The sequence below is a fragment of the Ruegeria sp. CG3 genome, from assembly GCF_056537205.1.
This window is the reverse complement of sequence record NZ_JBQFRC010000001.1, coordinates 1,905,366-1,960,901: the sequence shown is the minus strand read 5'-3', so window position 1 is coordinate 1,960,901 and position 55,536 is coordinate 1,905,366. Positions and strand designations below refer to the sequence as shown.

Sequence of the window (55,536 nt, the reverse complement as noted above, 5' to 3'; positions counted from 1 at the left end):
TGACGCAGCCATGGTCGTCGCCGGCCACGACCAGCACGCCGCCCTTGGGCGCCGAGCCATAGGCATTGCCGTGCTTCAGCGCATCGCCCGAGCGGTCGACGCCCGGCCCCTTGCCGTACCACATCGAAAAGATGCCTTCGAATTCGCACTGCGGGTCCAGCGTCGCCTGCTGCGCGCCCAGAACGGCGGTTGCGCCCAGATCTTCGTTCACGGCGGGCATGAACGTGATGCGGTCAGATTTCAGCCGTTCGCGCGCGCGCCACAGCTCCAGGTCCAGCCCGCCCAAGGGCGAGCCGCGATAGCCCGAGACGAACCCGCCCGTGTTCAGCCCGGCATCGCGGTCGCGCCGCGCCTGATCCATCAGGATGCGCGCCAGCGCCTGCGTGCCGGTCAGGAACACGCGACCCTCGGTCTGTTCGTACCGGTCTGTGAGTTGATAAGTGCGAAGACTGCTGTCGTGGCGGCTCATGGCTTGGACCTGGATTGGCTTTGAGATTGAACAACTGTAGTTCGGTATTTGCGAAATGTTGTGCCAATGGGTCCGCAAATTTGGTAAAACTTCGATAGAATTAACCATAGAACACGAACAACGCGGAAAAACCTACCAAATGATACAGCTTGACGACAGGGATCGCCGGATTCTGACCCTTCTACAAAGGGACAGCCGTGTGTCGAATGCGGACCTTGCCGATGCGGTCGGTATGTCGACCTCAGCCCTTTGGAGACGGGTGCGCGCATTGGAAGAGGCCGGGATCATTGAACGCTACGGCGCAGTTGTGAACCCTATCGCGCTGGGGTTGGGGTTCGAGGCGATCGTACATGTGCATCTGACGCGGCATGATCCCGACAAGATCGTGGAGTTCATCCGGGCAATCGAAACCTGCAAGGAAGTTCAGGAATGTTTCGCAACGACCGGTCAGGCAGACTATCACCTGCGAGTGCAGTGTCCCGATCTTGCCGCCTACAACGTCTTTTTGGAGAGGTTTCTGTTTCGTTTGCCGGCCGTGGCAAGTGCGCAGACGAATGTGGTTCTGCGCGCGGTCAAACGCAATCGTTCGGTCGAGTTCTGACTAGCGCGCGACGAATTCAACCCAGGCCCAGGCCATCGCGATGTAAGTGAGGTTGTGCAGGCATTGATCCAGACCGGCGGCCCGCCAAAAGGCGGCCTGATCGGGTTGCAATTGTTTCTTGTCGGAATAGCTGGCTTTGGCGAAATCGATATTGAAATGCACGATCCACTCAAGCGCACCGATGATCAGAATGAACGAAAGCGGCGCGCCGAATATCAGGAAAACCACGACTGAACCCACAACATGCACCGCAGCATGCTGTGCGCGCCCGACATGCAGGTACTCCCCCCGCCCAGACAGCATCTTGGGCGTTTGAAGGTAGAAATCGGCAAACATGTGTTTGATCTGCAGTGCACACAGCAGAAGCAACACAGTGCCAAGTGTAGCAGGCAAAAACTACCCTCCCGATATCGTCCTGTCCTTCAGACTAAGGGCTATGAGACAGGATCGCAAATGAACTAGTTCACACAAGTCGAAATAGTTTTCGCCTTGGAAACCATTTGCCTATCCAAGCGCGATTGCAGTACCGTCGTGCTGCTTTGACCGCGGCAGGATCGCTGCAAAACAGTTTCGGGTCACCAGTAGGGGCAGGGGCCATAGAACGTTCAATTTTTGGATTTATTTGGAAGTATTCCAAGCGTGATCAGCTTGTTCTGCTGGCCGTGACGGCAACTTTGTTCCCGCTGCTGTACCTGACGCTTGAATTGCCCAAACGCATCATCAACGACGCAATCGGCGCCTCCAGCGAGATCGTGGATGTCTGGGGATACAGTCTGTCGCAGACGACGTTTCTGGTAATTTTGTGCTTCGCCTTTTTGGCGGCGGTGTTGGCGCATGGTTTGATGAAGATGCGCATCAACACGATGAAAGGCGTTCTCAGCGAACGAATGCTGCGCCGGTTCAGATACCAGTTGATCAATCGCGCACTGTTGTTTCCTCAACCCTATTTCGAGCGCGTCAGTCAGGGCGAACTGGTCTCGATGATCACCGCCGAAAGCGAGCCGATGGGCGGGCTGATGGGCGATGCGATCAGCCAGCCTGTCCTTCAGGCGGGGCAGATGCTGACAATCCTGTCCTTTCTATTCCTGCAAAGCGTCTGGTTCGGATTGGCTGCTGTCGCGCTGATCCCATTGCAGGCCTGGCTGATCCCGCGATTGCAGCGCCAGATCAACCTGTTGAACAAGCGCCGGATCCAAGAGGTGCGCGTACTGGCTGCTCAGATCGGCGAGAATGCAGCAGGCGCGGCAACCCTGCGGCAGAACGGCGGCTGGCGCCATCGCCGAGCGCTGATTTCAGATCAACTGTCCCGGCTGTTCAGCATCCGGTTCGAGATCTACCAGAAAAAATTCTTCATGAAGTTCATCAACAACTTCATCTCTCAATTGACTCCGTTCCTATTCTACCTGGTCGGTGGTTTGCTGGTTCTGCAGGGGTCAGTTTCGCTCGGTGCTCTCGTGGCCGCGCTCGCCGCCTACAAGGACCTCAGTTCGCCCTGGAAGGAGCTGCTGACCTACTACAACCAGACACAGGACATGTCTCTGCGCTGGGAGGTGGTCATCGAACGGTTCGCCCCGAGCGGCATGCTGGATGAAACCCTGTTCGAAGGCGAGCCCGACAGCCGACCCCACCTGAATGGCCCGATCGAGTTGGAGCAAGTCTCGGTGCGTGATCTGGATGGCAATCAGGTTCTGGATGATCTGAACCTGACCTTCCCCGCCGGTAAGACCATAGGGGTCGCCGCCCCCAGCGAAGAGGACCGCCGGGCCCTGGCGGATCTATTGACCCGGGAGATCCTGCCTAGTTCGGGCCGGGTCGAAATCGGGGGTGTCAACCTGTCCTCGCTGCACCAGGCCGTCGTGGCGGCCCGGATCGGTCATGCCACATCGCGACCGGTGATGTTCCAGGGAACCGTTGGCGGCAACGTGATGATGCCGATGCAGCTCAGGCCTCTGACCGCTCCACCGGAGGACGCGGACCACCTTGAAACGCTACGTGCGGGAAACAGCCCCGATCCCTTCCGGGCCACATGGCTGGACCCTTCCCTGGCCGGGTTCGAAACGGCCGAACAGCTGCGCGATTGGTGGTTGAAGCTGATCGACGGACTGGGCTCTGGGCCCACCTTGTTCCAACGCGGGGCCGAGTTGGGTTTCGATCCCGAAAAACACCCCGACCTTGCTGCCAAGCTGATCGAGCTGCGGCCCTTGGTACAGGACGCCGTCAAAAAGGCCGGTCTGGAGTCGCAAGCCCTGATTTTCGACCGCATGACGTACAACGCTGCGCTGCCCGTTGCCGAAAACCTGCTGTTTGCTGTGCCACGCGTGCAGGTGACGCAAGAGTTGCTGGCCCGGCAGACCGTTTTCCTGGGGCAGTTGCGCGAGTTGGGTCTGGATGAAACACTGGTCGGCCTGACACGTGACGTGATCGAAATGCTGCGTCAGATCTTTGGTCTGGACGGGACGGATCACCCGTTGTTCCGCAAGCTGGGTCTCGAGGCCGCCACCTACGAAGCCGCTGTCGACCTGGTAGAGAGGACCCGGGAAACCGGCGCATCGGGGTTGGACGATGACCAGTTGGCCAGCCTGCTGGCCGTGCCTTTCGTGATCTCGGCCGAACAGATTGGGCCGGCCTTTTCCGAAGAGCTCAAGAACCGCATCCTCGAACTGCGGCACAGCCATTCCGACAAGTTGATGGAGCGCCTGAACGACGTGTTCGAGCCGCTGGACCCGGCCACCTTTGCGCCCGGATTGACGGTTATGGAGAATGCGCTGTTCGGCAAGGTCAGCCAGATCGGGGGCGCGCGGTCGGACGAGGTTCGGAAAGTGATCGCAGACGTGCTGACCGAAAACGGAGCCCGTCCGCTGGTGGTTGAGCTGATCTACGATGTACCGGTCGCGCTGGGCGGGCAGAACCTGCCGGCCGCGCTGGCCGAGCCTTTGGCCTTTACCCGCGCGACAATCAAGAAGCCGGATATCCTTATACTGGAAAACGCGCTGGCGAGTTATGGCATGGACACGCAGGTGGCTGTGTTCAGAAACCTGCGAGAGCTGCTTCCGGACGCCACGATCATCTACCTGAACGAACAGTTCAAGAACCCCGGCGCTTTCGACATGTTCGTCGAAATCCGACAGGGGCGCGTAGTGTCCGATCAGGTTCCGTCGGATGTTGAAGGTGACAGTGCAGCCTCGGCGGACCTTACGCGAAAGCTGCGTGCTTTGGAACAGACACCGCTGTTTTCGGGGCTGGATCGTCGCCAGCTTCGACTGCTGGCTTTTGGTGCGCGCTGGTACGAGGCAAAGGCCGGCGAAGTCGTGTTCCTCAAGGATGACCAGCCAACTGATGGTGCCTACATGATCATCGACGGCGAAGCTGGTTTGTACCTGCCGCAACCGCCCGAGGAGGATCGGCTGGTGACCCGCGTCGGCAGCGGTACCTTGGTGGGCGAACTGGGCCTGATCCGCAAAGAGCCCCGTGCGCTCAGCATGGTGGCTGAAACCGATCTCACCTGTCTGCGTATCGGCGAGGAAGAGTTCCTTGCGGTGGTCGAAAACGATGCTGCGACCGCGTTCAAGCTGTTGCAGGTGATCGCAGGCTATGTATCACGCTGACAGGATCAGGCCTGCGGGCTACAGAACAGGGAATGCATCAACTCGATCACCTGCTTGGCTTTGCCGTCGCGCAGCGAATAGTAGATCGTCTTGCCCTCTCGGCGGGTTGAAACCAGGCCTTCGGTTCGCAGACGCGCCAGCATCTGGCTGACCGCGGCCTGGCGCAACTTGAGCAAGGCTTCAAGCTCGCCCACCGAGCGTTCTCCGGCCGCGAGATGGCACAGGATCATCAAGCGGCCCTGATGCGCCAGCGTCTTGAGGAAAGCCGCTGCTTGCGCGGCGCTTTCCTCCATTTCCGAGGGCAATTCGGATTGTGGGGTCGTCAATTCGGCGTCAGTGAAAGTCACGTGGTACCTTGGGGATGGAAATAAGGGGTAGACGCAGTATGCACCAACTTGTCTGAAATTGTCATCCCTCGGTTGCCGGGGCCCCGCCCTGAAACGCATTGCCGTTGACATAGTCGCAGGGGGCTTCCTGCATCTGCAGGTGCAGACCGTCGCCGGAATAGGGGTGGGCACGGGCCAGTTCCTCGTCGACCTCGATGCCCAGGCCGGGGGCCGAAGGCGGCTCGACAAAGCCGTTATCGACCCGGATCGAGCCCTTGATCAGCTGGTCATGAAACGGCGTTTCGATGGTCTCGAGCAGCAAAAGGTTCGGGATCGAGGCCGCAAGATGGATGTTCGCGGCCCATTCCACCGGCCCGGCATAGAGATGCGGCGCCATCTGGGCGTTGAAGACCTCGGCCATGGCGGCGACCTTCTTCATCTCCCAGATCCCGCCGGCCCGGCCCAAGGCGGGCTGCAGGATTTCGGCCGCTCCGGCGCGCAGAACCGCGCCGAATTCGGCCTTGGTCGTCATCCGCTCGCCCGTGGCCACGGGAATGCGGACATTGCGGGCGACGCGGGCCATGTCCTCGATCATGTCCGGGGGGGTGGGTTCTTCGAACCACAGCGGCGAGAAAGGCTCGATTGCCTGCCCAAGGCGGATGGCGCCCGCGGTGTTGAACTGGCCATGGGTGCCGAACAGCAGGTCGGCCTTGTCGCCCACGGCCTGGCGGATCGCCTTGCAGAAGGCCACCGACATCGAGATGTCGGACATGGCCGGCATATGCCCGCCGCGCATCGTGTAGGGGCCGGCCGGGTCGAACTTGACCGCAGTAAAGCCGCGCCGGACCATTTCGGCGGCGCTTTCCCCGGCCTGTTCGGGCGAGGTCCAGAAATCGGTCAGATTGTGCCGGGGCAGCGGGTACAGATAGGTGTAGGCACGGATGCGGTCGTTCATCCGGCCGCCGATCAGAGCGTAAACCGGGCGGTCCCGGTCCTTGCCCAGAATGTCCCAGCACGCGATTTCCAGCCCCGAGAAGGCGCCCATCACCGTCAGGTCGGGGCGCTGGGTGAAGCCGCTGGAATAGGCGCGGCGGAACATCAGCTCGATATTCTCGGGGTTTTCGCCGGCCATGTGGCGGTCGAAGACGTCACGGATGACGTGTTTCATCGCCTCGGGACCGACCGAGGAGGCATAACACTCGCCCCAGCCGGTGATGCCGGTATCGGTGGTGACCTTCACCAGAATCCAATAGCGCCCGCCCCAGCCCGGCGCGGGCGGAGCGGTCACGATGATGTCGAGATCCTGCAGTTTCATCCGGTCTCCTCCCGCCGGTGGTCCGGGGCCGTCAGCCCCGGTCGAATACGATCACGTTGCGCTTGGCCGAACCGGTCTTGGTGTCCTCGATGGCCTCGTTGATCTGTTCCAGCGTCCAGCGACCCGAGATCAGCTCGTCCAGCTTCAGACGTCCCTGTTCATACAGATCGATCATCCACGGAATATCGCGCTGGATCACCACGTCGCCCATCTTCGACCCGACCATGCCCTGACCCAAAGCCGCCAGAATGACCGGCTCATAGCTGGATTGCGCGCCGGAATGCGGCATACCGATCATCACCGCCTTGCCACCGCGACCCAGATAGCGGGGCGCCTGATCATAGGCGGGGATCGCACCGACGGTGATCAGAACGGCATCGGCCCCGCGACCGCCAAGGGCCTTGTAGGCTGCTCTCCACGGTTCTTTCAGCGTGGCCAGAACCCCATGCGTGGCGCCGAATTCCTTGGCGATTTCCAGCTTTTCCTCGGTCATGTCGACGGCCACGATCCTCCGGGCCCCTGCCAGCCGCGCGCCCTGGATGGCGTTCAGGCCCACACCGCCCGCGCCGATGACCACGACATCCTGACCCGGGCGCAACTGCGCGGCGTTGACCGCCGCCCCCACGCCGGTGATCACCCCGCAGGACAGCAGGCTGGCCACGTCCTTGGGCATCGCGTCGGGTATCTTGACGATCTGGCGGTGGCTGACCACGACCTTTTCGGCAAAGGCGCCACAGGCCATCGCCTGTTCCAGCGGCCCGCCATCCGCAGTGCGCAGCGGGCCCTTGACGGTGTCATAGGGTGTTTCGCAGATCACCGGCTTGCCGCTGGCGCAGGACGGGCAGGACCCGCAGGCGCGGATCAGGGTCACCACGACCGCATCGCCAACCTTGAACCCTCCGCTGGCTTCTCCGACGGCCGAGACCACACCGGCGGCCTCGTGTCCGTAGACGGCGGGCAGAAACCCGCCCCAAGCGCCGCTGGCATAGGTGATGTCGGAATGGCAGATCGCCACCGCATCCAGCGTGACTTCGACCTCGCCCATGCCGGGCGGCGCGATCTGGATGTCTTCGATGACAAGCGGTTCGTTGAAGGCGCGGCATACGGCGGCTTTGATGGTCTGCATGGATCCCTCGTTTGGTTTGGGCCACGGTGACGCGGGAACCTGCGGTCCGCAAGGCTGAAACCGTCATTCCCGTGTCGTTGTTACGTTTCGCTGGGATGTGCGCGCAGAAACAGGACGAATCCGGCCAGCATCAGCAGCAATGCCAACAGGAACGGAGCCCCTGGAAGGTAGAATGTTGCATCAACGCGCGCGAATTGGGCGAAAACGGTGGTCATCACCAACGGGGAGATCACCATCGACAGCGCGTGGAGCGCGGCCAGAACCCCCTGAAGCTCTCCCTGCTGCGAATCCGGCGTTGCGCGTGACATCTGTGCCTGAAGGGCCGGCGTCACGACGGCGCCCAGTGCGGTGATCGGAATCAGCATCAACGCAATCGTGCCGTTTGTGAGAAAACCCAGGGCCAGAAAGCTGACGATTTCGAAGATCATGCCCCAAACGATCGTGGTCCGCTCTCCCAAGTGGCGGGTGGCCGGGCGGATCAAGCCACCCTGAACGGCCGCCATGCCCAATCCGTAGACCGCGAGTGACAACCCGATCATCTGCGGTGACCAACCGAAACGCTCGGTCGTGAAGTATGACCAGATGGCGGGATAGACGTAGATCGATACCGAGTACAAAAAGTATACCCACAGCAACGGTCGGATGCCGGGCAGGGCGGCGATGGCACGCAATGCGCTGTCAGGACGCGCGCGGTGCCAGCGGAATCCGCGGCGGTTTTTGTCCGTGATCGTCTCAGGCATGACCGCGAGGCCCAGCAGGAAATTCGCAAATGACAATCCGGCAGCCGCCCAGAACGGGGCGCGGGTTCCGTATTCGCTCAGCAATCCGCCCATCAAAGGGCCGAGGACGAAACCCACACCAAAAGCTGCTCCGATGAGACCGAAATTGGCGGCCTTTTCATGAGGTTTCGAAACGTCCGCCATAAAGGCCGCTGCGGTAGAGTGGGTGGCCGCGGTGATGCCACCCACGATGCGGCCGATCAGCAGCAGCCAGATGCTGCCGGCCATGGCCATGACCACGTAGTCCAAGCTCATGACAAACAGGGAAACCAGCAAGACCGCGCGGCGTCCGTAAGCATCCGACAGGTTGCCCAGCACCGGGCCGAACAGGAACTGCATTGCGGCAAAGGCCGTGCTGAGGATCCCGCCCCAGATTGCTGCCGATGCCAGAGAGCCGCCCTGAACCTCGACGATCAGCTGAGGCATGATCGGCATGACCAGTCCGATGCCCATTGCATCGATCATGACTGTGCCGAGAACGAACAGAAAAGGAAGACGCATGAAACCGCACGAATGACTTATTTTGCAGGACCTTAGTCGCCCGCCTGTCGTGTTGTAACCCGGTCTTTTGTGATCGAGGCGAAATTCTCGACTGACGGCACGTCAGCCTTGGCCGGGCCGGATCTCAGACGCGAGTAGCGATTGCGTCCAATTGGTGGGCCAGATCTGCGGGATGCGAGAAGAATGGAGAATGGGAGCTGTCGATCGTCAGGCGCAATTCGGGCGGCGCGCAATGGCTCATCTCTTCCTGGTATTCAGTTGGAATCGTCCGGTCATCCATGGTGCGGATATAGGCCTTGGGAATTCCGTCAAAACGCTCGCTCAGATCCAACGGCGTGTCCTGCGGGCGGATCGCCTGCGGGCACAGGCGGGCCAGGGCATAGGTGACAACGTCGGCCGGACAGTCGTGGTAGAAGAGAGATTGCACCCGATCCGGCAACACACTGTAGGACAGTCCGTCTGCCGATTTCTCGACCGCATCGCCAATCAGCTGTCTTGGTGCACGCCGGCGCATTTCTATCATCGAAAGCCCGGAGACCGGCACGTAGGCGCAGACATAGATCAGGGCCCGCATCCGATCTGGGGCGAATTCGGCGGCCGCACTGATCGGGTAGCCGCCCCAGGAATGGCCGACAAGAATCGTTTGCGGGGTCGTGGCATTCAACACCGAATCTCGACACGTCTCGAGCGTGACCTCGGATACTGGGGTCGGGTCCGATCCATGACTGGGCAGGTCGATCGCCCGGACCGAATGCCCCAGATTCTCAAGTTCCGGTATCAGATCGCGCCAGCACCATGCGCCGTGGCAGGACCCGTGAACAAGAAGAAATTCCGCCACCGTGACCTCCTTCAGATATGTCCGGTTTCTCGCAGAAAAGCGTTCAGCAACTCGGCGTAAGCCTCGGGCCGCTCGACGCAGGGCAGGTGCCCGGCCTTGCGGATCAGCTCGAACCGGGAGCCGGGGATCAGGTCGACGGTTTCGCGCACCAGATCGGGAGGGGTCGAGCCATCTTCCGAGCCCGCAATTCCCAGCGTCGGCAGTCTGAGCCCGCTGGTTGGCGTATAGAAATCCGTGCCGGAGATGGCGGAACAGCAGCCCAGATACCCCTGCACCGGTTGGCGTACCATCATATTGCGCCATAGCTCGACATCGGGGGTTTCCCGAAATGCTTTCGAAAACCAGCGCTCCATGGTTGCGTCGGCCAGCGCCTCGATCCCACCTGCACGAACGGCGGCCATCCGATCGGCCCACATGGCGGGCGTCCCGATTTTGGCGGCCGTGTTGGACAGGACCATCGCCCGGATCTGATCCATCCGCTTGACGGCCAGCCCCTGCGCGATCATTCCGCCGATCGACAGGCCGACGAAGACGCAATCCCGCACCTCGAGAAAGTCCAGGAGCCGCTCGGCATCGCGCACCAGACTTCCCATCGAATAGGGACCATCCGGTTGCGAGGACAGGCCGTGCCCCCGCTTGTCATAGCGGATGATGCGCAGACCTTTGGGGAGCAGAGGCAGCACGGGGTCCCACAAGCGCATGTCGGTGCCCAACGAATTGGCAAAGACCAGAGGTGGACCATCCGGGTCACCGTCCAAGCGATAGTGAATCTGAACATCTCCGAAATCAGCGATGTGCATCTGGTCAGCCTTTTTTGCTGCGATCATTCCGACAGTTTACGCCGCGATTTATTGCATCTGTCCTAACCCGTTGTCAGGTAAGGAATTCCAACGCGCGGGCAAAGACCTGCGGATCGACATTCCCGCCCGATGCCACGACGATAACGGCGTCGCCCTGGATCTCGTCCTTGCGGAACAACGCCGACGCCAACGAGACTGCCCCGCCCGGTTCCAGAACGACCTTGAGGCGCAGGAACGCCAAGGCCATGGCGCGGAGAGCCGCGTCTTCGGATACCGCCAATCCCGGTCCGCAGAGGCGACGGAGGATCGGGAAGGTGATATCACCGGGCCGCGGTGTCAGGATCGCGTCGCAGATATTGCCTGCGGCTGCGTTGTTGGTCTGAACGGACCCCGAGGCCAGGGATCTTTTGACATCGTCGAATCCGTCGGGTTCGCAGGGGCGCGCCCTGAGACCCGGCGCATGTTTTTCCAGGGCAAGTGCCACGCCTGAGGTCAGTCCACCGCCACCACAGCATACCAGTACATCGGCGTCGGTCACACCGAGATCGCGCGCCTGCCGCGCCACCTCGAGGCCGACGGTGCCCTGACCGGCGATCACCTGCGGTTCGTCATACGGGCGGATCAACGTAAGACCGCGCTCCCGGGACAACGCCTCGCCGATCTCTTCGCGGCTTTCATTGGCGCGATCATATAGGATGACCTCGGCGCCCAACGCGCGAGTGTTTTTGATTTTCAGAGCCGGTGCGTCGGATGGCATGATGATGATGGATTGAACACCATGAAGTGTAGCGGCATGCGCCACGCCCTGCGCATGGTTGCCTGATGAATACGCGATCACCCCGCGTTTGCGAGCTTCGGAATCCAGGGCGGAAATCGCAGACCACGCGCCGCGAAACTTGAAGCTTCCAGTGTGTTGAAGGCACTCGGGCTTGACCAGAACGCGCCGCCCGGCAAGGTCGTCCAGAAACGGCGATGTGAGGATCGGGGTTTCGCGCGCGTGCCCTTGCAGGCGCACGGCAGCGGCTTCGATCAGGTCAATTGTGCTCATATCAAATCCAGTACTTTGCGAATGACGGTAATGGACTGCGGTTCGTCCAGAAATGGAACATGGCCCCGGTCGGGCACTTCAGCCGAAATCAGCCCCGCGTGACGCCGGTGCATCTCTGTAAGGGTCTCGGCGCTCAGCAAGTCCGAGTTCGCTCCACGGATCACTCCGGTGGGAAGCGGGTTCAGGGCTTCGAACAATGGCCACAAATCAGCGGGCGGGCCCGCTGCAATCTGTTCTTTCAACGCGGTTCTCAATGCGGGGTCATAGCGCAACCGAAGGCCGGTGCCGGTTTCTTCGTATTGGAATGCGGCCTGCTTTCTCCAGGTTTCAATCGATACGCCCGGAAACTGCGGGTCCATTGCCTGTTTCAGCGCAAAAGCGGCCTGTTCCAGCGTTGTTGCGGCAGGAGCCTTGCCGACATAATCCATAATGCGCCCGATGGCCGACGGTTCGATTTCGGGGCCCACATCATTCAGAATGACGGCACTCAGACGTTCGGGGCGAATTGCGGCGAGGGTCATGGCAATCAACCCGCCACGCGAGGTGCCAAGGATGCTGACCCGATCTAGCTTGAGGTGATCCAGCAACTCGATCACGTCCTGTGCCTCGCGCGGAACGGAATAGTTGCGATAATCCGGATCAAAATCCGAGTCGCCGCGCCCCCGATAGTCCATCGTAATGACACGCAGTCCGTTGGCGTGCGGCGCGAAGAAGGAAAAATCCCGGCTGTTTCTGGTCAGGCCGGCAAGGCACAGCAGCGGCTTGCCGCTGCCTGTTTCTTCGTAGGTCAGGCGCAGACCGTCAGACGTCGTGAATTGCGGCATCAAACGCCCGCCAGTTCCGGGATCGAGGTCAGGTCGGACAGGACATGCGCCGGGGTCCACGGCAATCGGTCCATTGGTTCGCCGGCGCGGTTGACCCAGGCCGTAACGAACCCGTACCCGCTGGCTCCGGCGGCGTCCCAACCATTCGAGCTGACGAACAGAACATTCGATCGTTCGCACCCGAAACGGTCGCACACAAGATCATAGACCCGTGCATGCGGTTTGAAGACGCCGACGCTTTCGACTGACAGTATGTCGTCCAATACGCCGCCGATACCCGCAGATCTGACCGCGCCTTCCAGCATGGGCGGCGATCCGTTTGACAGGATCGCGGTCTGCATCCCGCCATCCTTGAGCGCCTTCAGCATGGCGGGAACCTCGGGATAGGCCTGCAGTTCCCAATACAGGTCCAGCAGTCTCTGCCGCAGCGCTGGGTCTCCCTGCAGGCCTGTCGCCTCGAGCGCCCAGTCCAGGCCATCCTGCGTCACGTCCCAGAAATCGGCATGTGCGTCCGCCACAGCACGCAGCCACGTGTATTGCAGCTGTTTCAACCGCCAGTGGTTGGCCAGTTCAGGCCACTTGCCACGCAGCGCATCCTGGCCTGGTTCGGCGGCCGCCTGACGCGCGGCTGCGGCCACGTCGAAAAGGGTTCCGTACGCATCGAAAACGCAGGTTGTGATCGCCATCTGCCTCTCCCCATCTTCCGGGGCAGGTTGGCACAGGCCATGCGCGGGTTAAAGCGTAAAAGGGTTTACATTGCCGGGTCAGTCTCTAGGTTGGACCGCTCATTCCAAACTCAGGTCGGAGACAGTCATGACCGCAATCAAACAAGGCGACACGGTTCGCATTCACTACACTGGAACTTTGCGGGACGGCAACGTTTTCGACAGCTCGGAAGGACGCGATCCGCTTGAGTTCGCCGTAGGGTCCGGCCAGATCATTCCCGGTCTGGACGCCGCTCTGCCGGGTATGGAAATCGGCGAGAAGAAGCGGGTCGAAGTGGATTGCCAGGACGCCTATGGGCCGATCAATCCCGCTATGCGCCAGGACGTCCCGCGGGAAGGCATCCCGGACGACATCCCGCTGGACCCCGGCACTCAGCTGCAGATGCAGACCCCCGATGGTCAGGCGCTGCCTGTGACGGTGGTGGACGCCAACGAAGAAACGGTGACCCTGGACGCAAATCACCCGTTGGCAGGTCAGGATCTGATCTTCGACATCGAGGTCGTTTCGATCAACTGATCAGCGCGCGTTCAGCCGCCCAACAATGACCCAACCGCCTCACGAAGCTGCGGTTGGGTATAGAAGATCCACAATACCAACAATGTCGTCAGGGTCAGCAACAGCGTACGCGCGCGGCTGCTGAGCACTCCGGTCTTGCGACGAGAGTGAGATGCACGCGAATTGGTCGCGATTATCCGGTCTAGTTTGCTCATGTGATATCCCTGCCGCGGAAGTTTGGTAAAATCTTGGCAACGACAGGGAAAGATCGCGTCACATGAAGTCGGGCTGAGGCATTCCCAAGATGTGGAAACCGCCGTCTACGCGAATGATTTCACCGGTGGTGCAGGCCCCCGCGTCCGACGCAAGGTAAACGGCCGTGCCGCCAACCGCTTCGAGCGTGGCGTTCGATCGCAGCGGGGCGTTCTGGTCGCAGAACTTGTAGGTCTTGCGAGCCCCCCCGATGGCCGCGCCGGCCAGGGTTTTCATAGGTCCGGGCGAGATGGCGTTGACCCGGATCCCGTCGGGGCCCAGATCGTTTGCAAGATAGCGCGTCGCCGATTCCAGAGCAGCCTTTGCGACACCCATGACATTGTAGTTCGGCACGACCTTGTTCGAACCCTGATAGGTCAGGGTGAGCAGCGTCCCGCCGTTTTCCTTCATCATCGGATAGGCGCGACGGGCCACTTCGATGAATGAATAGGCCGAGACATCCAGCGAGTGCTTGAAATTCGCCCGCGTGGTGTTCAGGAAACGCCCGGTCAGCTCGGTCTTGTCCGAGTAGGCGATGGCATGGACGAGGAAATCAATCGTTGGCCAACGGGCGGCCAGTTCGTCGAAGGCCCGGTCCAGCGATGCGTCATCGGTCACGTCCGCATCGACCATGAAGTCGCTGCCCAGGCTCTGTGCAAGCGGTTCCAGCCGTTTTCCGAAAGCCTCGCCCTGGTAGGTGAATGCCAGTTCAGCGCCTGCCTCGTGCATGGCCTTGGCAATGCCCCAGGCGATCGACCGATCATTGGCGACGCCCATGATCAGCCCGCGCTTACCCTTCATAGAATCCGACATCATAATCACCCGTTATACTTGGACAGAATCATGGAACCGTTGGTGCCACCAAAGCCGAAGCTATTGGTCATGACACTGTCCAAACCTGCGTTTTCAACAACCTCAGTTGCAATTTCGCCGGGCTGGATGCCTTCGGCCAGCGAGTCGACATTGATCGACGGCGCAATGAAATCATGCTGCAGCATCAAGAGGCAGAAAATCGCCTCGAGCGCGCCGGCAGCACCTTGAGCGTGGCCGGTCATCGATTTGGTCGAGGAGATCGGCGGCACATTGCCCTCGCCGAAAATCCGGCGGACGGCTTCGACTTCGCCCACATCTCCGACCGGTGTCGAGGTCCCGTGGGCGTTGATGTAGCCGACCTTGCGGCCTTCCGGCAGGGTGGACAAGGCGAGGCGCATCGCGCGCTCTCCACCTTCTCCCGAGGGCGCGACCATGTCGTGCCCGTCCGAGGTTGCGGCATATCCCGTCACCTCGGCATAGATCTTCGCGCCCCGGGCCAGAGCATGTTCCAGCTCTTCCAGAACGACGATGCCACCGCCGCCCGAGATCACGAATCCGTCGCGGTTCTGATCGAACGCGCGCGAGGCTTTTTCGGGCGTGTCGTTGTATTTCGAGGACATCGCGCCCATCGCATCGAACAGGCAGGACAGGGTCCAGTCCAGTTCTTCGCCGCCACCGGCGAACATCACGTCCTGTTTGCCCAGCATGATCTGCTCGGCCGCGTTTCCGATGCAATGCAGCGACGTCGAACAGGCCGAGGTGATCGAGTAGTTGATGCCCTTGATCTTGAAGGCGGTGGCCAGGTTGGCCGAGATCGTCGAGCACATGCATTTCGGAACGGCAAACGGTCCGATGCGCTTGGTTGCGCCGGTTTTCAGAACGGTCTGGTGCGCCGTCAGCATGGCGCTGGTGGACGGTCCGCCGGACCCGGCAACAAGGCCGGTACGCGGATTGACGACCTGATCTTCGCTCAGACCCGCGTCAGCGATTGCCTGGCTCATTGCGATATGGGCATACGCGGCACCTGGCCCCATGAACCGCAAAGTGCGCTTGTCGACCTGTTCCGACACATCGATCTTGAGCGTCCCTGCAACCTGACTGCGGAAGCCGTGCTCGACCATCTGCTCGCTGGCCTCGATGCCGGACTTACCCGCCTTGAGCGAGGCCAGAACCTCTTCGGCATTGTTCCCGATGGAAGAGACAACCCCCAAACCGGTGACGACGACGCGACGCATTTGCGTTCTCCTGTGTTCCATTCCCTGTTGACTGTCAATCAGCTGGGGTCAGCTTTCGGACAATGCAACCTTCATGTCCTTGACCTGATAGATGACTTCGCCATCCGCTTCGACCCGGCCATCCGCCACACCCATGGTCAGGCGGCGGGTCTGGACTGCCTTGGTGAAGTCCACGTAGTAGGTCAACATCTTGCGGTCAGGGCGCACCATGCCTGTCAGTTTCACTTCGCCCACACCCAGCGCATAGCCGCGACCCTGCCAGCCACGCCAGCCGAGGTTGAAACCGGTCAGCTGCCACAGTCCGTCAAGACCCAGACAACCCGGCATGATCGGGTTTCCGGGAAAGTGGCAATCGAAGAACCAAAGGTCCGGTGTGATGTCGAATTCGGCCACGACATGCCCCTTGCCGTGCGCGCCGCCGTCGCCTGAAATGTCGGTGATGCGGTCCATCATCAGCATCGGGGGAGCCGGAAGCTGAGCATTTCCGGGGCCGAAGAGTTCGCCGCGGGCGCATTTCAGCAGGTCGTCCTTGTCAAAGCTGCTTGGGAATTGGGCCATTCTGCCGCGTCTCCTGCCAGGGGTCTGTTTATTCAATCTGGCCTCGTCTATCACCCGTTTGCAAGGTCCTGCAAGACCACCCGAACACATCCGGCCCGCCGGAGCCGTTGGTTGCGAATGAATTTCATTTGAAATTGGTGGTGGTCGGCACTTATATATTGGGGCAGGGGAAATTGGGTAATGGTTTCATGACAGCTCAAAGCCGGGACATCGCTACGAACTGGTTGGTTGACGCCGGGCTGCGCCCGACGCGCCAGCGTGTTGCCTTGGCCGAATTGCTGGTGGGCGATGGCCGCCACCGACATGTTACCGCCGAAAGCCTGTTCGAGTCGGCCAAGAACAAGGGCGACGCTGTTTCCCTTGCAACGGTCTACAATACCCTGCGTGCCTTCTGCGATGCCGGCGTTCTGCAGGAAATCACCGTGGATGGCTCAAAAAGCTATTTCGACACCAACACCCATGACCACCCGCATTTCTTCTGGGAGGACGAGGGCCGTCTGAGCGATGCGCCGTCCGACCAACTGGTTATCCAGCGTCTGCCCGAAGCACCGGCCGGGGTCGAGATCGCGTCGGTGGACGTTGTCATCCGGCTGCGCAAAAAGCGCTGATCACAGTTTCCCAAGCAACCTAACCAGAGCCTGTTCAGCAGCAGCGACTGTCGTGTCCGCAGGGCCGGTGCCGTGACGAGCCAGAATCACGGCCTCGGTGGCATCGGGGTCGGTGATCGGCAGGCTCAGCAGCGGCATCCGGTCATAGCTGAGGCCGTTTTGCGGGCTGGCATAGCTGATGCCCACCCCTTCACCATGGGCCGCAAGACTGCGTTGGATCTCGAGCGATTCCGCGCGGTAGGACACGCTGGGGTGCAGCCCATGACGCCGGAACAAGCCGAGGACATGCTGCGCTGACAGACCTTCTTTGGACAGGATGAGCGGGTATTGCTCAAGCTCGGCAAGTGAAACGCTGCCTTGCCCGGCCAAAGGGTGCGCAGGATTGACCAGCGCGTTTGGCGTACTGTCCAGCAGCTTGTGGCGTGAGAAACCGGCATCGAGGCCCAGATCATAGGTGAGCGCCAGATCGAAACGGCCGTCGGTCAATCCGCTGATCAAGCCTTCGAAAGTGTCAACACCGTGGGTCAGAACGATATCGGGAAGGGTGTCCCTGACCGTCTGCATTGCCCGCGCCAGCAGGAACGGTGCAAGATCCACAAAACAACCCAACTTCAAACGGCTTGTTCCGGCAACCGGGGCTTCGGCCTCTTCGATCCGGGCAGCGCTCCTTAGCAAGGCTTCGGCCTTGTCGATGAACTTGCGCCCCTGAGGTGTCAGCGACATTGCCGCGCCGCGTCGGCGCGAGAACAGTGGGTGGCCCAGGTGTTCTTCGACCCGGGTCAGCGCGTTTGAAAGCGCAGGTTGCGAAACGTTCAGGTGCTGTGCCGCGGCGGACAGGCTTCCGTGTAGCCCAATGGCGCAAACATATTCGTACTGGCGCAAGGTGATATATAACATGGAGTTAATGCTTATTTTGAAAGATATGATTTGAACAGGGGTGCCGGACATGTGCAAATCGGCCTCAGCAAATGACGGAGACCGACATGCCACACCCTCTTGTTTCCCCGGAGATGATCGAAACCTATCGCAATGACGGGGTTGTTCTGGTCAAGGGCTTGTTCGCCGATCACGTCGATGCCTTGCGGGAAGGGGTGGCACGCAACATGGCTGATCCCGGGCCATATGCGTCGGAAAATAAGAAAGAAGGCGAAACCGGCCGTTTCTTTGACGACTACTGCAACTGGTCGCGCATCCCCGAGTTTCGACAGGTCATTCAAGCCTCTCCAGTTGCCGAGGTCGCTGCCGACCTGATGGAGTCTCGTTCGGTCCAGTTGTTCCACGACCACGTTCTGGTCAAGGAGCCCGGCACCTCGATGGCCACGCCCTGGCATCAGGATGGGCCCTATTACTTTGTGGAAGGGCGTCAGACGATAAGCTTCTGGTCGCCGCTCGACCCGGTGACGCAGGCGACTCTGCGGTGCGTGGCGGGGTCTCACCTGTGGGAAAAGGAAGTGTTGCCGACGCGCTGGGTGTCGGAGGAGGGTTTCTTTCCTGACGAGGGCCAGTACATCGCGGTACCAGACCCCGAGGCCGAAGGGATGCGGATCGTTGAGTTCGACATGGAACCCGGCGATGCGGTCGCCTTCAACTTTCGAACCCTGCACGGTGCCCGAGGAAACCAGTCCGACAGCCGGCGCCGCGCCTTCTCGCTGAGGCTGGTCGGGGATGACGCCCGGTATGTCGAGCGTCCGGGCCGGACGTCGCCGCCGTTTCCGGGGCATGACATGCGGGCTGGACAACGATTGCGCGAGGACTGGTTTCCGGTTCTGCTCAATCGCTGAGCCGTTCCGGCCCGCTCAGAACCACTGGCCGGGTTCCATCAGGCCAAGGTCCAGCAACTGGTGCGAGTTCCATTGGAAAGGAACCGAGGACGGGCAGCGGAAACTGGGAATATCAAAGGTCGATCCCGCATTGCTTTTCAGCGCTTTTGCGGCGCGGAAGGAACAGATGGCGGCCGTCAGGTTGTGATGCCAGGGACAGGCATAGGTGTTGTACTCGGGCTCGTTAAAGGTGTGATCGGGTTGGAGGGTCAAACCCTTGCAGCTTTTGAACAGCGCGATCCGGTCGATCCGGCGCCGTTCGTACGGGATGTGATCCTCAAACCGCCAACGCAGGCCACCGGACATGTCCAACTGATGCTCCAGCGGTTGTCCCGATGGGTCGTGCCGGGAATGCGCATAATATCCAGTGCTGTCCAGCATCGCATGATCCGGGGCCACGCCGTTGGGATAGGCGGACAGGTCGTCGGCGTAGATGTCGATCACGTGGCAGAGCATCGCGTCGCGCCGCTCCTCGGCGTGAAAGGCCAGCATCTCTGCGACCGTGCGCGTTTCGCAGAACGGAAAGAACAGGTATTCCGAGTTGTAGCAGTAGTACAGCCAGATGTTTGGCGCCGCCTGAATGACGCGATTTATGGTGTCGAACACCACGTTTCTGGGCGAGCAGCGCATCGTGACCCGGTGCACCCGGTCCAAGATTTCAGGCAGGATCGAAAACTGGGCCGGTGCAAATACGATCACGGATTTGAACCCCAAGTCCAAGTGATGGCGCAAGGTCCCATCAAGCTCGACATCGTCTTCGGCAAAAACCAATGCGACCGGCCCCTTGGTCAACGCTGCCCGGCCCGATTTCAGAAAGTGGTCGAGGGATTCGTATTTCATTGCCCGCTTGTAGCCTGCCTTGCTGGAAATACCCGTCAAATTCGGGTAATTGCGCCAGCATTGCAAGCGGCGTTCGATGCGTATAGACGACGCCGATCCAGCGAACGCAAAAGGCCCAGCCCATGTCCGAACCGAAAAAGCTGTATATCAAGACCTATGGCTGTCAGATGAACGTCTATGACAGCGAACGCATGTCCGAGGCGTTGGGCGGGCAGGGCTATGTGGAAACGCAGTCGCCCGAAGATGCGGACATGATCCTGCTGAACACCTGCCACATCCGCGAAAAGGCGGCCGAAAAGGTGTATTCCGAACTGGGCCGCTTCAAGGGGTTGAAGGCCGAAAAGCCCGATCTGAAGATCGGCGTGGCGGGCTGTGTGGCACAGGCCGAGGGCGAAGAGATCATGCGCCGGCAGCCGCTGGTCGATCTGGTTGTCGGCCCGCAAAGCTACCATCGCCTGCCCGAGCTTGAGGCAAAGACGCGCGCCGGCGAAAAGGCGCTGGATACCGATTTCCCCGAAGAGGACAAGTTCGAGAAGCTCAAGAACCGCCCCAAGGCCAAGCGCGGCCCGACGGCGTTTCTGACCGTGCAGGAGGGTTGTGACAAGTTCTGCGCCTTCTGCGTCGTGCCCTATACCCGCGGGGCCGAGGTCAGCCGCCCCGCCGACCGCATCCTGCGCGAGGCACAGGACCTGGTCGAGCGCGGCGTGCGCGAGATCACGCTCCTTGGCCAGAACGTCAACGCCTATCACGGTGCCGGACCCGATGGCGACATGACCCTGGCCGGGTTGATCTGGGAATTGAACAAGATCGATGGGCTGGAGCGCATCCGGTTCACAACCTCGCATCCCAACGACATGACCGACGACCTGATCGAGGCGCATGGCACCTGCGAAAAGCTGATGCCCTATCTGCACCTGCCGGTGCAGTCGGGGTCGGACAAGATCCTCAAGCGGATGAACCGCAGCCACACCGCCGAAAGCTATCTGCGTCTGATCGAGCGGATCCGCGAGGCGCGCCCCGACATCCTGATGTCGGGCGATTTCATCGTGGGCTTCCCCGAAGAAACCGAAGAGGATTTCCAGGCCACGTTGGATCTGGTCGAGCAGGTCCGTTATGGCTATGCGTATTCGTTCAAGTATTCGACCCGGCCGGGCACGCCTGCGGCCGAGCGTCCGCAGGTCGACCCGCAGGAAGCTGACGACCGTCTGCAACGCTTGCAGGCTCTGATCACCCGGCACCAGCGCGAGATCCAGGATGCGATGGTTGGTCGGACAGTCCGGGTTCTGTTTGAGAAACCCGGGCGTCTGGCCGGACAGATGGTTGGCAAGTCCGAGTATCTGCATGCCGTCCACGTTTCCGGAGCCGATCTTTCGGCGGGAGATCTTCGCAACGTCCGGATCACGGCCTCGGGCGCAAATTCACTGGCCGGCGAGGTGCTGTGACAGGGCTGCGGTTCACCGCTCACGCAATACTCGTGGCGTTTGTTTCCAAAATTTACCCTTGATTTATCGCTTGGAACTATGGTCGGAGAATAGCCAGAATTCTCGGGGCCGTGTTTCCAGTGGCCTTCGGGCTTTACATCGGTGGGGCTTCGGGTCGCCCGGGCACCGCAATGGAGGGTACGAGTGACACGTCAGGCAGGTATTCGACAAACAGGGGTGGGCCGTGTTCTGGCCGGCCTATTGCTGGCCGCCAGCGCAGGTATTCCCACTCATGCGGGGGATTTGGACGGCGCCGTTTCCGATCCGGTCGTGTTGGGGCCGGAGCGTTATTCCAAAGACGTCAGTGCCTTCTATCTGGGGTTCAGCGCCGGGTATGGATCAGGCGGAACAGACCAGTTCGGGCTCGCTACCAATGCGGGCACCTTTCCCATCGGCAAACTTGACCTGAGCGGTGCCTATGGCGGGATACGGGGCGGTTGGCGCGGTGTTCTGCCTGCGCGTGGCGGGCGCGATTACGTCTACGGGTTCGAGATCGGGTACGATTTCGCGTCGCTGGATGACAGTGTCACCACGCAGATAGGCACCACGACCGTTCAGGGTGGTTCCGAGATATCGGATGTGCTGTCGCTGCGGTTCAAGAACGGGCTGACCAACCCCAGCGGTTCGGTTCTGTATTTCGTTACCGTCGGGTTCGTTCAGGGTGAAATCGAAACGACCAACAGCCTGTCCAGCGGCGGCACCACTCAGTCTTTCGCAAGCGATGACCGACGCAACGGATTCGTTGCCAGCATCGGGGCCGAGCATCAGTTGAACGACAATTGGTCCGTCACCGGCGAATTCGAATATGTGCAGTTCCAGTCGAAGGTCGTCGATTTTGGCTCGGGGTTCTCGACCAAATCCACGCCCAGCTACCAGGGGATTCGCGTCGGTTTGAACTACAAGTTCTGATCCCAAGGGCGGATTCCGGCCTGAGATTTCATTGCGCCGGGCCGTGAATTCCTTTCCGCCTGACCGATTTGCGATCAGTTGCTCAGATTTTTGAATCTGTGGCTTGCGCCGACCGACTCTTGTTGTCTACGCTTGGGGTGACAACGCCAAGACAGGAGAACGGATTGGCCATCGGTGCCCTTACCCCACCGCAAGATGAAATGCCCGCGAACGAGGCGTTTGTTGAATTCCCTGACAACCGATTGTTGATTGATCTTTGCGGCGAATACGACCGCAATCTGGCCGAGATCGAGCGGAAACTGTCCGTTCAGATCGTGCGCCGCGGCAACCAACTGGTCGTCATGGGAGAAGACGAGCTTCAGAAGCAGGCGATCGAGGTTTTGCAGGCCCTCTACACCCGACTGGAAGGCGGGCGCGACGTCGAAGCTGCCGACGTTGATCGCGAATTGCGGATGGGCAATTCCGAAGCCGGAACCGGCTCGCGTGATGGCGACCAGCTTGAAATGTTCAAGGGTGGAACTGTCGAAATCAAAACCCGAAAAAAGCTGGTCGAACCCCGTACTGACGCGCAAAAGGCTTATGTGCAGTCGCTGTTCAACAACGAACTCGCCTTCGGCATCGGCCCGGCGGGAACGGGCAAGACCTACCTTGCCGTGGCCGTGGGTGTGTCGATGTTCATCGGCGGACATGTGGATCGAATCATCCTCAGCCGCCCAGCCGTCGAAGCCGGCGAAAAGCTGGGTTACCTGCCCGGAGACATGAAAGACAAGGTCGATCCGTATATGCAGCCGCTGTACGACGCGTTGAATGACTTTCTGCCTGGCAAGCAACTGGCCAAGCTGATCGAGGAAAAGCGGATCGAAATCGCCCCGCTGGCGTTCATGCGCGGGCGGACACTGGCCAATGCCTTCGTTGTATTGGACGAGGCCCAGAACGCCACGACGATGCAGATGAAGATGTTCCTGACGCGCTTAGGCGAGGGTAGCCGGATGGTGATCACCGGCGACCGGTCGCAGGTGGATCTGCCGCGCGGCGTGGCTTCGGGGCTTGCGGATGCCGAGCGGCTGCTGAAGACGATCCCGAATATCAGCTTCAACTACTTCACATCCAAGGACGTGGTGCGCCATCCGCTTGTCGCCGCGATCATCGAGGCGTATGAGGCCGACTCGGGCCGGGAAACGGGTTGAACCGTCGGACCTGGGCAAATCGGCCTCGGAGCGTCACGAGATGAACTTGGAAATCACGATCGAAGACCCGCGTTGGCAGGGTATTGAGCCGTTGGCGCGCAAGGCCGTGGCCGCGACGCTGGCGCATTGCGGTGTGGATGCCGATTTGTGCGAAGTCAGCGTTCTGGGCTGCGACGACGCCCGGATTGCCGAGTTGAACGCTGAATTTCGTGAAAAGCCTGCGCCGACGAATGTGCTGAGCTGGCCCGCCGAGGACCTTGCTGCGGATCAGCCCGGCGGCACACCGCTCGTGCCCCAGCCGGATTTTACGGGTGACATCGCGCTTGGTGACATCGCGATTTCGTATGACACTTGCTGGCGCGAGGCTCAGGAGGCCGGGAAATCCATGGATGACCACGTGACCCATTTGCTGGTTCACGGAGTGTTGCATTTGCTGGGGTATGATCACATTCGTGACCTTGACGCCACTTTGATGGAACGTGCCGAGGTCGAGATACTTGGCAAAATGGGTATTGATGACCCATATAATGGGTAATGTGGGCCTTGGTGCCCGATCTATTGGAACAGGAAAATGGGCGATATTGACGGCAGTTCTGGAGCGGCGCAGAGCGCGCACTCGCAGAGCAGCGATGAAACCAAAGAGAAAAGCGGGCTTTTCTCTCGTATTCTTGATGCTTTTTCTTCCGCCGAGGATGACGCCGAAGTCGTCGTGAACGGGAATGAGGCCGTGACCCCTCAGCCACGCGGCATGATCAATCTGCGGCGCATGCGGGTCGAGGATGTGGCAATTCCTTCCGCCGATATTGTGTCAGTGCCTTCGACCACTACCAAAGAGGAACTGGCCCAGGTCTTCCGGGATAGCGGTCTGTCCCGAATACCGGTCTACGAGGGGACGCTGGACACGCCGCTAGGCTTTGTTCACCTCAAGGATTTTGCCCTGACGCATGGGTTCAACGGTGGGTCGGCGGAATTCGATCTGATCTCGATGCTCCGCCCGCTGCTGTTCGTTCCACCTTCGATGCCGATCGGTGTTTTGCTGACCAAGATGCAGACCGAGCGTCGCCACATGGCGTTGGTGATCGATGAATATGGTGGCGTCGACGGGCTTGTCACGATCGAAGATCTGATCGAACAGGTCGTCGGCGAAATCGCCGATGAGCATGACGCCGACGAAAATCAGCTGTGGGTGCAAGAAAAGCCCGGGTGCTATATCGTTCAGGCCAAGGCGCCGCTTGAGGACTTCGAGGCCGAAATCGGCCGGTCGCTGACCAGCCACGAGGATGTGGACGAGGAAGAGATCGAGACCCTGGGCGGGCTCGTCTTCATGCTGTCGGGGCGAGTTCCAGCCCGCGGTGAGGTGGTTTTGCACCCCGAAGGCCCCGAGTTCGAGGTTATCGACGCGGATCCGCGGCGCATCAAGCGCCTGCGGGTGATGCTGCCGGATATGGCTGCATGAATCCTGCCTTACGGTGGCCGCATTGGCTGCGCGTGGTACTGGCCGCGATACTCGGCGCGTTGGCGGCCTTTGGCTTGGCGCCGTATGGCTATTGGATAATCGCCTGCATTGCGCTTGCATCCGTCGCGCCGTTGTTTCTGGCCAGTTCCACGCGCGCTCGCGCGGCATGGGTGGGCTGGGCTTTCGCAACCGGTTACTTCGCCAATGCCCTGAGCTGGATCATCGAGCCCTTTCAGATCGACGCTGAGCGTTATGCCTGGATGGCCCCTTTTGCGCTTGTGTTCATGGCTGCTGGCTTGGCCCTGTTCTGGGCGTTCGCTTTCTGGCTCGCGCGCGGAACCCGAGAGGTGGGGCCGCGGCAGGTCATCGTTTTGGCCCTTACCCTGTCGCTGGTTGAAATGGCACGCGGCTACGTTCTGACCGGGTTTCCTTGGGCGGGAATGGCACAGATTTGGGTGGATGCCCCGGCCGGGCAACTCCTGGCATGGGTTGGCCCATATGGCCTTGGGGCCGCGACCTTTTTGCTTGCCCTGCCGTTGGGCGCTGCCGTCGCCGGTCCTCGCAACGGCAAGGCGTTACTTTGGCCCGTCGTGGCAGTTGTCATCTTTGCCGGTTTGGCGCTGGTTCAAGCCAGCAACCGCCCGAGGTTTGCAGAGACCGGTCATAGTGTTCGTCTGGTCCAGCCCAACGCGCCGCAAGAGCAGAAATGGGACCCGTCTTTTGCCCCGCTGTTTTTTGCTCGACAGATTGAATTCACTGCCGCCGATCCGCGTCCGGACCTGATCGTATGGCCCGAGACGTCGGTTCCGGCGTGGCTGGGCAGTGCGGGTCCCTATCTGGAAACGATTGCCGAGGCTGCTCAGGGAACGCCCGTCATCCTCGGTATCCAACGCGGAGACGGGCCGCGCATCTACAACTCAATGATCTATCTCGACGAGCAGGGGCGTCAGACCGGCCTGTACGACAAGCATCATCTGGTGCCCTTCGGCGAGTATGTTCCCCTTGGCGATCTGATGGACAGGTTCGGAATACACGGTATGGCCGCGACCACGGGAAGTGCCTTCAGCGCCGGGCCCGGAGCGGCGATGCTGAACGCCGGCGAGCTGGGTCTGGCGCTGCCGCTGATCTGCTACGAGGCGATCTTTCCGCAGGATGTCTCGGCGGCGCCGCAGCGTCCGGATTTCCTTCTGCAGATAACCAATGATGCCTGGTTTGGGACCCGTACAGGACCATTCCAGCATCTGGCGCAGGCAAGGATGCGGGCCATCGAACAAGGTCTGCCGCTGGCGCGGTCGGCAAATACCGGTGTTTCGGCGATGGTCGATCCCTATGGCAACGTAATCGCCTCCCTGCCTTTGGGACAGGCGGGTTTCGTGGATGCTAACCTTCCGGCGCCATTGCCTCCGACACTGTATGCGCGAACCGGCGACGGGCCGACGCTTGGGCTATTGTTGGTGCTTCTGCTGCTGTTTGGGCGCAACGTTCGGTTTGGCAGGGCATAATTACCGATTGACCCCCTGTTTCTTCGGGCGTATCCCGTCGAATGCCTGTCACAACGGCTTCCTGGCGTGACGGGGAAATCTTAATGGAGCGCTTTCATGTCCCGACAGAACTACATTTTCACTTCGGAATCCGTTTCCGAAGGGCATCCCGACAAGGTGTGCGACCGAATTTCAGATGCGGTCCTGGATGCCTTTCTGAATGAAGAGCCCGAAGCGCGCGTCGCGTGCGAAACATTTGCCACCACTGATCGGGTGGTCATCGGCGGCGAGGTCGGTCTGTCGGATCAGGAAAAGCTGCACGACTACATGGGCAAGATCGAAGAGATCGCCCGCGCTTGCATCAAGGACATTGGATACGAGCAGGACAAGTTCCACCACGAAACGGTCGAGGTGACGAACCTGCTGCACGAGCAGTCGGCGCACATCGCCCAAGGGGTCGATGCGTCTGCTGACAAGGATGAAGGCGCCGGTGACCAGGGCATCATGTTTGGATATGCCACCACCGAAACCCCGGCCCTGATGCCGGCTCCGATCCAATACGCGCACGCCATCCTGCGCCGTCTGGCGGAAGTGCGCAAGAACGGGTCTGAACCCGCTCTGGGTCCCGATGCCAAATCGCAGTTGTCGGTGATCTACCGTGACGGGCGGCCAGTCGGTGTCAGTTCGGTCGTGCTGTCCACCCAGCATCTGGATGAGGCGCTGACCTCGGACGATATTCGCCAGATCGTCGAGCCCTACATCCGCGAGTCTCTGCCCGATGGCTGGCTGAGCGACCAGACGGAATGGCATGTGAACCCAACCGGCAAGTTCGTCATCGGCGGACCTGACGGGGATGCTGGCCTGACCGGGCGCAAGATCATCGTCGATACCTATGGCGGTGCGGCTCCGCACGGCGGCGGGGCGTTCTCGGGCAAAGACCCGACCAAGGTCGACCGGTCGGCGGCCTATGCCGCGCGGTATCTGGCGAAGAACGTCGTGGCCGCCGGCATGGCCGAGCGTTGCACGATCCAGCTGAGCTATGCGATTGGCGTTTCCAAGCCGTTGTCGATCTACGCCGACACCCATGGGACAGGACAGGTTGCCGACGCCGAGATCGAGAAGGCGGTCGGACAGGTGATGGACCTGACCCCGCGCGGCATCCGCGAACATCTGCAACTGAACAAGCCGATCTACCAGCGCACGGCGGCCTATGGGCATTTCGGTCGCGAACCGGGTGCGGACGGCGGCTTCAGTTGGGAGCGGACCGATCTGGTTGAGGCCTTGAAAAAGGCTGTCTGAGCCGGCATCGGGAACCAAACACGGCAAGGCGCGTCCGATTTGGCGCGCCTTTTTCGTTTCGAAGGTCGCCCCTCCGGCGCGGCCCGCCCCTTGCAACGCGAACCCCGCCGCAGTAAGGGCACCGGCATGAGCACCCAGTCACCCGAACGCCCCCGCAGAAACTTCTATGGCCGCTTCAAGGGCAAGACCCTGAAGCCCAGCCAAAAGACCTATCTGTCCGAGGACCTGGCCGCCCTGTCGCCGGGTGCGGTGGATTGGGACAGCAACCCCGACCGCACCCCGATCGACCCGAACGCGCTGTTCGGCGGCAAGCCGGTATGGCTTGAGGTCGGGTTCGGCGGCGGCGAGCATCTGGTGCACCAGGCGCAGATGAACCCCGATATCGGCATCATCGGCGCTGAGCCCTTCATCAACGGCGTGGCCATGTTGTTGGGCAAGATCCGCCGGGCCGAAGTGACCAACCTGGCGGTGCATCCCGGCGATGTGCGCGACCTGTTCGACGTGCTTCCCGATGCCAGCATTTCGCGCGCGTTTCTGCTCTATCCCGATCCGTGGCCCAAAAAGCGGCACCACCGCCGCCGCTTCGTGACGCCCGAGCACCTGGAACCCTTGGCACGTGTGTTGAAACCCGACGCGATTTTCCGCGTGGCGACCGACATCCCGGACTACGTCCGCCAGACGCTCGAGGAGGTACCCGGCGCCGGTTTCGAATGGCTGGCCGAGGGGCCCGAAGATTGGCGCAAGCCGTGGGATGACTGGATTTCCACCCGCTACGAGCAGAAGGCCCTGCGTGAAGGCCGCACGCCGCACTACCTGACCTTCCGCCGCAACGGGTGATTGCGGCTGGACGCTGCGGCGTCAATTCGCTAATCGGCAGGGGCACTGATAGCGCAAAAGGAGCCCTCATGTCCGGACACGGCACGCCCATCCCGATGACCTCGCATCCCTGCGGCCCGCTGACCGGCACGGCCGAAGTGCCGGGCGACAAGTCGATTTCGCACCGCTCTCTGATCCTTGGGGCGATGGCCGTGGGCGAGACCCGGATCTCGGGCCTGCTGGAAGGCGAAGACGTTCTGGACACCGCCAAGGCGATGCGCGCCTTCGGTGCCGAGGTGATCTCGCACGGGAATGGCGAATGGACTGTGCATGGCGTCGGCGTGGGCGGCTTTGCCGAGCCAGATCAGGTGATCGACTGCGGCAACTCGGGCACGGGCGTGCGCCTGATCATGGGCGCGATGGCCACCAGCCCGATCAGCGCGACCTTCACCGGCGATGCCAGCCTGAACAAACGCCCGATGGCGCGGGTGACCGATCCGCTGGCCCTGTTCGGGGCGCAGGCCGTGGGCCGCTCGGGCGGGCGTCTGCCCATGACCATCGTTGGCGCGGCCGATCCCGTGCCGGTGTGGTACGAAGTGCCGGTGCCCTCGGCCCAGGTGAAATCCGCCGTTCTGCTGGCCGGCCTGAACGCGCCGGGCAAGACCGTGGTGATCGAGAAGGAGGCCACCCGTGACCATTCCGAGCGGATGCTGGCGGGGTTCGGTGCCGAAATCACCGTCGAGGATACCGACGAAGGCCGGGTCATCACACTAACCGGTCGGCCTGAGTTGAAACCGCAGGTGATCGCCGTGCCGCGAGACCCCTCCAGCGCGGCCTTCCCGGTCTGTGCGGCGCTGATCACGCCGGGCTCGGATGTTTTGGTGCCGGGCATCGGCCTGAACCCCACGCGCGCCGGCCTGTTCACCACGCTGCGCGAGATGGGCGCCGATCTGACCTATGAGAACATGCGCGAGGAAGGCGGCGAGCCGGTGGCCGACCTGCGCGCGCGCTATTCGCCCGACATGAAGGGCATCGACGTTCCGCCCGAACGCGCAGCGTCGATGATCGACGAATATCCGGTGTTGTCTGTGATTGCGGCCAACGCCACCGGCAAGACGATGATGGGCGGCGTCAAGGAACTGCGCGTTAAGGAAAGCGACCGCATCGACGCCATGGCGCGGGGCCTGCGGGCCAACGGCGTCACGGTTGACGAGGGCAATGACTGGTGGTCGGTCGACGGGCTGGGCATCGGCGGCGTTCCCGGCGGCGGCAACTGCGAAAGCTTTCTGGACCATCGCATCGCGATGTCGTTCATGGTGATGGGCATGGGCGCGCAACAGGCGGTCTCGGTCGATGACGGCAGCCCCATCGCGACCTCGTTCCCGATCTTCGAGCCGCTGATGAAGGGCCTTGGTGCCAAGGTCGAGCGCAAATGAGCTTTACCGTCGCTATCGACGGCCCGGCCGCTGCGGGCAAGGGCACGATCTCCAAGGCCGTGGCCGCGCATTTCGGGCTGGCGCATCTGGATACGGGGCTGCTGTATCGCGCGGTCGGCCGGCGCACGCTGGACGGCACCGACCCGGTCGAGGCGGCGCGGTCCCTGACGGCCGAGGAGTTGGAGCAGGGCGACCTGCGCACCGCCGAAATCGCGCAAGCGGCGTCGAAAGTGGCCGTGATCCCCGAGGTGCGAACAGCGCTGATCGATTTCCAGCGCAGCTTTGCCCGGCGGGCCGGCGGCGCGGTGCTGGACGGGCGCGATATCGGCACGGTGATCTGCCCCGAGGCCGAAGTGAAGCTGTTCGTCACCGCCAGCCCCGAAGTGCGCGCCGAGCGACGCTATCTGGAACTGGTAGACAAAGGTGCCGAAATAACGCGCGCGCAGGTTCTGGCCGATGTCCGCGAGCGCGACGCGCGGGACGCCGAGCGCAGCACGGCCCCCATGAAACCGGCCGACGATGCCGTAATTCTGGACACTTCGGACCTGAGCATCGAGGCCGCGCTGGAAAAGGCGGTCGCGGTTATTCAAGGAAAGCTGCCCGCGGCAAGGTGAGACCGCGGACAGCGCTTGGCGACAGTCCGATTACAGTTCGCCGACCGCAATCGACTTGATATTCGCCCACTGGTCATCCGCGGTCTTGGCGGTGCCGGACACGTCTTCGAGGAACTTGGCGCGAGTTGCCGCGTTCAGAAACAGGTACAGCTTGCCATCGGCCAGCAGGTACTGATCCGGATCGCCATCAAACTTCTTGCCCACGGAAACACCATACGAGCAGAAGCCGCCGTGCTGCGGCAGGTATGCTTCGGGGTTGGCCTCGAAAGCTTCACGGTTCTCGGCCGAGGTGAAGTAGTATGACGCGCCGTCATAGGTGGCCGAATGCGTGGCGAACCCTTCGACCGGGTTGCCGTCGGTGACCAGCGCAACCAGATCGACCCCGTGAGCAGCCAGCGGCGCACCGCCGGCCGAGATCCCGTTCGAAACATTGATCTCATCCGCCGCAAAAGCCGGTGCGGCGATCATCGGCAGGACGGCGACAAGGGCGCTGAGTACAACAGATTTCATTGTGTGTTCCTTTCGTGTTCAGTTGTGGCCGGCACTCGCGCCGACCCGTGTTGAACAGATAAATGCGGGCGTGCGGACGCGTAATCGCAGGTCGAACGGAAAACCTTGCAGATCGTTCGCACTTGCCGAGAGTCTGCCAAACCGGCTCACCAAGCTGTGTTTGGCCAGTTGATCAGTCCCCGCTTAGGCTGAACGCGTCTATGGTGGAGAGAGCGGATGATCCGATTTGCCTTGATCTGGGTTTTGTTGGCCGGCCATGCGTTGGCACAGGAAGCCGAGCCACCGATGACCTACGAGAGACTGGGCAAGATCATCTTTGCCCTCGACCCCGATGCCGAGCCGCAGGGTCCGGGCTTTACCATGACGATTTCCGATGTGCCGGTACTGGTTGTTACTGATGTGCATGCCGACCGGATGCGGGCAATGGTTGCGATCAGCGGCACCTCAGAGCTTTCGGCCGAAGACTTGCAGCGCATGATGCAGGCCAATTTCGACAGCACGCTGGACGCGCGCTATGCGATCGCCAACGGAACCTTGTGGGCCGTGTTCATCCACCCGCTGTCACGGCTGAACAAGGATCAACTGATCTCGGGCCTGGCGCAGACCGTCAATATCGCTCGGACCTATGGCACTCTCTATTCCGGGGGTGCGGCCGAGTTCGGCGGTGGCGACAGCCATGATCTGCAACGCGAACTGATCGACGATCTTCTGAAGAAAGGCGAGGACATCTGAGGTTGCCTCGAAAGGCTCATCCGTCATCGCTGGCCGTTCAGTGCAAGGGAAGCAGGTCGTGACCATGCGTTGCTTTGGCAAAGGCGCCCGTTTGGGCCCACTTGATGCCGCCATTGGCCCTAGCTGGATGCCTGAAAGCTGCTATAGTTTCCCTCAGCGATAAGGGGAGGTCGCCACCGAGGCCCGGCAAAACGGGCAGGCGGCCGCATAATCCTCACAGCCAACAGGGACAGAACAACATGAATAATCGTTTGCAAAAAATCACCATCGTGGGTGGCGGTACGGCCGGCTGGATGACGGCGTTGCTACTCGAGATGGTGTTTTCGCGCACGTCAGCACCCAAGGACCGTCCGCGGATCTGCCTGATCGAAAGCCCGAATATCGCCACGGTCGGCGTTGGTGAAGCGACCGTGCCGCGTATGCCAGTCACGCTCCGGCAGGCTGGAATTTCAGAGCGAGACTTTTTCCGCGAAACCAATGCGTCGTTCAAGCTGGGCGTCAAATTCTGCAACTGGAACAAAGACGCAAAGGGAAAGCGCATCGACTATGTGAACCCATTTGCCCATGGCCAGATGCTGGAAGGACTCGAGGCCGCCGAATACTTCCTTCGGTTTGGCAACGGGGACCGGGATTTCACTCAGTCCATCTCGCCGCATGATGACCTGGCTCGGCTGTGCAAGGGCGCGCGGCTTCTGGGGCAACCCGAATTCGAGCAGCGGTTTGGCTATGCCTATCACCTGGACGCCGTAAAATTCGCAGGCATGTTGACAAGGGTCTGTACGCAGCGTGGCGTCGAACATATCCGCGACGAGGTGCAGTCGGTCGAGTTAAATGAACAGGGCAATGTCAGCCATCTGATGCTTGAGCGTGCAGGCCGCCACGATATTGAAATGGTCGTGGACTGCACCGGTTTCCGCGGCCTGATCATCAATCAGGCACTGGGCGAGCCGTTCATGGATTATTCGGACTATCTGCCGAACGACCGTGCCATGGCGTTGCAGATCGAGCACCCCAATCCGCGGAAGATCGAAAGCGTCACGCGATCGACTGCACTCGGCGCTGGTTGGACATGGCGCGTGCCTCTCTACAACCGTGTGGGTACGGGATACGTGTATTCATCCGCGCACCGGACGGATGATCAAGCGGCGGACGAATATCTGGAGTGGCTGGGTGACAGCGGCAAAGGCGCGACGCCGCGGGTGATCCCCATGCGGATCGGGCGCGTTCGCAATGCGTGGGTGAAGAACTGCGTTGCAATCGGGCTGGCCGGTGGTTTCATCGAGCCGCTGGAAAGCACTGCGATCCATATGGTCGACCATGCTGTGCGCTGGTTCGCCGAGCATTTGCCGACCCGCGATATCGAACCCTCATTGAGGGACAGGTACAATCGTCAGATGAACAAGCTCTATGACGAAGTGCTGGATTTCATTTGCCTGCATTACAAGCTGAACAATCGTACCGATGATCAATACTGGATCGACGCGCGGACCGAAATGAAAGTGCCGGACCGGCTGGCTGAAAACCTCGAGCTCTGGAAAAACCGCCTTCCGATGCAGCACGATGTCGAGTTCGCAACGCTGTTTGACCATCGCGTCTATCAGACGGTTCTGCTGGGTAAGCAGGTCTATGACACGGGGTATGGCACAGGAATTCGTGATCGCATTCGACCATTGCGGAAGGACATCTGGTTCCAGTGGTGGAAGGGCGCGAAAGTGGACCTTGCGCAGATCCTGAAAGCGATGCCGGATCACAAAACCCTGCTGCGCGACATTCGCGGAGAGCTCAAGCAACCCACCTTTGCGATGGCCAAGGCGGCACAGCCGACCGTTCCGATGCCGGGTGCGGCACCCGAGCCGGTGGTCATCCAGAACATGCCGAACCTGGCCGAGATTCAAAGCGGCAAGAAAGACCTGCAACTGTTCTAGGCCTCCCGGCTTCGGCTAAAATAGAGAGCTTCGGAATGGCTGAGGGCAGGGTTGCAGAACCCTGCCTTTTTGGCCTCAATCCGGGGTTGCGGACCAATAATATGTTACGTAATAACATACCATAGAAGTTGGAACGTTTCCCCAACCCATTCCGTCCGGTCCAGTTCCCGCTCTGAAAATTCGCATTGGTACAGTCGATGCCCATGACCATTCAAAGACGCAATCTGCGCAGCCGCCTGAACCGCCGAAGACGGCAACGCCCCGCCATGCAGGCCTATGACACCCTTCCGCCTCAGTTGCGTCAGTGGCTTGCGAATGCCTGCTTGCCGTGGAGTCCGAACTCGGCCCTCAAGATTTGGAAGGCAGCCGGTGGGGCAAAGGCCCCGGCCGACGCTCTGGCGCGTTTGAATGCGATCGAGCAGGCCATGCTGCTGAGGGATGCCCGGATTTGGGAGGAGTAGCTGGCCCGGAAAACGCAAGCGGAATCCCGCGTCGGCTTGCAACAAGGGCCTTTCTGCTTGCGCTGCGCCCAGAATCCGCCTATACGCGCGCTGTCTGAACAAGGGCGGTCAACGCCCGGACGACGTATCTGAGCAGGGCCGGGTTTCCTCGGCCCTTTGTGTTTGTTTAGCCAGATGCGCACCGGGTCACGCCAGAGGACATCATGAAACAAGACCGGCGGAGACAACCGCTCGGCCAGCAAAAACGTTATGTAAAGGAAAACAACGCCACATGGCTAACGCATCCATGGAGGAATTCGAAGCCCTCCTGAACGAAAGCTTCGAAATGGACACCCCCGAAGAGGGTTCGGTTGTCAAAGGCAAGGTCATCGCGATCGAAGCGGGCCAGGCCATCATCGACGTAGGCTACAAGATGGAAGGCCGTGTCGATCTGAAAGAATTCGCAAATCCCGGCGAAGCTCCTGAAATCGCTGTAGGCGACGAGGTCGAAGTATACCTGCGCGCCGCAGAAAACGCCCGTGGCGAAGCCGTCATCTCGCGCGAGATGGCCCGCCGTGAAGAGGCATGGGACCGCCTGGAAAAAGCATACGCAGACGACCAGCGCGTCGAAGGTGCTATCTTTGGCCGCGTCAAAGGTGGCTTCACCGTCGATCTGGGTGGCGCAGTTGCGTTCCTGCCCGGCTCGCAGGTTGACGTCCGCCCCGTGCGCGACGCTGGCCCGCTGATGGGTCTGAAGCAGCCGTTCCAGATCCTGAAAATGGACCGCCGCCGTGGCAACATCGTTGTTTCGCGTCGCGCAATCCTGGAAGAATCGCGCGCCGAACAGCGTGCCGAAGTCATCGGCAACCTGTCCGAAGGTCAGACCGTCGAAGGTGTTGTCAAGAACATCACCGAATACGGTGCATTTGTTGACCTGGGCGGCGTAGACGGCCTGCTGCACGTCACCGACATGGCATGGCGCCGTGTGAACCACCCGTCCGAGATCCTGACGATCGGCGAAACCATCAAGGTTCAGGTCATCAAGATCAACAAGGAAACCCACCGCATCAGCCTGGGCATGAAGCAGCTGCAGGAAGATCCGTGGGATCTGGTTGGCGCCAAGTACCCGCTGGGTTCGGTGCACAAGGGTCGCGTCACCAACATCACCGACTACGGCGCGTTCGTCGAGCTGGAGCCCGGTGTCGAAGGTCTGGTGCACGTGTCCGAGATGTCCTGGACCAAGAAAAACGTCCACCCCGGCAAGATCGTTTCGACCAGCCAAGAAGTCGACGTCATGGTTCTGGAAATCGACGGCGCCAAGCGTCGCGTGTCTCTGGGCCTCAAGCAGACCCAGCGCAACCCGTGGGAAGTGTTTGCAGAAACGCACCCCGAGGGCACGCAGGTCGAAGGCGAAGTCAAGAACATCACCGAATTCGGTCTGTTCATCGGCCTGGAAGGCGACATCGACGGCATGGTTCACCTGTCCGACCTGTCGTGGGACGAGCGTGGCGAAGATGCCATCCAGAACTACCGCAAGGGCGACGTCGTTCAGGCGGTTGTCTCGGAAGTTGACGTCGAAAAAGAGCGGATCTCGCTGTCGATCAAAGCCCTGGGCGGTGACAAGTTCGCCGAAGCTGTGGGCGGCGTGAAGCGTGGCTCGGTCATCACCGTCGAAGTGACCGCGATCGAAGATGGCGGCATCGAGGTGGAGTACGAAGGCATGAAGTCCTTCATCCGCCGTTCGGACCTGAGCCGCGACCGTGCCGAACAGCGTCCCGAGCGTTTCTCGGTCGGTGACAAGGTCGACGTCCGCGTCACCAACGTGGACAGCAAGACCCGCCGTCTGGGCCTGTCGATCAAGGCGCGCGAAATCGCTGAAGAGAAAGAGGCCGTGGAACAGTACGGTTCCTCCGACTCGGGTGCATCGCTGGGCGATATCCTTGGCGCAGCGCTGAAGTCCGGCGACTAAGCCAGACTTGCAGTTTTGAACACTCAGACGGCCCCGCTCATCCTGAGCGGGGCCGTTTCTTTTGCGAATCAATGTGTTCCGGTTTTGCGAGTTATTCGGTGATAGGTGCAGGCATGAACCGCCGGATTCGCGTCTCTACAGGCGAATTTCCGGTGCTTTCTTGGAAAATGCACCCCGGACACACAGAGTTTACATTCCACCCGGCACCGTTTTTTCCTATACTGACCAAACCAGTAGACGAGATGACACGGTGACCTGGGAGGGTAGCACGCATGATCCGTTCAGAACTGATTCAGAAAATCGCCGACGAAAATCCACATCTGTACCAACGTGATGTCGAGCGGATCGTGAATACCGTATTCGAGGAAGTCACTGACGCGATGGCGCGCGGTGACCGTGTCGAACTGCGGGGCTTCGGAGCTTTTTCGGTCAAGAAACGGGATGCGCGGGTCGGCCGGAACCCACGCACTGGCGAGACGGTTCAAGTCGAGGAAAAGTGCGTGCCGTTTTTCAAGACCGGCAAGTTGCTAAGGGATCGTTTGAACGGTAAAGCGTGATCTCATGATGCGCTACATTCGATACGGTTTTCTTGCGGTCCTGGGGATCGTCCTTGTCTCGGTCTCGCTGGCCAATCGCCAGATTGTGCAGTTGCAGTTGATGCCGGACGCTTTGTCTGACCTGCTTGGCTTCAATCTGGCCACCTCGCTGCCGCTGTTTCTTGTGGTTCTTGGCGGGATCGTGGCTGGCCTTGTCATCGGTTTTCTGTGGGAATGGCTGCGTGAGCATAAGCACCGCAAGGACGCCACCGTCAAAAAGACCGAGGTCAAGAAGCTCGAGCGCGAGGTCAAGAAGCTCAAGAAGAAGCAGAACGAAGGCCAGGACGATGTGCTTGCCCTTCTGGACGAGGCCAGCTGAGAGCCGATGTCTTCCGAGATCAGCGTAAAAATATGCGGCTTGACCGCACCCGAGCATGTGCGTGCCGCCGTTGAAGCAGGTGCGCGTTACATTGGGTTCAATTTCTTTCCCAAGTCTCCACGCTATGCACCGATTGCCCAGGCAGCGGCGCTGGCCAGTGATGTGCCGGTCGGCGTGGCCAAAGTGGCCCTGGCGGTAAACTTCACCGACGCGCAGTTGGATGAGATCGTCGCGGGGGTTCCACTGGACATGCTGCAGCTGCATGGCGCCGAAAGCCCCGAGCGCGTGGCCGAGGTCAAATCACGCTACGGCTTGCCGGTTATCAAGGCGATTGGATTGGCTGAAGCCGAGGATTTGGCCGCAATAGACCTGTATTCGGACGTGGCTGATCAGTTGTTGGTTGACGCCAAGCCGCCGAAGAACTCTGAGCTGCCCGGCGGCAACGGTTTGCCCTTTGACTGGCGTCTGCTCGCCGGTCGCAAATACTGGCGGACGCCGTGGATGCTGTCGGGGGGACTCAACCCGGACAACGTAGCCGAGGCGATCCGTATGACCGGTGCAAGGCAGGTGGATGTGGCATCGGGCGTGGAAAGCGCCCCGGGTGTCAAGGATCCGGGCCTGATCCGCTCATTTATTGAAGCTGCACGGTGATCTGACCAGAACGCACTTGCGTATCCTTCTCAAAGGGAAGGATGCACGATGCTGGCTGCAATTGGCGCGGTTTCACTGAAGCGATGGTACCACGGGCCCGAGTTTTTCTGGCGTGCGGGCAAGGCCTTGCGCCAGGCCAAGGGCGATCCCTTGTGCCTCCATGCCGAGGTGTTTTCGTACGAGGGCGCGTATTTCTCGCTGAGCGTTTGGCACGACGTCGAAGCCATGCTGACCTTTGCCCAGTCGAACCCGCACCGAGGGGTGATGCAAGCCGCCCCGCGTTTGGCCAATACCTACCACTTCCGTCACTTTGCCTGCATCGCCATTCCGACCCGGGATCAGGCGCTGACTATCTGGATGAACGGCAGTACCGCGGCGGAATAGTGCGATTTGCGATGGCAAATCCCGCCGGCACCTCCTAATAACAACAGGCACGACGATGGAGACCACCATGGCCAATGATCTGTTCAATTCCTTCATGTCCGGCCCGGATGAAAACGGCCGCTTCGGTATTTTCGGCGGGCGGTTCGTCAGCGAGACTCTGATGCCGTTGATCCTGTCGCTGGAGGAGGAATACGAGAAGGCCAAGACCGACCCGAGCTTCTGGGCCGAGATGGATGATCTGTGGGCCAACTATGTGGGCCGTCCGTCGCCACTGTATCACGCCGAGCGCCTGACCGAGCATCTGGGCGGCGCCAAGATCTATATGAAGCGCGACGAGTTGAACCACACCGGCGCGCACAAGATCAACAACGTGCTGGGCCAGATCATCCTGGCGCGCCGCATGGGAAAGACCCGGATCATCGCCGAAACCGGGGCCGGGCAGCACGGCGTCGCTACCGCGACCGTCTGCGCCAAGTTCGGCCTGAAATGCGTGGTCTATATGGGCGCACATGACGTTCAGAGGCAAGCGCCCAACGTGTTCCGCATGCGTCTGCTGGGGGCCGAGGTGATTCCGGTGACATCCGGTCGCGGCACCCTGAAGGACGCGATGAACGACGCGCTGCGCGACTGGGTAACAAATGTGCGCGACACGTTCTACTGCATCGGTACGGTGGCCGGCCCGCACCCGTATCCGGCGATGGTGCGCGACTTCCAGTCGATCATCGGCAAAGAAGCCAAGGAACAGATGATGAAGGCCGAGGGTCGCCTGCCGGACACGATCATCGCGGCGATCGGTGGCGGTTCGAACGCCATGGGGCTGTTCTATCCCTTCCTCGACGACAAATCGGTCAACATCATCGGCGTCGAAGCAGGCGGCAAGGGTGTCAACGAAAAGATGGAGCATTGCGCCTCGCTCACGGGCGGTCGACCAGGTGTTCTGCATGGCAACCGGACTTATCTGCTGCAGGACGACGACGGCCAGATCCTCGAGGGGTACTCGATTTCGGCCGGGCTCGACTATCCGGGCATCGGCCCCGAACATTCCTGGCTGCACGATATCGGGCGCGCGCAGTATGTCTCGGTCACCGACAAAGAGGCGCTTGAGGCGTTCCAGCTGTGCTGCGCGACCGAGGGGATCATCCCTGCGCTCGAACCCAGCCACGCGCTGGCGCATGTCATGAAGATCGCGCCGGAGCTGCCAAAGGATCACATCATCTGCATGAACATGTGCGGACGTGGCGACAAGGATGTGCAAACAGTCGCCAAGTATCTGAACTTCGACATGTCTGATACCGAGGGTCGCGACGCAACCTGAGGGCTGCGCAAAGAACAAGACCCGGCACGCTTCAACCATGCCGGGTTTTTCATTCCCGGTTCACTGTCCAGAGTCTGCGCGGTGGCTGGTCAGAACGTGCAGCGGCACGATTTCCAATGCGCGCTGGTGAGTCGCCTCAAGATGAACCTTTGGCGCACAGCCCTCGTCATGGGCCTGCATGAACCGCGCGGCACACAGGCACCAGCTGTCGCCGGGCTTCAGGCCCGGGAAATCGAACTCGGGCCGTGGTGTGCTCAGGTCGTTGCCGACATATTTTGAATAGGCCAGAAATTCAGCGGTCATCACCGCGCAGACCGTGTGGCTGCCGCGATCCTCAGGGCAGGTGTTGCAGGCCCCGTCGCGGAAAAAGCCGGTCAGGGGCTTTCGAGAACACGGAGCCAGCACGCCGCCCAGAACATTTATGCTGTCCTGCTTTTGCATGCAGCTACCTTACAGGCTTTGCGCGATCTTGCGGAACATTTCGATGTTCTGCTCATTGACCCCGGGTTCCCGGAAGCGACGATCAGCGCCCGTGGCTACGATCAGCACGCCGCGCGACTGGTCGAAATACATGTACTGGCCATAAACGCCGCGTGCCAGAAACTCACCGTCATGGGCGCCGACGGGGATCCACCACTGATATCCGTAGCCGATCTTGCCGGGCTCGGTCGGCGCGCTTGGCAAGGTGGATTCCTTAATCCAGTCGGCCGGAACGAGCTGGCGTCCATCGCGCACGCCGTTCTGCAGGATCATTTGGCCAAAGCGGGCGTAATCCCGCGTCGTGAAATTCAAGCCACCCAGAACAAAGGCGACGCCGGCGCCGTCGGTGATATAGTATCCGTCCCGCTCAAGACCGAGGTGCTGCAGGATCTTTTCGTCCAGCAACGCGGCGACGCTTTGACCCGTCGCCCCTCGGATCACCATTCCAATGACATGGGTATCGATGGAAACATACTGCCAGGTCTCGCCCGGTGCCGCGAAACTGTCCTTCAACGAGGCCGCAAAATCATCCAACTCGCCCCCAAGGGCGACGACCCGACCCATCCGGTTGATGTCGGATTTCGGGTCCAGATAGTCTTCGTCAAAGGTTACACCGCTGGCCATGTTCAGCACGTTGCGGATCGTTGCTGTTTCATAGGCGCTGCCCTGCAACTTGGGGGCATATTTGATGACCGGATCATCCAGCGAGGCTATGACGCCCTCCTCAAGAAGGATGCCGAACAGAGCGGACAAATAGCTTTTGGCCATCGACCACGAGATCCGGCGGTCTTCCGGCGATGTGCCCAGGAAATACTCCTCGAACCGGATCTGCCCGTCCTGCATCACCAGCAGGGATGTAACGGCACGCTCTTCGATCCAGTCCGGCGTCTCGGCGGGCAGGTCGAATTCAGCGCCATAGGGCAGGTCCCAAGTGGGACCGTTCCCGCGAGGGAGGTCGACAGTCAGAAACGCCGCGTCCATGTGAGAGAAATTCTGAACGATCTTTTCTTCGGAAAACAGAGAGTTCACCGCCAGAAGGCGCTGAATTTCCTCGCGCTTCCAGAAACCGACAACTGCAGCGGCCAAGACCAGCGTCAGGACGATTCGCAGCAGCCATTTCAGACCTGTTTTCATGATATTCCTCCCGTTTGGCGGCATTGGATCGTGATGACGGCAATTCTGCAAATGCTACGTTGCGGAAGGTCTTTGCCGCTATCGGAACTTGTCCAACAGCTTCTGCATCGCCGTGCGGTCATCAGGCGTTACCGTCTCGGCTTTCGGGGCAGGAGAGGTCTTGGTTTCGGATTTGGGCGTCGTGGTGGAACTGCGCGGTGGCGCTGTTCGCAGCGCTACCGCGTTCATGAACTTGGCCGCATCGCCCGCAGCCAGATGAACCGCCCCGTCTGCAACGCCTTGCAGAACATCGTCCAGCCAGTCGGCGTCGGCCTTGGCGAAATCTCCCAGAACATAGGGCGAAACCAGCTCTTTGCGTCCGGGATGGCCGATCCCCAGCCGGACACGGTCATACGCTGCACCGATATGGTCGTGGATCGACCGCAGGCCGTTATGCCCGGCATGGCCGCCACCTGCCTTGGCGCGAACCTTCCCGGGTGCAAGGTCCAGTTCGTCATGGAAAACGGTCACATCGGTTGAGTCGATCTTGAAGAACCGCATGGCCTCGCCGACCGATTGGCCCGAGCGGTTCATGAAGGTCATGGGCTTCAGCAGCAGGACCTTTTCTCGGCCCAGCATTCCTTCGGATACTTCCCCCTGAAATTTTGAACGCCATGGCCCAAAGCCATGATCCCTGGCGATGGCATCCACCGCCATGAAACCGATATTGTGCCGGTTGCGGGCGTACTTTGCGCCCGGATTGCCCAATCCGACAAACAGCTTCATCGCAAATTCCTTGTGCGTTTCGGTCCGGCGCAGAATTGCACAAGATGCCTTTCCAGTGCCAGCCGGTCGTTCAAAGAAAAACGGGGCCCTGGACGAGGCCCCGCTTCAAATTCCAATCCGAAGGGATCCAGATTTATTCTTCGTCTTTGCCTACGACTTCAACTTCGTCGGCTGCGACTTCCTCTTCACCTTCGCCTTCTTCGTCGTCGCTGGACGCCAGGCCGGTCGGTGCCGAGATGTTCGCAATCACGAAATCACGGTCGATGGTTGGTTTGGTGCCGTTGGGCAGGTCAACCGACGAGATGGTGACAACGTCGTTGATTTCCAGACCGGTCAGATCGACGGTGATCTTTTCGGGGATGTCGCCGGCGGTGCAGACCAGCTCGACCTCGGGACGGACAACGGTCAGAACGCCGCCCTTCTTGATGCCGGGGGCTTCTTCCTCGTTGATGAACTCGACGGGGATGTACAGGGCGATCTTGGTCGTGCGACGCAGACGCATCAGGTCCAGGTGGGTCGGCAGGTCCTTGACGACATCACGCTGAACGTCGCGGCAGATGACGCGGACGTCTTCGTGGCCTTCGACCTTCAGGTTCCACAGGGTCGACTTGAAGCGGCCTGCCTTCAGGCGCTTGAACAGTTCGTTGAACGGAATCTGGATCGGCAGCGGGTCTTTCTCGCCACCAAATACGATGCCCGGAACCATGCCGTCGCGGCGTGCCTGACGAGCGGCGCCCTTGCCCGTCCCCGTCCGTTCCAGAGCTACGAGATCAGGAATCTCACCAGCCATGATAAATCTCCAATGTTAGGGCGGGGTGCCTCCAAGGCTGTCACCCCGCGTGAAGCGGCGTCCTTAGACCGAATCCGGCCATTTGGAAAGGGGTAAAAACGATTTCCGCGTCATTCCTGCCAGCGGCCGCAGAAATCTTGCGGAACAAGCAGATTGTGCGGCCCCAGATCGGCCACGTTGCGCTCGCCGCACAGGGCCATGGTGGTGTCCAGTTCCTTCTGGATCACTTCCAGCGCGGTGGTCACGCCCTTTTGGCCCATCGCGCCCAGCCCGTAGACGAAAGCGCGCCCGATATAGGTGCCCTTGGCCCCCAGCGCCAGCGCCTTGAGCACGTCCTGCCCCGAGCGGATGCCGCTGTCGAGATGCACTTCGACCTCGCCGCCCACCGCATCCATGATCCGCGGCAGCATCCGGATCGAGCTGAGCGCGCCGTCCAGTTGCCGCCCGCCATGGTTCGAGACCACGATGGCGTCGGCGCCCAGCTTGGCCGCCATCTTCGCGTCTTCGGGGTCAAGGATGCCCTTCAGGATCACCTTGCCGCCCCATTGCTCCATCAGTTTCTCGATCTTCGTCCAGTCGAGGCTGGGATCGAATTGTTCCGCGGTCCACGCGCCCAGTGACGAGGCGTCCGAGATGCCCTGAACATGGCCCACGATATTGCCGAACTCGCGCCTCTTGGCGCCCAGCATCTCGATGCCCCATGCCCATTTCGTCATCAGGTTTGCGATGGTTTTGGCCGTCAGTTTCGGCGGGGCGGACAGGCCGTTCTTCAGGTCCTTGTGCCGTTGGCCGAGGATTTGCAGATCAAGAGTGATAACCAGGGCCGAGCATTTGGCATCCTTGGCGCGCTGGATCAGGCGGCGGACATAGTCCTCGTCCTTCATGGTGTACAGCTGGAACCAGAACGGCGCGCCGGTATGTTCGGCCACATCCTCGATCGAGTTGATCGACATGGTCGACAGCGTGAAGGGCACGCCGAAATCCAGCGCGGCCTTGGCGGCCTTCATTTCACCATCCGCATGCTGCATCCCGGTCAGACCCACGGGCGCGAGGGCCACCGGCATGGCCACGTCCTGTCCAATCATCTGCGACGCGGTCGAGCGGCCGGACATGTCCACCGCAACCTTTTGGCGCAGACGGATGTCGTGGAAGTCCGAGCTGTTGTTGCGGAAGGTCTGCTCGGTCCAGCTGCCGCTTTCGGCATAGTCATAGAACATCCGGGGCACCCGGCGTTCATAGATGCGTTTCAGGTCGTCGATATTGGTAATGACAGGCATGGCCGCGCCCTTCTGCAGATTGGTTAGGTTTCTTTACCAATTCTTCCGCCGCGGCGCAACGGCCAGTTGTGCATGTGGTCATATGGGTCATGTGCGCAAAGAAAAACCGCCGCAGGCGTGCGGCCTGCAGCGGTTGCAATCCGTTTGGGGTTTTCTGGCGTCAGGCGCTGTGGGCGCCGTCTGCCAGCGATTTCACGAAGTCCAGAACCTCGGCCACCGGTTTGCCGGCGGCGATCTGGCTGACGATGGCCGAGCCGACCACCGCCCCGTCGGCAACGCTGGCGATGGCGCGCGACTTCTCGGGCGTGTTGATGCCGAACCCCACGATCACCGGAAGATCGGTCGCCGCCTTGATGCGCGCGACCTCGGGGCCGACATCGGTGGCCTCGGCTTCGGCCGCGCCGGTGATGCCGGTGATCGAGACGTAATAGACAAAGCCCGAGGTATTCTGCAGCACCCGCGGCAGGCGCTTGTCATCCGTGGTTGGCGTGGCCAGCCGGATGAAGTTCAGACCGGCCGCCTGCGCGGGCAGGCACAGCTCGTCATCTTCTTCGGGTGGCAGGTCGACGACGATCAGGCCGTCGATGCCGGCCTCTTTGGCGTCGGCAAGGAACTTGTCCACGCCGCGGCTGTAGATCGGGTTGTAATAGCCCATCAGTACGATCGGGGTGGTGTCATCGGTTTCCCGGAATGCCTTGGCCAGATCCAGCGTGCGCTGCAGCGTCATGCCACCGTCCAGCGCCCTTTGACCAGCCGCCTGAATGGTGGGGCCGTCCGCCATCGGATCGGTGAAGGGCAGGCCCAGTTCGATCACGTCCACGCCGGCCGCCGGCAGGCCCCGAACAATCTCAAGCGAGGTGTAATAGTCGGGATCCCCGGCCATGATATAGGCGACAAAGGCCTTCTTCCCCTCGGCTTTAAGGGCGGCGAACTTGGCGTCGATACGGGTCATGGACGATCCTTGCATACAGGTTTGGACCCGATGTGCAGAAACTTTGGCCGAAAATCAATCCCGTCCTGAGCGGTGGGGTCAGAAGTTCAGGTGATACCGCAGCAAGAGCGCGTTCACGCCGGGGTTTTCCTCTTGCGTGCTGGCGTTCGATTTGTGGGTCACGGCCAGCGATATGTCATTGCCGTTGTTCAACGTATAGCCCAGCCCGAAAAGGCTTCGGATTTCGAAGCTCCCGCCGAGGTCGTTCAATTCGTTGGCTTCGCTGTAGAAACCCGGCATCACGCTGCCTTCCACGAACCATCTGTCGGCAAAGGAATAAACCCCGATCACCCCGGCGCCGATATGTGTGTTTCCATCCTCGTCCACCGACAGCGCGGCCCCCAGCGCAGCGCTGAAGCGGGTGGCCTCGTGAAATGGCCGGTGCTGGTATTCGAGGGAAAAGATCGCCTGGTCAATCGAACTGCTGTCGGAATAGTCGGCGTAGCCGGCGCCGAAAATCACCGACTGCGCCTGCGCGGCGGTTGAAAAAGCCAAAAAAGCGGCGCTTGAAAAGAGGTTTTTCATGGGGATGTTCGCTGTTGATATTCGTTACAAAGTTAAAGTTTGACACTATTCTCTCGTGTTCAATGTCAACAAGCACACGTTTTCCCTACATTCTCGTGATGTTGCAGATTGGACTCAGGGCCAGTTGCCACGGGTGCCTTGCGCATCGCACCGGACCCGCATAGAAGCAGCCCGCGAATGGCATCAGGAGGCCGTCATGGGCTTTAAAATGGGTATCGTGGGTCTGCCGAATGTCGGCAAGTCGACCCTGTTCAACGCGCTGACCAAGACCGCGGCCGCGCAGGCGGCGAATTTCCCGTTCTGCACGATCGAACCCAATGTGGGTGACGTGGCCGTTCCCGATGCGCGTCTGGACAAGTTGGCTGCGATCGCCAAGTCGAAGCAGATCATCCCAACGCGCATGACCTTCGTGGACATCGCCGGCCTGGTCAAAGGCGCCTCAAAAGGTGAGGGGCTGGGGAACCAGTTTCTGGCCAACATTCGCGAAACCGATGCCATCGCTCATGTGCTGCGCTGTTTCGAAGATGGCGACGTGACCCATGTCGAAGGCAAGGTCGATCCGGTGGCCGATGCCGAGACCATCGAGACCGAACTGATGCTGGCCGATCTGGAAAGCATCGAAAAGCGTCGCGCCAACCTCGTGCGGAAGCTCAAGGGCAACGACAAAGAGGCGCAGCAGCAGGATCGGTTGCTGGCCACCGCGCAAGAGATGCTCGAAGGCGGCAAACCCGCCCGTTTGGTCGAGGTGTCTGACGAGGATGCAAAAGCCTGGAAGATGCTGCAGTTGCTGACCACCAAGCCGGTCCTGTATGTCTGCAATGTCTCGGAAGAAGACGCTGCCGAAGGCAATGAATATTCCGCGCGTGTGGCCGAGATGGCCGCGGCGCAGGGCAATGCCCACGTCATCATCAGCGCCAAGATCGAAGAAGAGATTAGTCTGCTGGAGCCTGAAGAGGCACAGATGTTCCTCGAAGAGATGGGGCTCGAAGAACCGGGCCTCGATCGGCTGATCCGTGCGGGGTACGATCTGCTCAAACTGGAAACCTATTTCACGGTCGGCCCGAAAGAGGCGCGCGCCTGGACCATTCGCAGGGGCACTGCAGCGCCTCAGGCGGCCGGTGTTATCCACGGCGACTTTGAAAAGGGTTTCATCCGCGCCGAGACCATTGCGTATGATGATTTCGTGGCGTGCAATGGCGAACAGGGCGCCAAAGAGGCCGGCAAGATGCGGGCCGAAGGCAAAAGCTATGTCGTCAAGGATGGCGACGTGATGCACTTCCTGTTCAACACCTGATCACGAAACAGCTTTTCTGGGCGGGCATTGGCGGTATCTTACGGTATCGCTCCTGTCCGCCCGAGGCCCGCACGTGTTCGAAATCCGCGATCTGCAATTGCTCAGCGCCTTGGCGCGCCATCGCCATTTTGCCAAGGCGGCCGAGGAGTGCGGTATTTCGCAGCCCGCGTTCTCGATGCGGATCCGCAACCTCGAGGATCGGCTTGGCGTGTCCATCGTCCGCCGTGCGAACCGCTTTCAGGGCCTGACCGAAGAGGGCGAGATGATCGTCCGCCGCGCTCGCCGCATATTGGATGACGCCAAAGCGCTCGAGCAGGAGGTGCAGGCGATCAAGGGCGAGATCACCGGTACACTAATCCTGGGCGTGATCCCGACCGCCATCGCGTTTACTGGCCGCTTGGTCAAGCGGCTGCAGCAGGCGCATCCGCGTATCCTGTCGCGGATCGAGACGATGTCGGCCACGGCAATCCAGCACCGTCTGGACGAAGGCAGCCTGGATGCCGGCATCACCTATGGCGACAGTATCGGCACTGACCTGCGCTATGTGCAGCCTTTGTACGAGGAAACCTATGTTTTGCTCGTGCCCGAGCATATGACGCAGGAGACCGGCCCGATCCCTTGGGCGCAGGTCGCCGAGTTTCCGCTCAGCTTGTTGGAGCCCCAGATGCAGAACAGGCGCATTCTCGACAGGATTTTCGCCGAACAGGGGTTGCATCCGCGTGTGGTGGCTGAAACCAGCGGGTTTACTGCCTCGATGGTCATGGCGCGCGAAGGGCTGGCGGCGACGGTAGTGCCACGGGTTCTGGTACGGGCGCTCGGCGATTTGAAAGGCACGCGTGTCCTGCCTCTGGTCGACCCGGTGGTCAGCAAGCCGATCTGTCTGGCGACGCTGGCGCGGGATCCGGAATTGCCCACCGTTGGCGCATTGCGGCAGGTCGTGACGTCTTTGCGGTGATAAACTGTCGTTATCGTGCCATTGGTTTTTGCGATTTGACGATATGCTACTCTGATGAGAGACGAGGCTCGATCGGAGGGCATCATGGCACCATTGGATACCAAGCCATCAGGCGCGCCAAAGGGCGTCTGGAAGTCAGGTAAAGGCAAGGGGCGGCACACGCCCAAGGGACGGCAATTCACCGACGAGGCGCAGGCCGAGATTCAGCGCCTGCTGGGCGACCGCCCGCGCCGCCGCGATCTGCTGATCGAGTTTCTGCACCTGATCCAGGATGCGCACGGCCATATCAGTTCCGACCACATCGCGGCGCTGGCGGTCGAGATGCGGATCGGTCAGGCCGAGATCTACGAGACCGCGACTTTCTATGCCCATTTCGACGTGGTGAAAGAGGGTGAAACTCCTCCGCCGGCCCTGACGATCCGCGTCTGCGACTCACTGTCCTGCGAAATGGCAGGCGCGCAGCAGTTGAAAAAGGCGCTGGAGGACGGGCTGGACCCGTCCGAAGTGCGCGTTCTGCGCGCGCCCTGCATGGGGCGCTGCGACACCGCGCCGGCGCTGGAAATCGGGCACAACCATATCGACCACGCGACCCCCGAAAAGGTGCAGGCCGCCATCGCGGCCGGGGACACCCACGCCCATCTGCCCGAGTATGAGACCTTCGCGACCTATGTCGAAAACGGCGGGTATGCCAAACTGAAAGAGCTGCGCGAAGGCGGCGACTGGGAATCCGTTCAGGAACAGGTTCTGGCCTCGGGCCTGCGCGGTTTGGGCGGTGCCGGTTTCCCGTCGGGCAAGAAATGGGGCTTTGTCCGCATGAATGACGGCCCGCGCTATCTGGCCGTAAACGGAGACGAGGGCGAACCGGGCACCTTCAAGGATCGCTACTATCTGGAGCGCACCCCGCATGTTTTCCTCGAAGGCATGCTGATCGCCGCCTGGGCGGTCGAGGCAGAGACCTGCTTCATCTACATGCGCGACGAATACCCGGCGGTGCTGGAAATCCTGCGGCGCGAGATCGCGGCGCTGGAACAAGCCGGGATCGTCGAGCAGGGCTATATCGACCTGCGCCGCGGCGCGGGCGCCTATATCTGCGGCGAAGAATCAGCGATGATCGAGTCGATCGAGGGCAAAAAGGGCCTGCCGCGTCACCGCCCGCCTTTCGTGGCGCAGGTCGGCGTATTCGGCCGCCCGACGCTGGTGCACAATGTCGAGACGCTCTACTGGGTGTCCAAGATCTGTCGGGAAGGCCCGGAAATCCTCAATTCGGTTGAAAAGAATGGCCGCAAGGGGCTGCGCAGCTATTCGGTCTCGGGCCGGGTGGCGAAACCCGGCGTCTACCTGCTGCCGGCAGGGTCGGCCATTCTTGACGTGATTGATGCCGCCGGGGGTATGGCCGAGGGTCATGTGTTCAAGGCGTATCAACCGGGCGGGCCGTCGTCGGGTCTGTTGCCCGCGTCGATGGACGACGTCCCGTTGGACTTCGACACGCTGCAGCCGTTGGGCACCTTCATCGGGTCCGCCGCGGTGGTGGTCCTGTCCGATCAGGACACCGCGCGGGATGCCGCGCTGAACATGCTGCGTTTCTTCGAGGACGAAAGCTGTGGCCAGTGTACGCCCTGCCGGGCGGGCTGCGAGAAGGCTGTCAAACTGATGCAAGCCGAGAGGTGGGATACCGACCTGCTGGAAGACCTGTGCCAGGTGATGGGCGATGCCTCGATCTGCGGTCTGGGGCAGGCGGCCCCGAACCCGATCCGCCTGGTCATGAAACATTTCGCCAATGAGATCTGAGGGAGACAGCCATGCTTGACGCAAGCGAAACCAAGACCGTCACCTTCAACCTGAACGGCGAAGACGTGACCGTGCCCGAGGGCACCACGATCTGGGAAGCGGCCAACGGCAAGGGCCTGGTCATCCCGCACCTGTGCCACAAACCCGCGCCGGGCTATCGCCCTGACGGCAACTGCCGCGCCTGTATGGTGGAGGTCGAGGGCGAGCGCACGCTGGTCGCCTCGTGCATCCGTCCGGCGGCCGAGGGGATGGTGGTGAAAACCGACACCGACCGCGCCGAGAAATCCCGCGCGCTGGTGATGGAGCTGCTGGTGGCCGATCAGCCCGAGCAGCCGCACGATGCATCCAGCCATTTCTGGGACATGGCCAAGCTGAACGATGTCAGCGACAGCCGCTTTCCGGCGAAAGAGCCCGAGAAGATCCCGTTGCTGGATGACAGCCATGTGGGGATGCGGGTCAATCTGGATGCCTGCATCAACTGCAACCTCTGCGTCCGCGCCTGCCGCGACGTGCAGGTCAATGACGTGATCGGCATGGCTGGGCGCGGGCATACCGCGCAGGTGGTGTTCGACCAGAACGACCCGATGGGCGAGTCGACCTGCGTGGCCTGCGGCGAATGCGTTCAGGCCTGCCCGACCGGCGCCCTGATGCCCGCCACCGTGCTGGACGACCAGCAGCGCGGCGACAGCAAGGACTACGACAGCGAGACCGAAAGCGTCTGCCCCTTCTGCGGGGTGGGCTGCAAGGTCAGCCTCAAGGTCAAGGACGGCAAGGTCAAATATGTCGAGGGCATCAACGGCCCCGCCAACGAAGGCCGCCTGTGCGTCAAGGGCCGGTTCGGGTTCGACTATATCCACCACCCGCACCGCCTGACCAAGCCGCTGATCCGGCGTGAGGATGCACCGCCCAAGGGCCTGAACGTCGATCCCGCCGATTGGAGCACTCATTTCCGCGAGGCGACCTGGGACGAGGCGCTGGATCTGGCCGCCAAGGGCCTGATGAAACTGCGGGATGAGGACCCGCGCAGCGTGGCGGGCTTTGGCTCGGCCAAGTGCACCAACGAAGAGGCCTATCTGTTCCAGAAGTTCATCCGCCAGGGCTTTGGCCACAACAACGTGGACCACTGCACGCGGCTGTGCCACGCCTCGTCGGTTGCCGCGCTGATCGAGAACGTGGGCTCGGGCGCGGTGACCGCGACCTTCAACGAGATCGAGAATGCCGATGTGGCCATCATCATCGGCGCCAACCCGATCGAGAACCATCCCGTCGCGGCCACCTATTTCAAGCAATTCGCCAAGCGCGGCGGCAAGCTGATCGTGATGGACCCGCGCGGCGTGGGCATGCGCAAATTCGCGACCGAGATGCTGCAGTTCCGGCCCGGTGCCGATGTCTCGATGCTGAACGCGATCATGAACGTGATCGTCGAGGAAGAGCTGTATGACAGCCAGTACATCCACCGCTGGACCGAGAACTGGGAGGCCGAGAAGGAGCACCTGCGCCAGTTCACCCCCGAGAAGATGGCGCCGATCTGCGGCATCGACCCGGATCAGCTGCGCCGCGTGGCCCGGATTTTCGCCAATGCGAATGCCGGCCTGATCTTCTGGGGCATGGGCGTCAGCCAGCATATCCACGGCACCGACAATTCGCGCTGCCTGATCAGCCTTGCGCTGATGACGGGCAATGTCGGCAAGCCGGGCGCGGGTCTGCACCCGCTGCGCGGGCAGAACAACGTGCAGGGGGCCTCGGATGCCGGTCTGATCCCGATGTTCCTGCCCGATTATCAGTCGGTCACCGACGACGCCGTGCGGGCCAAGTTCAGCCAGGTCTGGAACTCGGGCGACTTCTCGAACGAGAAGGGCCTGACCGTGACCGAGATCATCGACCACGCCTATGCGGGCAAGATCAAGGGCATGTACATCCTGGGTGAAAACCCGGCCATGTCCGACCCCGACGTGCACCACGCCCGCGAGGCGCTGGCCAAGCTGGATCTGATGATCGTGCAGGACATCTTCCTGACCGAAACGGCGAACTATGCCGACATCATCCTGCCGGCCTCGGCGCTGTATGAAAAGAACGGCACGGTGTCGAACACCAACCGTCAGGTGCAGCGCGTGCGCCCCGCGGTGCCGCCGCCGGGCGAGGCGCGCGAGGATTGGGCGATCACCGTCGATCTGGCGCAGCGTATCGGACTGAACTGGGATTACAAGGATGTCTCGCAGGTGTTCAACGAGATGAAGCTGACCATGGCGTCGCTGGACAACATCACCTGGGAGCGGCTCGAGACCGAGAGCATCACCTATCCGTCGCTGTCCGAGACCGATCCGGGCCAGGCCATCGTGTTCGGCGACGGCTTCCCGCGCCCGGATGGCCGTGCGAAGTTCACTCCGGCCAGCATCATCCCCCCGGATGAGGCCCCGGACGAGGAATTCCCCATGATCGCCACTACAGGGCGGCAGCTGGAACACTGGCACACCGGGTCCATGACCCGTCGTGCCAAGGTTCTGGACGCGGTCGAACCCGAGGCGAACTGTTCGATGAACCCGCGCACGCTCAAGCTGATGGGGATCGAGCCAGGCGAGATGGTGCGTCTGACCACCCGGCGCGGCTCGATCGAGATCATGGTGCGTGCCGACCGGGCGATCGCCGAGGACATGGTGTTCATCCCCTTCGCCTATGTCGAGGCGGCGGCGAACATCCTGACCAACTCGGCCATCGACCCCTATGGCAAGATCCCCGAGTTCAAGTTCTCGGCCATCCGCGTGGACAAGATCGAGGATGCCATCGCGGCCGAGTAACGACTGCCACCACTCACCAAAACCCTGAAAAGGCGGGCCTGCGTGCCCGCCTTTTTCTTGGCTTGACAGATGCTTGCAGCCAGCCAACCCTTGGGCCGCGCAATCCCGGAGGAGTTCATGGCCCGCCGTTTCGTCGATCTGTCCGTCCCGCTGGAAACCGGCATCGTGTCGGACCCGCCGATCTTGCTGCCTCAGATCGAATACATGAGCCACGACCAGACGGCCGAGCAGGTGATGGCCTTTTTCCCCGGTCTGAAGAAAGAGGACCTGCCCGGCGGCGAGGGCTGGGCCATCGAACGTTTGCAGATCGCCACCCACAACGGCACCCACCTGGACGCGCCGTACCATCACCACTCGACCATGAACCGGGGCGAGCGGGCGATCACCATCGACGAGGTGCCGCTGGAATGGTGCATGAACCCGGGCGTGAAACTGGATTTCCGGCATTTCGAGGATGGTTACGTCGTCACCGCCGCCGATGTCGCGGCCGAGCTGAAGCGGATCGGGCATGACCTGCGACCGCTGGATATCGTCGTGGTCAACACCTCGGCCGGCACCTGTTATGGCCAGCCGGATTACCTGATGAAAGGCTGCGGGATGGGGCGCGAGGCCACGCTGTACCTGACCGAGCGCGGCGTGCGCGTGACTGGCACCGACGCCTGGAGCTGGGACGCGCCCTTTCCGCTGACCGCGCAGGAATACGCGGAAACAAATGACCCCTCGATCATCTGGGAGGGGCATCGCGCGTCGATGGAGATCGGCTATTGCCACATGGAGAAGCTGACCAATCTGGAAAGCCTGCCGCCCACGGGGTTCGAGATCTCGTGCTTTCCGTTCAAGATCAAGGGCGCCTCGGCCGGGTTCATCCGCGCGGTGGCGATCTTCGAGGAGGAAGACGACGAATGACCCGGGAAAACGAGCCTTTGGGAGGCCATGACGGCCCGTACCCCGCACCGGTCGAAATCACCGGTTTCACGGTCCGGCCCGACTGGATCGACTATAACGGTCACATGAATGTGGGGTATTATGGCGTGGTGTTCGATCTGGCCTTTGAACGGCTGCTGGTCGATCATCTGGGCTTGGGCGAACCGCAGGTCGCGGCGCTGGAGCAGGGGCCGTACATCCTGCAGTCGCACCTGCATTTCCTGCGCGAGGTTCGCGAGGGCGAGGCGCTGGTGTTCCGGTTTCGGATGCTGGACGCCGATCACAAGCGTGGTCACTATTTTGCGCAGATGGTGTCGGCCGAGGATGGCGTGGTCTGTGCCACCCAAGAGGCCCTGGTCATGAATGTCAGCCACACAACAGGCCGGTCGGTACCCTATCCGGACTGGGCCGCGGCGCGGCTGGCGCGAATGGTGTCCGACCATGCCACATTGCCCCCCGAGCCGAAGATCGGCAGACCAATCGGCATTCGGCGCAAATAGCCTGGGGATGGCCTTAGTTGCCAGAATTCCAGGAGCGGGCTACGCTGACCATCCGGTTCGGGCTTGGTCACTGGAGGGCAACCAAATGTGGATCTTGAGGAAATGCGCGCAGGCGCCAGCCTGTATATTGGCGGCATCGCTGATCGTCTTGCCTGCGTCAGTTGCTTTGGCGGACAAGAAAAAGGAAGAAGATGCGCTGAAGGGCGCCCTGATTGGCGCCGGCGTCGGAGCGTTGATCGGAGATGGCAAAGGCGCGGCCGCAGGTGCGGTTGTCGGTGCCATCATTGGGGCAAACCGCAAGTGACGGGGGTGTCCAAGATTGACCGCCTTCAGAAAGGAGCCCTGATGCGACTGCTTGATTTCAAACCTGTTCTGGCTGGCTTGATCCTTCTCCCGTCCATTGGCATGGCGGACGAGGCCGCCGACCAAATGGCGCAAGACGCACTTCCGCTAATGTACCATACCTGCGCGTCGGTCATCGAAGAGGCTGATGGGAATGATGAATACGTTTTCGACGTCGTCAGAAAGATGACCGCTCTTTCACTCTACAACCGTCAGGTTAATATCGAAGATTTTGCATCCTCGGACGAAGAAAAGGCCAAGCTGCGTGAGGCTTTTCTTTCAGCGCTGACCAAAGGTTGCGCAGGCGATGAGGATGCCCTGTTGGGTGGTGTCGTCGACGATGCCGTTAGATCAACGCTTGGGCTGTAGGGGCTGGGCTCAATAGTGCGGTGGGCGCTCGTCGCCCAGAATGACTCCGCCGGATCCTTCCTGCGCACGTTCGGCTTCGCGCTGCATCAACATCGCCACGCGGCGGGTCAGGCGGTCGATTTCGTCCTGCTGCTTGGCGACCACCATGCTCAGGTCATCCACGGTGCGGGTCAGATGGGCAATTTTTTCTTCCAGATGCTGCATCGCTGGGGCTCCTGTGATCTGGTGCGGTCATACCGCTGTGGCGCGCGCAATGCCAGCGCTGGCTTGCCCCGACCCAGACCATGGGATAGACCGCGCGCGCAAGTGATGAAATCCCAAGGACGCCCCACATGGCCAAGCCCAAGAAACAGCCCCGCCCCAAGGCCGTCACGCCGAAAGGGTTCCGCGACTATTTCGGCCAGGAAGTCACGCAGCGCACCGAGATGCTGCGGACGATTGCGGACGTCTATCATCGCTATGGGTTTGACGCGCTGGAAAGCAGCGCCGTGGAAACGGTCGAGGCGCTGGGCAAATTTCTGCCCGACGTCGATCGCCCGAACGAAGGCGTGTTCGCCTGGCAGGAGTTTGACGAGGGCGGCAACGGCGACTGGATGGCGTTGCGCTATGATCTGACAGCACCTTTGGCCCGGGTCTATGCCCAGCACCGCAACGACCTGCCCACGCCCTATCGCCGCTATGCGATGGGGCCGGTCTGGCGCAACGAAAAGCCGGGGCCGGGGCGGTATCGCCAGTTCTATCAGTGTGATGCGGATACTGTGGGTACGGCTAGTATGGCCGCCGATGCCGAAATCTGCGCCATGCTTTCCGACACGCTGGAGACCGTGGGCATCCCGCGCGGCGACTATGTGGTGCGGGTCAACAACCGCAAGGTCCTGAACGGCGTGCTCGAGGCCATGGGCCTCAGCACGGACGCGGCGACGCGCGATGACGTTCTGCGCACCATCGACAAGTTCGACAAGGTGGGCGAGCAGGGCGTGCGCGAGTTGCTGACCAAGGGCCGGCTGGATGCCTCGGGCGCGTTCATCGATGGTGTGGGCCTGTCCGACGATCAGGCCGAGCCGGTGATCGCCTTCCTGACATCCAAGGCTGATGACGCCGCCGGAACGCTGGCTAACCTGCGCGCGGCCGTGGGCGACAGCAAGATCGGCGCCGAAGGCATCTCGGAACTGGAACAGATCGGCGAATTGCTAGCCGCGGGCGGTTATGGCGCCGATCGCATCCAGATCGACCCCTCGGTCGTGCGAGGGCTGGGATACTACACCGGTCCAGTCTACGAGGCCGAGCTGACCTTCGAGATCTTCGACGAAAAGGGCCGCAAGAGGCAGTTCGGGTCGGTCTCGGGCGGCGGGCGCTATGATGATCTGGTGAAGCGTTTCACCGGACAGGAAGTGCCCGCGACGGGTATCTCGATCGGGGTCGACCGGTTGTTGGCCGCGCTGCGCGAAAAAGGTCGGATCAAGTCACATGACACCGGGCCGGTCGTCGTGACCGTAATGGACCGGGAC

59 protein-coding genes and 1 riboswitch (2 of these 60 running past the window's edge) are annotated in these 55,536 nt (G+C 61.1%); of the genes, 33 read left to right on the top strand and 26 right to left on the bottom strand.

Annotated elements, in window-relative coordinates; genetic code table 11:
- Positions 1-469 carry the 5' portion of an indolepyruvate ferredoxin oxidoreductase family protein gene (locus ACR0NB_RS09740; RefSeq protein ID WP_480775511.1) on the bottom strand. The gene continues 2,960 nt to the left of window position 1, outside the view, so only the first 469 of its 3,429 coding nucleotides appear in the window; it begins with the start codon at positions 467-469; its stop codon lies beyond the left edge, outside the window.
- Between the two features lie 139 nt (positions 470-608).
- Between ACR0NB_RS09740 and ACR0NB_RS09735 the strand changes: the two genes are divergently transcribed.
- Positions 609-1,070, top strand: coding sequence for an Lrp/AsnC family transcriptional regulator (locus ACR0NB_RS09735; RefSeq protein ID WP_480775510.1), 462 nt, complete (start codon positions 609-611; stop codon positions 1,068-1,070).
- Here the strand turns inward: ACR0NB_RS09735 and ACR0NB_RS09730 are convergent, their stop codons facing one another.
- Entirely contained in the window at positions 1,071-1,463 is a 393-nt protein-coding gene (locus ACR0NB_RS09730) for a DUF3307 domain-containing protein (RefSeq protein WP_093964572.1), read from the bottom strand.
- Between the two features lie 215 nt (positions 1,464-1,678).
- On the opposite strand from ACR0NB_RS09730, the gene ACR0NB_RS09725 reads away from it, so the two are divergent.
- Positions 1,679-4,675: a cyclic nucleotide-binding domain-containing protein gene (locus ACR0NB_RS09725; protein WP_222457544.1), complete on the top strand. Its 2,997-nt coding sequence runs from the start codon at positions 1,679-1,681 to the stop codon at positions 4,673-4,675.
- Between the two features lie 5 nt (positions 4,676-4,680).
- On the opposite strand, the gene ACR0NB_RS09720 is transcribed toward ACR0NB_RS09725, so the two are convergent.
- From ACR0NB_RS09720 to ACR0NB_RS09680, 9 genes are all read right to left on the bottom strand, one after another.
- On the bottom strand, positions 4,681-4,968 hold the full coding sequence (locus ACR0NB_RS09720; protein ID WP_170340532.1) for an ArsR/SmtB family transcription factor: 288 nt from the start codon (positions 4,966-4,968) through the stop codon (positions 4,681-4,683).
- Between the two features lie 115 nt (positions 4,969-5,083).
- Entirely contained in the window at positions 5,084-6,316 is a 1,233-nt protein-coding gene (locus tag ACR0NB_RS09715) for a mandelate racemase/muconate lactonizing enzyme family protein (RefSeq protein ID WP_480775509.1), read from the bottom strand.
- 31 nt (positions 6,317-6,347) lie between these two features.
- The gene (locus ACR0NB_RS09710) at positions 6,348-7,442 is read right to left on the bottom strand and encodes a Zn-dependent alcohol dehydrogenase (RefSeq protein ID WP_480775508.1); all 1,095 of its coding nucleotides are present in this window, start codon (positions 7,440-7,442) and stop codon (positions 6,348-6,350) included.
- 80 nt (positions 7,443-7,522) lie between these two features.
- Positions 7,523-8,722, bottom strand: a complete 1,200-nt coding sequence (locus ACR0NB_RS09705; RefSeq protein WP_170527570.1) for a TCR/Tet family MFS transporter — start codon at positions 8,720-8,722, stop codon at positions 7,523-7,525.
- Between the two features lie 124 nt (positions 8,723-8,846).
- Positions 8,847-9,560 (bottom strand): alpha/beta fold hydrolase, encoded by a 714-nt coding sequence (locus ACR0NB_RS09700; RefSeq protein ID WP_480775507.1) that lies wholly within the window; start codon positions 9,558-9,560, stop codon positions 8,847-8,849.
- 11 nt (positions 9,561-9,571) lie between these two features.
- On the bottom strand, positions 9,572-10,360 hold the full coding sequence (gene pcaD / locus ACR0NB_RS09695; RefSeq protein ID WP_480775635.1) for a 3-oxoadipate enol-lactonase: 789 nt from the start codon (positions 10,358-10,360) through the stop codon (positions 9,572-9,574).
- Positions 10,361-10,433: 73 nt separating this feature from the next.
- Positions 10,434-11,408, bottom strand: a complete 975-nt coding sequence (locus ACR0NB_RS09690) for a threonine ammonia-lyase (protein ID WP_170390852.1) — start codon at positions 11,406-11,408, stop codon at positions 10,434-10,436.
- Positions 11,405-12,232: an alpha/beta fold hydrolase gene (locus tag ACR0NB_RS09685; protein WP_170524865.1), complete on the bottom strand. Its 828-nt coding sequence runs from the start codon at positions 12,230-12,232 to the stop codon at positions 11,405-11,407. Before ACR0NB_RS09685 ends, ACR0NB_RS09690 begins: the two co-directional genes overlap by 4 nt.
- Positions 12,232-12,918, bottom strand: a complete 687-nt coding sequence (locus ACR0NB_RS09680; RefSeq protein ID WP_170581820.1) for a haloacid dehalogenase type II — start codon at positions 12,916-12,918, stop codon at positions 12,232-12,234. The genes ACR0NB_RS09685 and ACR0NB_RS09680 overlap by 1 nt, the downstream gene beginning before the upstream one ends.
- 127 nt (positions 12,919-13,045) lie before the next feature.
- Between ACR0NB_RS09680 and ACR0NB_RS09675 the strand changes: the two genes are divergently transcribed.
- Entirely contained in the window at positions 13,046-13,474 is a 429-nt protein-coding gene (locus ACR0NB_RS09675; protein WP_170339858.1) for an FKBP-type peptidyl-prolyl cis-trans isomerase, read from the top strand.
- An 11-nt stretch (positions 13,475-13,485) separates the two neighbouring features.
- Here ACR0NB_RS09675 and ACR0NB_RS09670 read toward each other — a convergent pair whose 3' ends face one another.
- Genes ACR0NB_RS09670 through fabA form a run of 4 tightly spaced genes read right to left on the bottom strand, consistent with a single transcriptional unit; the run spans position 13,486 to position 16,311 of the window.
- Positions 13,486-13,668 carry a hypothetical protein gene (locus ACR0NB_RS09670; RefSeq protein ID WP_170357073.1) on the bottom strand — a complete coding sequence of 61 codons (183 nt, stop codon included), beginning with the start codon at positions 13,666-13,668 and terminating at the stop codon, positions 13,486-13,488.
- Positions 13,669-13,726: 58 nt separating this feature from the next.
- Positions 13,727-14,518, bottom strand: a complete 792-nt coding sequence (locus ACR0NB_RS09665; RefSeq protein WP_093965010.1) for an enoyl-ACP reductase FabI — start codon at positions 14,516-14,518, stop codon at positions 13,727-13,729.
- A 5-nt stretch (positions 14,519-14,523) separates the two neighbouring features.
- Complete coding sequence (gene fabB / locus ACR0NB_RS09660) at positions 14,524-15,753, bottom strand: beta-ketoacyl-ACP synthase I (RefSeq protein WP_170365329.1); 1,230 nt, start codon at positions 15,751-15,753, stop codon at positions 14,524-14,526.
- Between the two features lie 48 nt (positions 15,754-15,801).
- A complete protein-coding gene (gene fabA / locus ACR0NB_RS09655) occupies positions 15,802-16,311 on the bottom strand; it encodes a bifunctional 3-hydroxydecanoyl-ACP dehydratase/trans-2-decenoyl-ACP isomerase (protein ID WP_093964585.1) in 510 nt (169 codons plus the stop codon).
- A 188-nt stretch (positions 16,312-16,499) separates the two neighbouring features.
- Between fabA and irrA the strand changes: the two genes are divergently transcribed.
- Positions 16,500-16,919, top strand: coding sequence for an iron response transcriptional regulator IrrA (irrA, locus tag ACR0NB_RS09650; protein ID WP_170364932.1), 420 nt, complete (start codon positions 16,500-16,502; stop codon positions 16,917-16,919).
- Here irrA and ACR0NB_RS09645 read toward each other — a convergent pair whose 3' ends face one another.
- On the bottom strand, positions 16,920-17,816 hold the full coding sequence (locus ACR0NB_RS09645; RefSeq protein ID WP_480775506.1) for a LysR family transcriptional regulator: 897 nt from the start codon (positions 17,814-17,816) through the stop codon (positions 16,920-16,922).
- Positions 17,817-17,902: 86 nt separating this feature from the next.
- Here ACR0NB_RS09645 and ACR0NB_RS09640 point away from each other — a divergent pair, with 86 nt between their 5' ends.
- Positions 17,903-18,700 (top strand): phytanoyl-CoA dioxygenase family protein, encoded by a 798-nt coding sequence (locus ACR0NB_RS09640; RefSeq protein WP_480775505.1) that lies wholly within the window; start codon positions 17,903-17,905, stop codon positions 18,698-18,700.
- A gap of 15 nt (positions 18,701-18,715) precedes the next feature.
- Here the strand turns inward: ACR0NB_RS09640 and ACR0NB_RS09635 are convergent, their stop codons facing one another.
- The gene (locus ACR0NB_RS09635; protein WP_480775504.1) at positions 18,716-19,579 is read right to left on the bottom strand and encodes a glycosyltransferase family 2 protein; all 864 of its coding nucleotides are present in this window, start codon (positions 19,577-19,579) and stop codon (positions 18,716-18,718) included.
- 122 nt (positions 19,580-19,701) lie between these two features.
- On the opposite strand from ACR0NB_RS09635, the gene miaB reads away from it, so the two are divergent.
- From miaB to ACR0NB_RS09585, 10 genes are all read left to right on the top strand, one after another.
- Positions 19,702-21,021, top strand: coding sequence for a tRNA (N6-isopentenyl adenosine(37)-C2)-methylthiotransferase MiaB (miaB, locus tag ACR0NB_RS09630; protein ID WP_480775503.1), 1,320 nt, complete (start codon positions 19,702-19,704; stop codon positions 21,019-21,021).
- A gap of 183 nt (positions 21,022-21,204) precedes the next feature.
- A complete protein-coding gene (locus ACR0NB_RS09625; protein ID WP_170340437.1) occupies positions 21,205-21,969 on the top strand; it encodes an outer membrane beta-barrel protein in 765 nt (254 codons plus the stop codon).
- A 164-nt stretch (positions 21,970-22,133) separates the two neighbouring features.
- Positions 22,134-23,156 carry a PhoH family protein gene (locus ACR0NB_RS09620; protein WP_093964591.1) on the top strand — a complete coding sequence of 341 codons (1,023 nt, stop codon included), beginning with the start codon at positions 22,134-22,136 and terminating at the stop codon, positions 23,154-23,156.
- Between the two features lie 40 nt (positions 23,157-23,196).
- Positions 23,197-23,691: an rRNA maturation RNase YbeY gene (gene ybeY, locus ACR0NB_RS09615; RefSeq protein ID WP_480727219.1), complete on the top strand. Its 495-nt coding sequence runs from the start codon at positions 23,197-23,199 to the stop codon at positions 23,689-23,691.
- Between the two features lie 36 nt (positions 23,692-23,727).
- Positions 23,728-24,612: a hemolysin family protein gene (locus tag ACR0NB_RS09610; protein ID WP_170454299.1), complete on the top strand. Its 885-nt coding sequence runs from the start codon at positions 23,728-23,730 to the stop codon at positions 24,610-24,612.
- Positions 24,609-26,114 (top strand): apolipoprotein N-acyltransferase, encoded by a 1,506-nt coding sequence (gene lnt, locus ACR0NB_RS09605; RefSeq protein WP_480775502.1) that lies wholly within the window; start codon positions 24,609-24,611, stop codon positions 26,112-26,114. Before ACR0NB_RS09610 ends, lnt begins: the two co-directional genes overlap by 4 nt.
- Positions 26,115-26,156: 42 nt before the next feature.
- Positions 26,157-26,205, top strand: a riboswitch (SAM-SAH riboswitch).
- Positions 26,206-26,210: 5 nt separating this feature from the next.
- Positions 26,211-27,392, top strand: a complete 1,182-nt coding sequence (gene metK / locus ACR0NB_RS09600) for a methionine adenosyltransferase (RefSeq protein ID WP_093964594.1) — start codon at positions 26,211-26,213, stop codon at positions 27,390-27,392.
- Between the two features lie 126 nt (positions 27,393-27,518).
- Positions 27,519-28,229, top strand: coding sequence for a tRNA (guanine(46)-N(7))-methyltransferase TrmB (trmB, locus tag ACR0NB_RS09595; protein WP_480775501.1), 711 nt, complete (start codon positions 27,519-27,521; stop codon positions 28,227-28,229).
- 68 nt (positions 28,230-28,297) lie between these two features.
- Positions 28,298-29,644, top strand: coding sequence for a 3-phosphoshikimate 1-carboxyvinyltransferase (gene aroA / locus ACR0NB_RS09590; RefSeq protein ID WP_480775500.1), 1,347 nt, complete (start codon positions 28,298-28,300; stop codon positions 29,642-29,644).
- Complete coding sequence (locus ACR0NB_RS09585) at positions 29,641-30,258, top strand: (d)CMP kinase (RefSeq protein WP_480775499.1); 618 nt, start codon at positions 29,641-29,643, stop codon at positions 30,256-30,258. Before aroA ends, ACR0NB_RS09585 begins: the two co-directional genes overlap by 4 nt.
- A gap of 30 nt (positions 30,259-30,288) precedes the next feature.
- On the opposite strand, the gene ACR0NB_RS09580 is transcribed toward ACR0NB_RS09585, so the two are convergent.
- Positions 30,289-30,768 carry a YHS domain-containing (seleno)protein gene (locus ACR0NB_RS09580; RefSeq protein ID WP_170357085.1) on the bottom strand — a complete coding sequence of 160 codons (480 nt, stop codon included), beginning with the start codon at positions 30,766-30,768 and terminating at the stop codon, positions 30,289-30,291.
- A 216-nt stretch (positions 30,769-30,984) separates the two neighbouring features.
- Between ACR0NB_RS09580 and ACR0NB_RS09575 the strand changes: the two genes are divergently transcribed.
- From ACR0NB_RS09575 to trpB, 9 genes are all read left to right on the top strand, one after another.
- Positions 30,985-31,500: a hypothetical protein gene (locus ACR0NB_RS09575; RefSeq protein WP_170365353.1), complete on the top strand. Its 516-nt coding sequence runs from the start codon at positions 30,985-30,987 to the stop codon at positions 31,498-31,500.
- A gap of 239 nt (positions 31,501-31,739) precedes the next feature.
- Positions 31,740-33,425 carry a tryptophan halogenase family protein gene (locus tag ACR0NB_RS09570; RefSeq protein ID WP_170339897.1) on the top strand — a complete coding sequence of 562 codons (1,686 nt, stop codon included), beginning with the start codon at positions 31,740-31,742 and terminating at the stop codon, positions 33,423-33,425.
- A 203-nt stretch (positions 33,426-33,628) separates the two neighbouring features.
- On the top strand, positions 33,629-33,886 hold the full coding sequence (locus tag ACR0NB_RS09565) for a DUF6525 family protein (RefSeq protein ID WP_480752651.1): 258 nt from the start codon (positions 33,629-33,631) through the stop codon (positions 33,884-33,886).
- Positions 33,887-34,157: 271 nt separating this feature from the next.
- Complete coding sequence (rpsA, locus tag ACR0NB_RS09560; protein ID WP_170340458.1) at positions 34,158-35,834, top strand: 30S ribosomal protein S1; 1,677 nt, start codon at positions 34,158-34,160, stop codon at positions 35,832-35,834.
- Positions 35,835-36,106: 272 nt separating this feature from the next.
- Positions 36,107-36,391 carry an integration host factor subunit beta gene (gene ihfB, locus ACR0NB_RS09555; protein ID WP_050603110.1) on the top strand — a complete coding sequence of 95 codons (285 nt, stop codon included), beginning with the start codon at positions 36,107-36,109 and terminating at the stop codon, positions 36,389-36,391.
- 7 nt (positions 36,392-36,398) lie between these two features.
- On the top strand, positions 36,399-36,749 hold the full coding sequence (locus ACR0NB_RS09550) for a lipopolysaccharide assembly protein LapA domain-containing protein (RefSeq protein ID WP_480775634.1): 351 nt from the start codon (positions 36,399-36,401) through the stop codon (positions 36,747-36,749).
- Positions 36,750-36,755: 6 nt separating this feature from the next.
- On the top strand, positions 36,756-37,400 hold the full coding sequence (locus tag ACR0NB_RS09545; protein ID WP_480775498.1) for a phosphoribosylanthranilate isomerase: 645 nt from the start codon (positions 36,756-36,758) through the stop codon (positions 37,398-37,400).
- Positions 37,401-37,448: 48 nt separating this feature from the next.
- On the top strand, positions 37,449-37,784 hold the full coding sequence (locus ACR0NB_RS09540) for a hypothetical protein (RefSeq protein WP_170340463.1): 336 nt from the start codon (positions 37,449-37,451) through the stop codon (positions 37,782-37,784).
- Positions 37,785-37,851: 67 nt separating this feature from the next.
- Positions 37,852-39,099, top strand: coding sequence for a tryptophan synthase subunit beta (gene trpB, locus ACR0NB_RS09535; protein ID WP_170339902.1), 1,248 nt, complete (start codon positions 37,852-37,854; stop codon positions 39,097-39,099).
- A gap of 60 nt (positions 39,100-39,159) precedes the next feature.
- Here the strand turns inward: trpB and ACR0NB_RS09530 are convergent, their stop codons facing one another.
- The 7 genes from ACR0NB_RS09530 to ACR0NB_RS09500 form a co-directional block, all read right to left on the bottom strand.
- Positions 39,160-39,540 carry a DUF2237 family protein gene (locus tag ACR0NB_RS09530; protein WP_093964605.1) on the bottom strand — a complete coding sequence of 127 codons (381 nt, stop codon included), beginning with the start codon at positions 39,538-39,540 and terminating at the stop codon, positions 39,160-39,162.
- Between the two features lie 9 nt (positions 39,541-39,549).
- Positions 39,550-40,713 carry a serine hydrolase domain-containing protein gene (locus tag ACR0NB_RS09525; protein WP_480775497.1) on the bottom strand — a complete coding sequence of 388 codons (1,164 nt, stop codon included), beginning with the start codon at positions 40,711-40,713 and terminating at the stop codon, positions 39,550-39,552.
- 78 nt (positions 40,714-40,791) lie between these two features.
- Positions 40,792-41,478: an aminoacyl-tRNA hydrolase gene (pth, locus tag ACR0NB_RS09520; RefSeq protein ID WP_480775496.1), complete on the bottom strand. Its 687-nt coding sequence runs from the start codon at positions 41,476-41,478 to the stop codon at positions 40,792-40,794.
- A 133-nt stretch (positions 41,479-41,611) separates the two neighbouring features.
- Positions 41,612-42,268, bottom strand: coding sequence for a 50S ribosomal protein L25/general stress protein Ctc (locus tag ACR0NB_RS09515; protein WP_093964607.1), 657 nt, complete (start codon positions 42,266-42,268; stop codon positions 41,612-41,614).
- A gap of 110 nt (positions 42,269-42,378) precedes the next feature.
- On the bottom strand, positions 42,379-43,545 hold the full coding sequence (locus tag ACR0NB_RS09510; RefSeq protein ID WP_480775495.1) for an alpha-hydroxy acid oxidase: 1,167 nt from the start codon (positions 43,543-43,545) through the stop codon (positions 42,379-42,381).
- Positions 43,546-43,705: 160 nt separating this feature from the next.
- A complete protein-coding gene (gene trpA / locus ACR0NB_RS09505) occupies positions 43,706-44,497 on the bottom strand; it encodes a tryptophan synthase subunit alpha (protein ID WP_480775494.1) in 792 nt (263 codons plus the stop codon).
- 78 nt (positions 44,498-44,575) lie between these two features.
- On the bottom strand, positions 44,576-45,061 hold the full coding sequence (locus ACR0NB_RS09500; RefSeq protein ID WP_170420232.1) for an acyloxyacyl hydrolase: 486 nt from the start codon (positions 45,059-45,061) through the stop codon (positions 44,576-44,578).
- A 196-nt stretch (positions 45,062-45,257) separates the two neighbouring features.
- Here ACR0NB_RS09500 and ychF point away from each other — a divergent pair, with 196 nt between their 5' ends.
- From ychF to ACR0NB_RS09460, 8 genes are all read left to right on the top strand, one after another.
- A complete protein-coding gene (gene ychF / locus ACR0NB_RS09495; protein WP_170420233.1) occupies positions 45,258-46,355 on the top strand; it encodes a redox-regulated ATPase YchF in 1,098 nt (365 codons plus the stop codon).
- A gap of 73 nt (positions 46,356-46,428) precedes the next feature.
- The gene (locus tag ACR0NB_RS09490) at positions 46,429-47,310 is read left to right on the top strand and encodes a LysR family transcriptional regulator (protein WP_170420234.1); all 882 of its coding nucleotides are present in this window, start codon (positions 46,429-46,431) and stop codon (positions 47,308-47,310) included.
- 84 nt (positions 47,311-47,394) lie between these two features.
- Positions 47,395-49,098, top strand: coding sequence for an NAD(P)H-dependent oxidoreductase subunit E (locus ACR0NB_RS09485; RefSeq protein ID WP_480775493.1), 1,704 nt, complete (start codon positions 47,395-47,397; stop codon positions 49,096-49,098).
- A gap of 11 nt (positions 49,099-49,109) precedes the next feature.
- Positions 49,110-51,893, top strand: coding sequence for a formate dehydrogenase subunit alpha (gene fdhF / locus ACR0NB_RS09480; RefSeq protein ID WP_480775492.1), 2,784 nt, complete (start codon positions 49,110-49,112; stop codon positions 51,891-51,893).
- Positions 51,894-52,010: 117 nt separating this feature from the next.
- On the top strand, positions 52,011-52,799 hold the full coding sequence (locus ACR0NB_RS09475; RefSeq protein ID WP_480775491.1) for a cyclase family protein: 789 nt from the start codon (positions 52,011-52,013) through the stop codon (positions 52,797-52,799).
- Complete coding sequence (locus ACR0NB_RS09470) at positions 52,796-53,317, top strand: thioesterase family protein (RefSeq protein WP_480775490.1); 522 nt, start codon at positions 52,796-52,798, stop codon at positions 53,315-53,317. The genes ACR0NB_RS09475 and ACR0NB_RS09470 overlap by 4 nt, the downstream gene beginning before the upstream one ends.
- Before the next feature lie 85 nt (positions 53,318-53,402).
- Positions 53,403-53,621, top strand: a complete 219-nt coding sequence (locus tag ACR0NB_RS09465) for a YMGG-like glycine zipper-containing protein (protein ID WP_480775489.1) — start codon at positions 53,403-53,405, stop codon at positions 53,619-53,621.
- Positions 53,622-53,662: 41 nt separating this feature from the next.
- A complete protein-coding gene (locus ACR0NB_RS09460) occupies positions 53,663-54,028 on the top strand; it encodes a hypothetical protein (RefSeq protein ID WP_480775488.1) in 366 nt (121 codons plus the stop codon).
- A 9-nt stretch (positions 54,029-54,037) separates the two neighbouring features.
- Here the strand turns inward: ACR0NB_RS09460 and ACR0NB_RS09455 are convergent, their stop codons facing one another.
- Entirely contained in the window at positions 54,038-54,232 is a 195-nt protein-coding gene (locus tag ACR0NB_RS09455) for a SlyX family protein (RefSeq protein ID WP_170357101.1), read from the bottom strand.
- Positions 54,233-54,360: 128 nt separating this feature from the next.
- On the opposite strand from ACR0NB_RS09455, the gene hisS reads away from it, so the two are divergent.
- Positions 54,361-55,536: the 5' portion of a histidine--tRNA ligase gene (gene hisS / locus ACR0NB_RS09450; RefSeq protein WP_480775487.1), read on the top strand. Its footprint extends 312 nt past the window's final position; 1,176 of the gene's 1,488 nt are visible here — the first part of the coding sequence; it begins with the start codon at positions 54,361-54,363; its stop codon lies off the right edge, out of view.

Bases quoted from the DNA above. Each gene is read 5' to 3' on its own strand.
- ACR0NB_RS09735 (WP_480775510.1), top strand. From the start codon at position 609: ATGATACAGCTTGACGACAGGGATCGCCGGATTCTGACCCTTCTACAA.
- ACR0NB_RS09720 (WP_170340532.1), bottom strand. From the start codon at position 4,968: ATGGAGGAAAGCGCCGCGCAAGCAGCGGCTTTCCTCAAGACGCTGGCG.
- ACR0NB_RS09715 (WP_480775509.1), bottom strand. From the start codon at position 6,316: ATGAAACTGCAGGATCTCGACATCATCGTGACCGCTCCGCCCGCGCCG.
- ACR0NB_RS09710 (WP_480775508.1), bottom strand. From the start codon at position 7,442: ATGCAGACCATCAAAGCCGCCGTATGCCGCGCCTTCAACGAACCGCTT.
- ACR0NB_RS09705 (WP_170527570.1), bottom strand. From the start codon at position 8,722: ATGCGTCTTCCTTTTCTGTTCGTTCTCGGCACAGTCATGATCGATGCA.
- pcaD (WP_480775635.1), bottom strand. From the start codon at position 10,360: ATGCACATCGCTGATTTCGGAGATGTTCAGATTCACTATCGCTTGGAC.
- ACR0NB_RS09690 (WP_170390852.1), bottom strand. From the start codon at position 11,408: ATGAGCACAATTGACCTGATCGAAGCCGCTGCCGTGCGCCTGCAAGGG.
- ACR0NB_RS09685 (WP_170524865.1), bottom strand. From the start codon at position 12,232: ATGCCGCAATTCACGACGTCTGACGGTCTGCGCCTGACCTACGAAGAA.
- ACR0NB_RS09680 (WP_170581820.1), bottom strand. From the start codon at position 12,918: ATGGCGATCACAACCTGCGTTTTCGATGCGTACGGAACCCTTTTCGAC.
- ACR0NB_RS09675 (WP_170339858.1), top strand. From the start codon at position 13,046: ATGACCGCAATCAAACAAGGCGACACGGTTCGCATTCACTACACTGGA.
- ACR0NB_RS09670 (WP_170357073.1), bottom strand. From the start codon at position 13,668: ATGAGCAAACTAGACCGGATAATCGCGACCAATTCGCGTGCATCTCAC.
- ACR0NB_RS09665 (WP_093965010.1), bottom strand. From the start codon at position 14,518: ATGTCGGATTCTATGAAGGGTAAGCGCGGGCTGATCATGGGCGTCGCC.
- fabB (WP_170365329.1), bottom strand. From the start codon at position 15,753: ATGCGTCGCGTCGTCGTCACCGGTTTGGGGGTTGTCTCTTCCATCGGG.
- fabA (WP_093964585.1), bottom strand. From the start codon at position 16,311: ATGGCCCAATTCCCAAGCAGCTTTGACAAGGACGACCTGCTGAAATGC.
- irrA (WP_170364932.1), top strand. From the start codon at position 16,500: ATGACAGCTCAAAGCCGGGACATCGCTACGAACTGGTTGGTTGACGCC.
- ACR0NB_RS09645 (WP_480775506.1), bottom strand. From the start codon at position 17,816: ATGTTATATATCACCTTGCGCCAGTACGAATATGTTTGCGCCATTGGG.
- ACR0NB_RS09640 (WP_480775505.1), top strand. From the start codon at position 17,903: ATGCCACACCCTCTTGTTTCCCCGGAGATGATCGAAACCTATCGCAAT.
- ACR0NB_RS09635 (WP_480775504.1), bottom strand. From the start codon at position 19,579: ATGAAATACGAATCCCTCGACCACTTTCTGAAATCGGGCCGGGCAGCG.
- miaB (WP_480775503.1), top strand. From the start codon at position 19,702: ATGTCCGAACCGAAAAAGCTGTATATCAAGACCTATGGCTGTCAGATG.
- ybeY (WP_480727219.1), top strand. From the start codon at position 23,197: ATGAACTTGGAAATCACGATCGAAGACCCGCGTTGGCAGGGTATTGAG.
- ACR0NB_RS09610 (WP_170454299.1), top strand. From the start codon at position 23,728: ATGGGCGATATTGACGGCAGTTCTGGAGCGGCGCAGAGCGCGCACTCG.
- lnt (WP_480775502.1), top strand. From the start codon at position 24,609: ATGAATCCTGCCTTACGGTGGCCGCATTGGCTGCGCGTGGTACTGGCC.
- metK (WP_093964594.1), top strand. From the start codon at position 26,211: ATGTCCCGACAGAACTACATTTTCACTTCGGAATCCGTTTCCGAAGGG.
- trmB (WP_480775501.1), top strand. From the start codon at position 27,519: ATGAGCACCCAGTCACCCGAACGCCCCCGCAGAAACTTCTATGGCCGC.
- aroA (WP_480775500.1), top strand. From the start codon at position 28,298: ATGTCCGGACACGGCACGCCCATCCCGATGACCTCGCATCCCTGCGGC.
- ACR0NB_RS09585 (WP_480775499.1), top strand. From the start codon at position 29,641: ATGAGCTTTACCGTCGCTATCGACGGCCCGGCCGCTGCGGGCAAGGGC.
- ACR0NB_RS09580 (WP_170357085.1), bottom strand. From the start codon at position 30,768: ATGAAATCTGTTGTACTCAGCGCCCTTGTCGCCGTCCTGCCGATGATC.
- ACR0NB_RS09575 (WP_170365353.1), top strand. From the start codon at position 30,985: ATGATCCGATTTGCCTTGATCTGGGTTTTGTTGGCCGGCCATGCGTTG.
- ACR0NB_RS09570 (WP_170339897.1), top strand. From the start codon at position 31,740: ATGAATAATCGTTTGCAAAAAATCACCATCGTGGGTGGCGGTACGGCC.
- ACR0NB_RS09565 (WP_480752651.1), top strand. From the start codon at position 33,629: ATGACCATTCAAAGACGCAATCTGCGCAGCCGCCTGAACCGCCGAAGA.
- rpsA (WP_170340458.1), top strand. From the start codon at position 34,158: ATGGCTAACGCATCCATGGAGGAATTCGAAGCCCTCCTGAACGAAAGC.
- ihfB (WP_050603110.1), top strand. From the start codon at position 36,107: ATGATCCGTTCAGAACTGATTCAGAAAATCGCCGACGAAAATCCACAT.
- ACR0NB_RS09550 (WP_480775634.1), top strand. From the start codon at position 36,399: ATGCGCTACATTCGATACGGTTTTCTTGCGGTCCTGGGGATCGTCCTT.
- ACR0NB_RS09545 (WP_480775498.1), top strand. From the start codon at position 36,756: ATGTCTTCCGAGATCAGCGTAAAAATATGCGGCTTGACCGCACCCGAG.
- ACR0NB_RS09540 (WP_170340463.1), top strand. From the start codon at position 37,449: ATGCTGGCTGCAATTGGCGCGGTTTCACTGAAGCGATGGTACCACGGG.
- trpB (WP_170339902.1), top strand. From the start codon at position 37,852: ATGGCCAATGATCTGTTCAATTCCTTCATGTCCGGCCCGGATGAAAAC.
- ACR0NB_RS09530 (WP_093964605.1), bottom strand. From the start codon at position 39,540: ATGCAAAAGCAGGACAGCATAAATGTTCTGGGCGGCGTGCTGGCTCCG.
- ACR0NB_RS09525 (WP_480775497.1), bottom strand. From the start codon at position 40,713: ATGAAAACAGGTCTGAAATGGCTGCTGCGAATCGTCCTGACGCTGGTC.
- pth (WP_480775496.1), bottom strand. From the start codon at position 41,478: ATGAAGCTGTTTGTCGGATTGGGCAATCCGGGCGCAAAGTACGCCCGC.
- ACR0NB_RS09515 (WP_093964607.1), bottom strand. From the start codon at position 42,268: ATGGCTGGTGAGATTCCTGATCTCGTAGCTCTGGAACGGACGGGGACG.
- ACR0NB_RS09510 (WP_480775495.1), bottom strand. From the start codon at position 43,545: ATGCCTGTCATTACCAATATCGACGACCTGAAACGCATCTATGAACGC.
- trpA (WP_480775494.1), bottom strand. From the start codon at position 44,497: ATGACCCGTATCGACGCCAAGTTCGCCGCCCTTAAAGCCGAGGGGAAG.
- ACR0NB_RS09500 (WP_170420232.1), bottom strand. From the start codon at position 45,061: ATGAAAAACCTCTTTTCAAGCGCCGCTTTTTTGGCTTTTTCAACCGCC.
- ychF (WP_170420233.1), top strand. From the start codon at position 45,258: ATGGGCTTTAAAATGGGTATCGTGGGTCTGCCGAATGTCGGCAAGTCG.
- ACR0NB_RS09485 (WP_480775493.1), top strand. From the start codon at position 47,395: ATGGCACCATTGGATACCAAGCCATCAGGCGCGCCAAAGGGCGTCTGG.
- fdhF (WP_480775492.1), top strand. From the start codon at position 49,110: ATGCTTGACGCAAGCGAAACCAAGACCGTCACCTTCAACCTGAACGGC.
- ACR0NB_RS09475 (WP_480775491.1), top strand. From the start codon at position 52,011: ATGGCCCGCCGTTTCGTCGATCTGTCCGTCCCGCTGGAAACCGGCATC.
- ACR0NB_RS09470 (WP_480775490.1), top strand. From the start codon at position 52,796: ATGACCCGGGAAAACGAGCCTTTGGGAGGCCATGACGGCCCGTACCCC.
- ACR0NB_RS09465 (WP_480775489.1), top strand. From the start codon at position 53,403: ATGTGGATCTTGAGGAAATGCGCGCAGGCGCCAGCCTGTATATTGGCG.
- ACR0NB_RS09460 (WP_480775488.1), top strand. From the start codon at position 53,663: ATGCGACTGCTTGATTTCAAACCTGTTCTGGCTGGCTTGATCCTTCTC.
- ACR0NB_RS09455 (WP_170357101.1), bottom strand. From the start codon at position 54,232: ATGCAGCATCTGGAAGAAAAAATTGCCCATCTGACCCGCACCGTGGAT.